The organism is Streptomyces sp. NPDC058864 (genome assembly GCF_042742985.1).
In the GTDB taxonomy this organism is placed as follows: Bacteria; Actinomycetota; Actinomycetes; order Streptomycetales; family Streptomycetaceae; genus Actinacidiphila.
The window spans coordinates 1-53,287 of record NZ_JBHYMQ010000042.1; the positions used below are offsets into that span (position 1 = coordinate 1).

The window sequence follows — 53,287 nt, forward strand, 5'->3', positions numbered from 1 at the left end:
TACGTCTGTCCGCAGCCGGGCCCAGCCTGTCCGGCCTGCTCACACATGCGCGGCTCACGCCGTTTCGCGTAGATCATTTCGCTGAGAAAACCTCAGTGACCTGCAACCGCTGGTCGACCTCGTCGACCAGCACGGAACCGACGCCGTCCTGGCCGCGGTGGACCGCCTCGTCCAAGAGCAGGACGCGCAGGTCACGGTCTCCACCGCACACAAATCCAAGGGCCGCGAATGGCCCCAGGTCGAGATCGCCGACGACTTCTACCCACCCAAGGACAGCAACGACAAGGACGAGCACGGAAACCCCCTGCCCGGACCGATCGACGACGCCGACGCCCGTATCGCCTACGTCGCCGTCATCCGAGCCCGCACCCGACTCGACCTCGGCGGGCTGACCTGGGTTAACGACCACCCCGACGGAAACCCTCCGGCGTCACACCCCCGGCCAGACGCCGAGCTGGTCGCTGATGCAAGCTGAATTCGGGCCGGACAGCCTTCGCGCTGGTCACTGTCGCGTCCAACACCAGCACCGCATACCGGTTCACCTTCTTCACCTCCCTCGCGACCCGCGGCCACCATCGGCCGGGCCTTCACCAACACCTTCGTGGGCATGGCTTCCGGCGTCCGAGTTCCGGATCGGTTGGAGTGTGATCAGAGTGCGGTAGCTCCTCATGTTCGACCAGGAGGCCGTAGTTGTCCCTGGCGCCGGAGCGGACCGAAGCGGCGGGCCCCGCTGAGCGCGCGCCCTCGCGTTCCTGCGGGCGTCCGCAGGTCGCGGGCGGATGCGCGCCGAACGCGGTTGTGAGTGCGCGGTCGGGTTCGACGACGAAGAGACGGCCCGCCCGTCCTTGGAGGGACGGGGGGCCAGTCGCGATGGTGATGAGGGTGCCGGCGGCGGGCGCCAGGGCGGCCGAACGGTCGAGGACTCGCCCCCGATCGTGACCGCCGTAGCACCTTAGGAATCAGTTGCCGACGGGGTAGCGGCTGGTGATCGCGACGCGGTTGAAGGCGTTCATCACCGTTGCCAGCCAGGCGACGACCGAGATCTGGTCTGCGGTGAGTACGACCGCGGCAGCAGCGTAGTCCTCGTCGCGGACGTGTCCGTCCGGCACGAGGGTGATCGCCTCGGTCAGGCGGAGGGCAGCACGGTCGGTCTCGGAGAAGTAGCCGGTCTCTTCCCATGCGGGCAGCACGGCGATCCGGTCCGGGTTCTCGCCCTTCTTGAGGGCGTCACCGGTGTGCATGCGCAGGCAGAACGCGCAGCCGTTGATCTGAGAGGTTCGGATCCTCAACAGCTCGACCAGGAGCGGATCGAGTCCCGCAGCAGCGGCAGCCTCCTCCACCTCCGACGACAAGGCGATGAGAGTCTTGTAGGCGGCCGGGTGCTGCTTGCCGAGGTTGACCCGCTGGGTGTCGGTCACGGTTCGTTCGATTCCTTCGTGTGGCGTGCGCCGTGTATGTCGTGGGACGCATCTTGATGGCTGGTGGTATGAGTTCCGGCAGGAGGCAGAGTTCGTGCGGAGTGCCGCCGCCCGCTGCGTTCTCCGGCTACGACTTCGGATCGTCGAGCTTGAGCTTGTCCCCGGTGTCGGAGACGAAGACGACCAGAAGCTTGGCGTGCTCGGTCTGGCTGGTGTTCTCGGTGAGGACGTGGTGGGCGCCCGGTTGCTCGACCCAGTTCTCGCCTTGGTGGTAGGTGCTCACGGGCTTGTTGTCGAGCTGGCTGCGAACGGTGCCTTCGAGGACGTAGGCGTAGACGAACGCCTGGCCGTGCCGGTGCGGAAGCGCGCTGGCGTTGGGCGGCAAGTCGACGATCGCCGAGGTGAACGTCTTGCCCTTCACGTTCGGAAGCGCCTGCTGAAGCAGCGGCTTGAAGGTTTCTGAGGGGCGTGTCGATGCCGTGACCGTCGCCGCCACCTTGGCAGGGGCCGGCTCGTCGGAGGTCGAGCAGGCCGTGGCCGTAACCAGCGCGGCGACGGCGAGCAGCCCACCGGCGATTCGCATTTCCCTCACGATGGGTCTCCTGATGCAGTCTTCCGTGACGCGGATGATCGTCTTGCCGGGCGTGCGCCGGTTGCGGGCGAGGGGACGTCGGACAGCGGCCGCACCGCTCCGACGCACAGTTCGTGACCCGGCACGCTCGGCGTCCGGCCGCGGCCGGCACGGTCCACCCAGGTCGCCGACCAGTCGAGTTTCCCCAAGGTGAACCCCCGCGGCGTGCACCTGAACGATGACGTCGTTGTCGGCGGCGTGCGGGTAGGGCATGTCCGCCAGGTACAGGCCCGCGACCCCGGCGTCATGGTCACGGACGGTGATGGCTCGCATGCGCAGATCCTCGCTGGGCGCAGTGTGGAGGCTGAGACGCGGGGGCGAAGGTGAACATCGCCAGTTAGGCAACGGACCGCTTGCTCACCGAATGCTCCAGCGCCGAGTCCACCACGTGGCTAAACGAGCGGGGAGCCCGCGGCCGCCAGCGGTGGTCACATCTCGACTGTAGGCCCACAGGCGGCTCCTTTGCATAGGCCACTTCTAGGAGAAGATCTTGGGCCATTTGGGGAAGCCGTCGTGCCGGTCTCGGCCGATCACCTTGGTGTGCAGGGCCACTTCCTCGAGGACGACGTCCGGGTCCAGCAGCATGGCGGGCTTGGTGGCGCTCCGGTTGTCAGTGCGGCCACCAGGTGGCTGACGACCGCCCGGAGAGCCGGAGCGGCGGTCTGGCCAGCCGTCTTCTCTCCGAGGTCAGTGGGAACTCGGCGGTGACGCGCATGTCGGCGACGCCCTTGACGGTGAGGGAGCGTCCGTCCCGGTGGCGACCCGGCGGACGACCTTTCCACGGCGGAAGTCGATGGCTCCGAGGGCTCGCAGTTCACGTCCGAACAGTTCCGGTGAGTCGGGGAAGAAGACCACGGCGCTGTCGTCCTCGCCCACGATGCGGGTCTGGTAGATGGCGGAGTCGGGCCAGGTCGACATGAGCTGGGCGAAAAGGGCGTCCAGGTATTGCCAGTCTGCGGAAGGCCCAGTGATGGTGGTGTCGGTGTAGACGCTCGAATTGCGTGAGAGGTGCGCCATCAGACGGCGACGTCGGTTCCCGCTTGGCCTCGAAGGGGGACGTGAAAACCTCCGCGATGCGGGGTCTCATGCCGCCGGCTTCGCGCTTGTGACGGCCGCCTGTCAAGAGGCAAGGTGGTCTCGGGGGGCCACGGATGCGGCTGGGGCTTGCCCTCATCGTGAAGCAAGGTGTGTGAGCCCGGAGCCGACGAAGTCGATCGCCGCCGAACGAGTGGGTCGTACACCGGTCTGGAAAGCGGTGGCCGACGCAAGGTCACCCATTTGGGCGGGTTTACGGAGGTGTCGTACATGTCAGAGAAAAACCCAGTACACGCGACTCCTGTATCGAGTCACGAGGTCTCGCTGCCGCCCGAAGTCAAGTTGCTGCAGGAGGTCACTCCGCCCTTTTTCCCCGAAGGTGGTTCGGGAATGACCATCCTCGTCGACTGGCCTCCCGGTCACCCCGGGCTCCCTCCGCACCGCCACTCTGGGCCGTCGTTCGGCTACGTGATGGAGGGCGCGATCCGGTTCGAACTCGAGGGTGAGCCGGAGCGTGTGATCAAGGCCGGTGGGACGTTCTGGGAGCCAGGCGGTGACGTGATCCACTACCAGGACGGCAACGCCCTGTCGGACGCACCGACCAAGTTCCTGGTAACCATGGTGTGCGCACCGGGTCAGCCGATGCTCACCTTGGTCGACGAGGGGGAGCTGAAGGAACGGGCGCACCTGCGCGCCCCGCGTCCTTCCGCAGGCTGACCCGCGGTCCTCCGCGTGGCCGTGGAGCGGTGATTGGCGGCATCTTCGGGTCACGCGACGTACGACCGGACACGCCGATGGCGGGGCCGTGGTCGCGTGCCGACGGGCGGCCACTGACCGGCCGATCTGGCGGGAGGCCGGCGCAGCCGGGACAGTACTGGTTGTGGCATGCGCTGGTACCCGGCCCCGCTACGCCCCGGAAGCCTCCTTCGCGTCTGGCGTGTGCCTATGTCTCGACGATCAGGCGAAGCGTGTCGTTTCCAGCCGCTTCGGATGTCAGCCCTGAGCGGTGGGGCGCACGATCAGTTCGTTGACGTCGACGTTGGCAGGCTGGTTGATGGCGAAGGCGATCGCGTCCGCGATGGCCGAAGCGGGGATCTGCTCGGCGGCCGCGCGGGCGGCGGCCTGGGCCTCTGCCGAGCCACCCCTGTGCGTCAGCTCGCGACGACTATCGCCCGTCCGGCCAAAATGATGATCACCACAGCGGCACGATCTGTGTTGCGTGGCGTACTGCCTCATTTTCAGCCTCCACTCCTGGCAGGGGGCGGCGAACGGGGTCAGGGGTGAGCGACGACGGCCACCGGCGCGGCGCTGTGATGCAGGACCGCGTGCGTGACCGGACCGATGTGGCTGCCGACCGCCGAGCGGCGGATGCGGCGGCCGACTACGACCAGGCAGGCATCAGTGGAGGCGTCCACCAAGTGGTCCGCCGCCCGGCCGATGACCTGGTGGGCGTGGACGTCCACCTCGGGGTACTTCAGCAGCCACGGGCGCAGGGCCTCGGTGAGCGCCGCGTCGCGTTCCGACGTGGCCGCCTTGATCAGATCCGGCAGGACGATGCCGGAGCCGTGCACGTTCGGCGGTAGGGTCCAGCCGTGCACGACCTGCAGGCGGGCAGCCCGAGCTGCGGCGGCGTCGAAGGCGAAGGCGAGCAAGTCTTCGTGGGGCCGGTCCAGGTCGAGGCCGAGGACGACGTCCCGGTACGCGGTGGTGGCCGATGCCCGCCCGTCGGCGTCCGGCAGGTGCTCGTCCTGGGTGCTCTTCCCGGCCCTGACCAGGACGACCGGGCGGTGCACGGCGGCGATGACCGCCAGCGCCACGGAGCCGACGAGGAAGCCGGTGATGCCGTGCAGGCCGCGGGAGCCGAGCGCCATCACCTCGGCCTGGCCGGCCGCGGCCGCGAGGACCGCCACCGGCTGCCCGGCGATCTCCTCGGAGGTGATCTCCAGCTGCGGGTACCGCTCGCGCAGGGCGACGGCCGCATCCCGGGGGACAGCAGCAGCCCAGGCGCGCATGGCGACCGGCCCGGCAAGCGGTGCGTTGGCGTACGGCTGCCACTCCCAGGCGTGCAGCAGCCGCAGGGGCAGGCCACGCAAACCGGCCTCCCTGGCCGCCCAGTCGGCGGCCGCCAGGCTCTCGGGGGAGCCGTCCACACCGGCGAGGACACAACGCACCATGGCGATGACCTCCTTGCGGGAGTCGGGACGAGGCCGGTGGCGGCCTCTGCTCTCAGCGTTCCTTGATGGCCCGGCTGGTGGGATGGGCCGCAGGTCCCCGCAAGGGACCGGTCGGCCCATCCCACCAGCCGGGCGGCGAAGACTCGGTGAGGTCCGGCAGAGGTGGCGCCTGATGACGTCGTGGCGGCCGTTGCGATGGGTGTCAGCGGAGCCAGGCGTGGTCGCGGACCAGGGGCAGCCGGGCCCAGACGCGGCCCAGGCCCCAGGTGGTGCCGGCGGAGGCGGTGGCGAGGGCGACCAGCACGGCCGCGTAGATCAGGTGGTAGTCGGCGAAGGGGTTGGTCGACATGCTGGGCGATCCGTCGGCCAGGTGCCGGGCCGGGGGCCACTCGGCGACCCACATCAGGGCCATCATTGCAGTGCCGGCCACGGCGGAGATCCGCAGTGCCACGCCGCTCATGACGGCGACGCCGACGCCGAGCAGGCCGAGCATGAACAGCCAGTCCGCCCAGCCGGCGCCCGCCCAGTCGTGAAAGGTGGACTGCAGGGGGCCAGCCGCGACACCGCTGAGGAAGCCCTTGGTGGGCGAGCCGCCGTCGATCCAGCTCTTGCCGGAGCCGGTGGCGTAGCCGAGGCCGAAGGCCTTGTCGAGGAAGGCCCACAGGAAGACGAACCCGGTCAGGACGCGCAGGGCCGCGAAGATGTACGCGCGGGCGGCCGTGGCGGACGTGGCAGCAGCCTCGCCGGACGGCGCGGTGCCTGTGCCGGCCTTGCGCCGTGCGGGGAGGCGGAAGCCGGTGTGCCGCTGGGGGTGTCCTTGGATGGCCATGGTGCCGATTCCTTCCGGTCCGGGGAGAGCGTGAACGTGGTGGATTCGTTTCGTGCTCACTGTCCTGCGAGATGAGGCGCCTCGCCGTGGGCCGAAGGCCCACCCGTATGGGGCCGAACGTCCCTGCTGTGGCGGTCGGTTGGCGCATCAGGGGGCGCACAGGCCATGGCGCGGGACGGCTCGCGCAAACGAGCGGTCAGCGCCAGATCCCGCACGCGTCGAGCAGGAGGAAGGGGCGCCCAGCGCGGTGTACGTGGCCTGCGCCCAAGCCGAGGGTGTTGGCGTCGCCCGGTCATTGCTGTTGCCGTGGAACGGGTACGTGCCGTCGACCCGGTAGCCGACGGCTACCCCGGTGGCGTCGCTCGCGAGGCCCACGGGGCCTGTGACAGCGACAAAGGGCCCCGGCCCCGCCCCGGGGTCCGGCGCAGGCGAAGCGGCGGGAGCGTCCGGCTACCGTCATCTGGCCGAACGGCTGCGGAAGAGCGTTCGAGTCGGTCCGGATCCCGCTATGTTGAAGCTGGTCAGAGCTGCTGCTGTGCAGTTGGAGGATCCGTGGGGATGGAAGGCAGCGAGGGCGCGGAGCGCCTGCCCCGGTTGAGGCTCGACGAGCTCTTGGACGAACTGCAGGTGCGTATCGACGCGGTGCGAGGCACCCGAGACCGGGTGCACAGCCTGCTGGAGGCGGTGCTGTCGGTCGGCCGGGAGCTGGACCTGCCGCACGTGCTGCGCCGGATCGTGGAGGCTGCGGTTGTACTCGTGGACGCCGAGTACGGCGCCCTCGGGGTGATCGGCGACGACGCGAGGCTCGCCCAGTTCTTGACCGTGGGCGTGTCGGGCGAGCAGGCCGAGGCGATCGGCCCCTTGCCGTCCGGGCACGGCATCCTCGGCGAGCTGATCCGGCACCCCGAACCGCTGCGCCTGGAGGAACTCTCCCAGCACCCGGCCTCGTACGGCTTCCCCGCCAACCATCCCCCGATGCACTCGTTCCTCGGAGTGCCGATCCGGGTCCGTGACGAGGTGTTCGGCAACCTGTACTTGACCGAGAAACGTGGCAGCAAGGAGTTCGACGACGAGGACGAGACCGTGCTGTCCACCCTCGCCGTCGCTGCGGGTGTTGCCATCGACAACGCCCGTCTCTACCAGGAGGCCAGGTCGAGGCAGCGATGGCTGGAGGCGAACTCGGAGATTACCGCGAGTTTGCTGTCGGGGGTCGAGGAGGCGCGCGTCCTGGAGCTGATCGTCGAGCACGCCCGCGGCATCACGGGCGCGGACCTCGGCGTGGTGGCCCGCCCGATCGAAGGGGCGACAGAGGTCGAGGTGGCGATCGCCACCGGTACCGACGCGGACATGCACCGAGGCCTCATTCTCCCCCGCGAGGGATCGTTCGCGGGTGCCGCCATGGAGGCCGGCGAGCCGATCATCAGCCCCGACGTGGAGCGCGATCCGCGCATCACCGCGGGCCCGCCCCGGTTCGCCGGGCTCGGTCCGGCGGTGGCAGTCCCGATGAGCACCCCCCAGGGGGTGCGCGGTGCGCTGTTGCTGGCCCGCGCCCAGGGAGAAGCCCCCTTCACCGGTACCGAGACGGCGCCGCTGATGGCGTTCGCCGGGTCCGCCGCGCTCGCCATGGAACTGGCCGAGCGGCGCCGCGGAGCGGAGTAAATGGCCCAGCTCGAGGATCGCGATCGCATTGCCCGGGATCTGCACGACCTGGCCATCCAAAGGTTGTTCGCCACCGGTATGACCCTGCAGAGCGCGGCACGCTTCGTCGACCACCCCCAGGCGAGTGAACGTCTGCTGCGCGCGGTGGACGACCTGGACGAAACCATCAAGATCATCCGCTCGACGATCTTCGGGCTGCGCGCTCACGAAACGGGCCCGGCCCGCCAGGGTCTGCGGGTGCGGGCGGCGAGGGCCTTGGAGGAGGCCGTGCCCGGCCTGGGCTTCACCCCCTCGCTGCGCATGGAAGGCCTGATCGACACCGACGTTCCCGCCTCCGTCGCCGACGAGGTCGTCGCGGTGCTGGGCGAGGCGCTGTCCAACGTGGCCCGGCACGCCCACGCCGGTTCGGCCGAGGTGGCCCTGGTGGTCGGCTCCGGAACCCTCACCCTGACCGTGACCGACGACGGGATCGGGCTGCCCGAAGGCGGGCGCCGCAGCGGCCTGGCCAACCTCGCCCGACGGGCGGAGAAGCTCGGCGGGACATTCACCGCCCGGGCCCGGGCCTCCGGCGGCACCCGCCTGGAATGGCGCGTTCCCGTGAGCCGATAGCCACCGTGCCCTCTCGAGGCGCTACGCCCTGTCCAGGACCTCGTTTGCAGGAATCCGGGGACTTGCCGGGCCCTGGGGGCCGTACCCGAGCCGGATGAGCATCTGGACGTATCCCGGGCCGCTGTCCGTGCTGCGCAGCGCCCAGCGCAGGTCGGGCCACTCGAGCGCCTGGTGCAGCAACGATGCCCGCACCCGGTGCGCGGTGGCGATCAACAGCACGTGCTCCAGCGCCTGTCCCGCGCAGCCAGTCCGAGCGCCGGTCGTGGGCGGTGGACAGCACCGCGATCAAGGGCTGAGGTTCGAAGACGGTGGTAGGGAGCTGGTTCTCCGGGCGCAGTGCGGAGAAGTCCCGCATGGGCAGCCGCCCCGAGGCGTCCCGCGGGCCCAGAGCGGCCGGGGCAAGCCCGTCCGGGGCGCCTTCGCGGATCCAGCCCCGGCTCTCGGCACGGCGCGCGGGGTCGATGACGCCGCGCTGTTCCGCCTCCGCGGTCAGACCGAGCAACCGCTGTGTCTCCTCGGTGTCGGGCAGGCACAAGGTGGCACCCTCCGTATGGGCCGCCTCCTCCAGTTCGGCGAGAACAGGTCCCGGGGGCCGGTGCGCTGAGAACGGCGAGCGGCTGCTGTGGCGGCGCCACAACGCCTGGTACAGGTCCGGCTGGTGATCCCCGCCACTGCGGGGCGGCCCGGCCAGCCGTACCGAGGCCAGCAGGTCCGGTTGTGCCGGGACCGGCAGCAGCCGGACTACGGGCTCCCAGCCGAAGTGGGCGATGGCGACCCGCAGGTTGAACACCGCGGCACCGACGGACAGGTGCAGCGCCCGGCCCAGGGGATCGGTCTCCCGTAGCCCGCGCTCACCGGCGGCGCGGACCAGGACCGTGGCGGTGTCCGGCTCCAGCCGGAAGCGCCACGGCTGGCTGTTGTGGAAGGACGGTGCGGCGACAGCGGCGGAGATGAGCTTCTCCAGCGTCGCCCCGTCGAGGGTTTCGGGCATCATGGCGTTCTCCTTGCGGCGGAACCTGGTCTCAGGTTCCGCCGCCGCCATCCCGGCGGGGAGGGGCCGGTCGTCCCGGCGGAAGGGGCCGCCTGGCACGATCTCAGTGGCGGGAGCCGGCCTCCCCGCCGGAGGGCTGGTGCTGGGTGGCCAGTACGGCGGCTTGGATGCGGCGTTCGACGCCGAGTTTGGCCAGCATCCGGGAGATGTGGTTCTTGACCGTCTTCTCCGACAGGAACAGCCGCTTGCCGATCTCCCGGTTCGTCAGGCCCTCGCCGATGAGTTCCAGGATCTCCCGCTCACGTGGGGTGAGCGCGGCCAGGGTCTCGTCCTGCGGCTCCGGTGGCTCGTCCTGTTGGCGCAGACTGCTCATCAGGCGGGCGGTGGTCGCCGGGTCGAGCATCGACTGGCCCGAGGCCACCGTGCGGACGGCGGAGATCAGGTCGGAGCCCTTGATCTGTTTCAGCACGTAGCCGGCGGCACCGGCCATGATCGCATCCAGCAGGGCGTCGTCGTCGTCGAAGGACGTGAGCATCAGGCAGGCCAGTTCCGGCATGCGCGAGCGCAGTTCACGGCAGATGCTGATGCCGTCGCCGTCCGGGAGACGCACGTCCAGGATCGCCACGTGCGGGCGCAGGGCCGGTCCCCGGGCCAGCGCGTGGTCCACCGAGCCGGCTTCCCCGACGACCTCGATGTCCGGCTCGGCGTCCAGCAGGTCGTGCACGCCCCGCCGCACCACTTCATGGTCGTCGACCAGGAACACCCTGATCGGCGCCTGCGGTGAAAACTGTGCTGCACCGGTCATCCCGGCCCCCTGCCCGTGTGCGCTGTGCTGTGGTCCCATGACCTTGCGATCGTCACCTACAAGTCCCACGCACGCCAGGGCCGAACGGACCCATCAGGGTGGAGCGGGTAAGGTCAGGGGACGTCGATGCGCCGCCCGCTGATACCGTCCACGTCGATCCGCACCCACATGCTGCGGTCGTCGTCCCCCGGCCACGGCCCGCTGTACACCTGCTTGCCGAGGTGGTGCACGGCCTTCGGATCCTCGACACGGTGGGCCCGGCCGCGCACCAGGACGCTCCAGCCCTGACTGAGGGCCTCGTCCACGTGGTCCACCTCGAAGACGACCTCCGTCCCGACGACCTCGGCAGGTCCCGAGCCCGGTGCGGTCCTGAAGACGACGGACCGGTCGACCACGCTGTAGTTCACCGGCAGGATGGCCTCGCGACCGGCAGTGGTCACCGCAACACGGCCCACTCCGTGACGGTCCAGGTGCGCCCAGCATTCCTCGGGGGAGAGTTCCAGCAGTTGTGCGTGCGGCGAAGCGCGACCGAGGCGGCCGGGCGGAAGGTCGGCCTCTCCTCCGCTGAGGGCCACGACCGTCGTGTCCAGCACGGCCGCGAGAGTCCCCAGGGTTCCCGCGCCGGGAGCCGCGGTGGACTGCTCCTCGATGAACCGCAGATAACTGGTGGCCATGCCCGCCCGGGACGCGACCTCCTCACGGGTCAGGCCCAACTCGTCGCGCCGCTTGGCCACACGCCGCCCCATGTCACCGGGGGCGGCCGGAAACGGATTTGCCGCCATGCTGCTCACGTCCTTGTTCGCGAGGCCCTGGACAGAGATCCAGGACAACTCCCCCTTTGTTGATCGTGTCCCCCCTGCCATGCCCGCACCAGGGCCGATCGGTCCCACGGGCGGGCGAGAACGGCCTGCCCGGCCCACCCGGACGGTCTTTTCGGCCCATGCTTTGCGGCCTGGCCCCGTGCGACCGTCACCACAGGGAAAGGGGGCCCGCCCATGGGTAACTCGGTGAGGTTCTGGCGCTGGAAGCGCAATCCGCTGCGACGTGGAACGGACGTTGCGGAGGCATGGACGGGATTGGCAACCGCGGTGTTGATCGCCGTCGGCGGCCCGGCGGCCGGTGCCGCCACCGCTGTCGTGGTGGAACACGACGCGCTCCGCCAGAGTCAGGGACCGCGCCAGATGACGGCTGTCGTGACCGAGAACGCCGCCGACGCGGTGGAAAACGACTACACCGGCACCACCGGCAAAGTCCATGCCACTGTGAGGTGGACCGCGCCCGATGGATCCGAGCACACCGGCAGCGCCCGCGTGGATTCGAACACCCAGGCCGGCTCCACCACAGGTGTCTGGGTGGACAGTGACGACGAGCTTCGGGAACCGCCGCTCACCCCGGTGCAGGCCCAGGTGCAGGGGCAGGTGTTCGGCGTCTTCGCCGCCATCGGTGCCTGCGGCCTGGTCCTCGCCGGCCGCTGGGCCGTCCGGGTGCGCATAGACCGCCATCGCGCGCAGGCGTGGGACCGGCAGTGGGCCGAGGTCGAGCCCACATGGGCCCACCGAAGGGCCTGACAGCACATGCGCCGTGCAAGGCCCGGCGCCTGGCGATTCAGTCCCAGACGGCGTCGACGACGCCCTCCACCGCGCGGGCGAACCGCGACGCCACCGGGACCAGCGACGGGTCGCCCGGCGTGCCGGAGAAGTAAACAACGCCCTCCTCGACGCGTGCTCGCACCGCCGAAGGCTCACCGGGGAACAGGTAGGCGACGATCTCGCGGCTCACCTCTTCGGCGATCTCCTCGTCCGGCCGCAGGAACACCTTCAGCAGGTCACCCCGGCTGACGATCCCGCACAGCATGCCCTCGCCGTCGATGACCGGCAGCCGTTTCACGTGCCGAAATGCCATGGCCCGTGCCGCCTGAGCCAACGTGGCGTCGGCATGGACGCATACGGCCGGCGCGCTCATCAGCTCGTCGGCGGTGGTGGCGCCCGCCTTGCCGAGATCCGACAGCCGCTGCATCTGTTCGGAGCGGGCGGGGGCACCGTCGCGGTACTCCTCCTTGGGCAGCAGATCAGCCTCGGACACCACCCCGACGACGCGGCCCTCGCCCTCCAGCACGGGCAGGGCACTGACTTTCCAGTGCTCCATCGTCGTGATGATCTCCTTGAAGGAGGCGTCGCGGCCGACGGCGACGACGGCCTCGGTCATCACATCGGACACGATGTGCGGGCTCCCATGCATGGGTCCTCCTCGAGGCACGTGCCCGTCTCAGTGGGCGGTTGTGCTGCCGGCAGGCCCGTAGAGGTCGAGCAGACGCGTACGGGTGTGCTGGAGGCGGTGAGCGACGATCTCCGCCACCCGGCGGGACACGGCCCGGCCGAAGACCGGATCGGCCTCGCACAGCGCCCGCACGATCGTCGCGTCGTACTCCACCGCCCGGACCGGGCTCTGCGCCTGGGCACTCAGGTGCCAGCTGTACGGGGGCAGCAGCCACGACCAGCCGAGCAGGTCGCCGTGGCGGAGGGTCTCCACCACGGCGGCTTGCCGGCCGGGAACGTGCAGTTCCAGGGAGACCGACCCGGTGTGGATGACCCAGAACCGGTCGGCTCGTTGTCCCTCTTCGAAGATGCGTGCCCCGGCCGGAAAGGACACCTGATGGCCCAGTTGCCTCAGGCGCTCGCGGGCCTGCGGCGGCAGCGCATCGAGCAGGCCGGTGGTGGTTGCGGTGGTCATCAGGACCCTCCCTGCTGCTGAAACCCGCCGTGGGCGGCGGGAGATACGGCGGGCAGCCGTCCGGCGCCCGTACCTTCAGCCTGTGCTCAGACGACGGCCCGGGGCTGGGGCCGACCGGCCTGTTGTGGGGCCCGGCCGGTACCGGCTTGCCTTGCCGACCTTGGCCCTGCCTGGATCGTCAGTCAGACGATCGGGACCAGGACGACGGGGCAGTGCGCGTGGTGCAGCACCGCGTGCGTCACCGGTCCCAGACGCATTCCGAGTGGCCGGCCCTCCTGCCGGTGGGCGCCGATCACGATGACGTCCGCCGCGCGGCTCGCCTCCACCAGTGCCGCGGCGGGGTGTCCGGCAGCGGTGTCGACCCGTACGGCGACGTCAGGGAAGCCCTCGGTCAGTTTGGACACGGCGAACCGGGCGAGTTCCTTGTGCTGCCGGGCCTGGGCGGCCAGGTCCTGCCGGTGGGACACCGGCCACTCGCCCAGGGGGACGTGCGGGTGGGTCCAGGTGTGGAGTACCCGTAGCCGTGCGCCGCGCCGTTGGGCTTCCTCGAAGGCGAACAGGGCGGCTTCGGCGTCGCTTTCGTCCTGCAGACCGAGCAGTACTTTGTCGTGCAGCAGACCCTGTTGCGCGGCCGCGTCCTCGCCGCGGACGACCATCAGCGGGCCCGCGGTGTGGGCCGCCACGCGCAGCCCCACCGAGCCCAGGAGCAGGCCGGTGAAGCCGCCGCGGCCCCGGGTGCCGACGACGGTCAGGGCGGCGTTCCGCCCCGCGCGCACCAGCGCCGAGGCCGCCGGTTCGGCCGACAGGTCCAGTGCGACGGGAAGCCCCGGGTGCCGGTCTTCCACCCGCTGGGCGGCCAGGTCCAGGATCGCCCGGCCCGCTTCGCCCGGCGGCCGCTCGCGATCTGTGTCCAGTCCGAATCCGACCTCGCCCGGATCGGGCCACGGCAGTCCGTGGACGATCCGCAGGGCGGTGTCCCGCCGGTGTGCCTCGTCGGCCGCCCGGTCCAAGGCGCGCACGGCGGGATCCGATCCGTCCACTCCCACGACGACCTCCCCGCGCGGCGCGTGGAGCCCTTCGTGTGGGCTGATCCCGGTGTCGGTCATGCGCGTCCTCCTGTCGTCGTGTCAGCCGACCACGATGCGGCGGCCCGTCACGCTTGCCGGTGTGATGCGGACCCACAGGTCGCGGTCCCCGCCGGCCCATGGCCCGGTGTAGGCCTGCTCGTTCAGCCGCCGGACGCCCGCGGGGTCGGTGACGGTGTGCGCCATGCCGCGGACGAGGACGCTCCAGCCCCGGCTGAGCGCGTCGTCCACCTCGTCGACCTCGAAGGCGCACTTGGTGTCGGTGGCCTCGGCGGGGGTGGCGGCCGCAGAGGTGCGGAAGGCGATCATGCCGTCGGAGACGCAGTAGTTGACCGGCAGCACGGTCAGTCCGTCTGGCATGGACAGGGCGAGCCTGCCCACCCCGTGCGTGGACAGCAGCTTCCAGCACTCCTCGCGGCCCAGCTCGACCAAGTCCGCGTGTCCTGCCGCCTGCCCTCGGCCGGGCGGCAGATCGGCCTCGCCGCCACTGAGCGCGGACACGCTCGTGTCCAGCGCCATGGCCAGGCCGCGCAGCGTCGCCATACCGGGAGCGGCGGTGCAGTCCCGCTCGACATACCGCAGATAGCCCGGAGCGATGCCCGTACGGGCCGCCACGTCCTCCCGGGACAGCCCCAGCTCCTCACGGCGCGTTGCGATGCGTCGGCCGAGGTCCCCCGGCGCGGTGGCCGTGGAGTGATTAGTCATGACCGGTCCCGTCCCTTTCCCCTTGCGCTCAGCCGGTGAGAGCCACCGCCGTGTGCTGCGGGCCGCCGAGTACGACCTTGAGCGCCGCGGTGTCGGCCGCCCGGCCGAACACGTCGTAGGCCTCCGCCATGTCGTGGAGTTCGAAGGCGTGGGTGACCAGGGATGCCGCGGGCAGCCGTCCGGCTGCCATCATGCGCAGCAGGACCGGGGTCGAATAGGTGTCCACCAGCCCGGTCGTGATCGTCACGTTCCTACTCCACAGGTCTTCCAGGTGGAGGGTGGTCGGCGCGCCGTGGACGCCGACGTTGGCCAGGCGGCCGCCAGGCCGGACGATGCGCGTGCACAGCTCGAAGCTCTCCGGGACGCCCACCGCCTCGATGACCACGTCGGCACCGAGTCCCTCGGTCAGGTCGTGGACCAGTCGCTCCGGCTGTTCTGCGGCGTTGGCGACGGCCTCGGCCCCAAGGCGCTTGGCCGCGTCCAGACGGGCCTCCGCCAGGTCGATCGCGATGATCCGGTCGGGGGAGTACAGGCGGGCCGTGGCGATCGCGGCCAGTCCGATGGGACCGGTGCCGACGACGGCTACGGTGTCGCCGGGCCGCACGCGGCCGTTGAGGACGCCCACCTCGTACGCCGTGGGGAAGATGTCGGCGAGCAGCACCGCGTCCTGGTTGCTCACCGAGGCGGGCAGCGGGTGCAGACAGACGTCGGCGAACGGCACGCGCACGTACTCGGCCTGCGTTCCGTCGATCAGGTGACCCAGCACCCACCCTCCACCGCCCAGGCACTGCCCGTAGGCGCCCTCGCGGCAGAAGCGGCACCGACCGCAGCCGGAGATGCAGGAGATCAGGACCCGGTCTCCGGGACGCACCGTCGTGACGCCGGTACCGGTTTCGACGACCTCGCCGACCGCCTCGTGCCCCAGCACGGTGCCCGGGCGCACGTCCGGCACGTCTCCCTTGAGGATGTGCAGATCGGTGCCGCAGATGGTGACAGCATCGACGCGGACGACCGCGTCGCCGGCCTCCTTGATCTCCGGATCCGGCACCTCCTGCCAGCGGGCCTGCCCCGGCTCCTGGAAAACCCACGCCTTCATGGCCTTCCCCTCCTTCGGGTGCACTCGTGTCCTGCTGCCAGGTTCATGCGCGGCGCCAGACCGCCGCTTGGGCCGGTCGGACCCGTCACGGGGTCCGACCGGCTCGCCAACCGCTCCTGACCGATGCCGGAGTGCCGGATCCCCGCACCGACACCGGAGGAATCAGCGGCTCGACCCGGCAACTAAGCAACACCTACCTGGCGGGACGTCACACTCGGCTCGAGGTGAGGTCGAAACGCACATCGACGACACCCTCCACGGAGCGCACCATCCGTGCCACGACCGGTACCAGGGACCGGTCGGCGAGCAGCCCGCTCACCGTCACGATCCCGTCGGCCACCTCGATGGCCACGGACTGCCACGCCTCGGGCAGGAGCCCGACCATGACGATCCCCCGCACCTCACGGGCGATGTCCTCATCGGTGCGCAGGAACACCATGAGCAGGTCCCCCCGGCTCACCACACCCCGCAGCGCACCGTCGGCGTCGACCACGGGCAGCCGCTTCACGCGATGCAACGCCATCGCCCGCGCCGCCTGCGCCACAGGCGCGTCCTCGCGGACGGTGACCGCCGGGGCCGTCATCAACTGCTCGGCGGTGACGGCAGCAGCCTTGTCCGTGCCTACGCCGACCGGAGGGGCATCGTCCTCGCGGCGTTCCTCCTTGCGCAGCAGATCCGCCTCGGAGACCACGCCGACCACCCGGGTGCCGTCCGCCACCACGGGCAGGGCGCTGACCTTCCACCGCTCCAGGGTCCGCACGATCTCCTTGAACGACGTGCTCAGGGTGACCGCGACGACCTTCCGCGTCATCACGTCGCTCACCGTCGCCGGGTTCCGGCTGACATTCATGGCCGCCTCCTTCGACGAAGGACGGATAAGCCCTCCCGCACCAGTCTCGGATGCATCGGCACCTGCTGCCATGGGGCCACCCGGCCCCGTGGACAGGCCCAACGCCCCCTGCTGCTGCCCGGGGCTGCGGCGGTCTGCTGGAAGAAGGAAGGCACGACTGAGGGAGGCTGCAATGCTGCGCGACTGGCTCCCCACCAGCCCGGACCCGATCCGCACCCGAGGCGGCTGCGAGATCACCGTGTCCCGGTTCGACCCCGCTGAGCTGCCCGTCGGCTCGGGGCGGATCATCCTGGACCTTCCGCGAGAGTGCTTCGGGGAACAGCGAAGCTGGGCAAGCCTGACGCCCGCCGAGGCACGTAGCCTGGCCGGCCTGCTGACAGCGCAAGCCCGCGCCGTCGAGGAGGAAGAAGCACGGCGAGACGAACCGGCCGGGCACGGTGACGGTCCGCTGGAGGCACGCCGCATCAGGGGCGACCACTACGCGACCGTCGTACGTGGGCACCGGATCGACACCGACCAGCCGCTCACCGCCGAAGGGACCGACGAAGGCCCCACCCCAGTGGAACTGTTCGTGGCGTCCCTCGCCTCCTGCGTCGCCCACTACGCGGGCCGCTACCTGGACCGGCACCACCTGCCCGGCGACGAGCTCCACGTCAGCGCCCGCTTCACCAAAGCGCCCGGCCCCACCGCACGCATCGGCACCGTAGGCCTGCGACTGACGGTGCCCGGCCTGCCACCCGAGCGTGCCGCCGGACTCCTGGCCGTGGCCCGGCACTGCACCGTCCACAACACCCTGGGTACACCGCCCGAGGTCACCTTCGACCTCACCACCGACACCGGGAGCACACCGTGAAGGTCTCCCGGTTCATGAACGCACCGGTCATCACCATGTCTCCCCGTGTCCCCGCGCGGCAGGCCGCGCTGCGCATGGAGGACGCGGCCGTCGGATCCGTCCTCGTTGCCGAGGCCGATCGGCTGCTCGGGATCGTCACCGACCGCGATCTGGTGGTGCGCTGCCTGGCACAGGGCGCCGACCCGGACACGCCGATCTCGGAGCTGATGTCGGCGCCGGTGACCACGGTGGACGTCACCGATGACATCGCCGACGCCTACCGGACGTTCCGGCGCAGCGGCGTGCGGCGTCTGCCGGTACTGGACGGTCACCGACTGGTGGGGGTGCTCACCATCGACGACCTCTTCCTCGACGTCTTCCAGCATCTGGCCGATCTACTGGGACCTGTGGCCTGGACCGTCCTGAAGGAGCCGCCCGACGACGGCGCCACCGAGCTCGCGGCAATCACCAGATGATGTTCTCACCGGGCCGCCACGATGGGGTCTGACCACCCGGTACATACCGTGACCTGCAGCCGGCCCGGACGAGGTGATCCTGTGGGACTAGGCACGAACCACGACACGACGCCGGCCCTGATAGGGCTCCCGCAGGGGGAGGCGGAGCAGCGGCTCGTCCGGTATGGCGCCAACGAGGTGGCGCCGCCGCCACCGACTCCTCTGTGGCGTCGCGTGGCGCAGCAGGTGCGGGATCCGCTGATCCTGGTCCTGCTCGTGGCCGCTGTCCTCACCCTGGCCACGGGCGACCTTCCCGACGCCTGCGTCATCCTGCTCGTCATCACCGTCAACACGACTGTCGGCGTTGCCCAGGAAGTCCGTGCAGAACGCGCCGTCGCGGCGCTGACGGCGCTCAGCGCACCCGCGGCCCGCGTCGTCCGCGACGGTGAGGAGCGCCGTATCCGGGCGGTGGACGTCGTGCCCGGAGACGTGGTGCTGCTGGGGGAGGGGGACATCGTGCCCGCGGATGGTGAGGTGGTCGAGGCGGCGGCACTTCTGGTGGACGAGTCGTCACTCACCGGCGAGTCCGTCCCGGTGGACAAGGACGCGGGCGGCACGGCGGCGTCGGGTACCGTCGTCGTACGTGGCCGAGGCGCGATGGTCGTCACCGCCACGGGAGCCGCGAGTGCAACCGGCCGCATCGCGTCACTGATGGGTACGGCACCCGGGCCGACCCCACTGCAGCGCAGGCTCGCCGGATTCAGCCAGCTCCTCGCCGCTGTCACTGTCGTGCTGTGTGCCGTGGTCCTCACCATCGGGCTGCTGAGAGGACAGCCGGTGGAGCTGATGGTCGTGGCGGCGATCAGCCTGGCCGTCGCGGCCGTTCCCGAATCCCTGCCCGCCGTCGTCACCCTCGGCCTGGCGCTCGGCGCCCGGCGGATGGCCGCCCGCAACGCGATCGTCCGCCGCCTGCCGGCCGTGGAGACATTGGGTTCTGTCACCGTCCTCGCGACGGACAAGACCGGCACCCTCACGGAGGGCCGGATGGTCGCGGAACGGTTCTGGACACCGGTCGGCGAGGCCCAGGCACGCGGCAGTGGCTACGATCCGGCCGGCCAGGTGGCGCGGGACGGTGGCACCGTCACCGTGGACGACGCACCCGACCTGGCCGGTCTGCTGCGCGCCGCTGTGCTGTGCAACGACGCCGGGCTGCAGCCGCCGTCCGGCATGGACGGCGACACGGCCTGGCATGCCCTGGGCGATCCCACCGAGGCCGCCCTCCTCGTCGCCGGCGCACGGTTCGGCCTGGACCGGGCGGCACTCGCACGAGAACTGCCACGCATCGACGAGGTGCCGTTCGACAGCGGCCGCAAAAGGATGACCACCGTTCACCGCGGACCGCACGGCGGCTGCCTCGTCGTGTCCAAGGGCGCACCGGAGGTCATGCTGCGAGCCGACATCCTGGACGACGGCCCTCGTGTGCTCACCGCGGCCATCAACCGAGCCGACGAGCTGGCACGCCAGGGCTACCGTGTGCTCGCCGTCGCGGCTGGCGACCGTGGCTCGCGCCCCTTGCCCGACACCCCCGCCGACTGGGAGACCGGACAGCTGTCGCTGCTCGGCCTCATCGCCATCCTCGACCCGCCCCGCCGCACGGCGGCAGACACTGTCGCCGCCTGCCGCACCGCCGGGATCGCCCCCGTCATGATCACCGGAGACCATCCGCTGACCGCGGGCGCCGTCGCAACCCGCCTCGGCATGCTCGGCGGCGCAAACGACGGCGCCGTGACCACCGGGGGCGACATCAGGCACGACACCGCGAGGAAACTCACTGACGCCCGGGTCTACGCCCGCACCACCCCCGAGCAAAAGCTCGACATCGTCCAGGCATGGCGGCGCGCCGGACATGTGGTCGCCATGACCGGGGACGGCGTCAACGACGGCCCGGCCCTGCACCAAGCCGACATCGGCGTCGCCATGGGACGCCGCGGTACCGAGGTGGCCCGGCAGGCCGCCGACCTCGTGCTGGCCGACGACGACCTCGGCACAGTGGTCTCGGCCGTGGAGGAGGGCCGCCGGGTCTACGCCAACGTGCGCCGGTTCCTCCTCTACGGCCTCTGCGGGGGCACGGCGGAGATCCTCGTCATGCTCCTCGGCCCGTTCCTGGGCATGCCGCTGCCGCTGCTCCCGGCCCAGATCCTGTGGATCAACCTGCTCACCCACGGTCTGCCCGGGGTCGCACTCGGAGCCGAGCCCGCAGACCCGGCCGCCATGCGCCGCCCACCCCGACCACCAGGCGAGAGCGTGCTCGGCGCGGGGCTGTGGTCGCGGATCTTGCCGATGGGCCTTTTCGTCACCGCCGTCACGCTGCTCACCGGCATCTGGGCCCACGACACCGGGCGCCCTTGGCAGACCATGGTCTTCCTGGTCCTCGGCGCCACCCAGCTCGGCATCGCCCTGGCATCCCGGGCCCGCCACGGCAGCTGGGCCAACCCCTTCCTACTGGTCGCCGTCGCGGCCGCGCTCGCCCTGCAGATCGCAGGGGTCTACCTGCCTCCGCTGCGTGCGGTGTTGGGAACCGACCCGCTGTCGGCCGGCGACCTCGGCATCGCCTGCGGCCTGTCCGCACTCGGGTATCTGGCGATGCGCCTTCAGGCGCGGCTGTTTCCGACGAGGTGAACGAGCGCCCCGGCTTGGGCGTTCGCCCACTTGACAGGCGGGGCCGTGCACGGTTCGGGCCGGCAGGAGACACTGCCGGCCCGGATCTTTGATGGTGCGTTGTGCTACCCGAACTCGCCTTCTCGTACGCTGTCCCGGAAGTCTGCCCATTCTTCTGCGTTGAACCGCAGCGGCTGCAGTTCGGGGCGGGCGGAGTCACGGATTGCCACGGATCCGCCACCGAGGTCGGCTACCTCGACGCAGTGGGGCTTGTAGCCATAGGGACATGCGGTGCTCTTGACCCAGTGCGCCTGCGTCAGGTCGCGCGCGTACAGGTCGCTCTTACTCGCTTGCATGGCAAGCTCCAAGCGCTAGTCAGTCGTTCTTTTCCCTCCCTTTGCCACACTTGCGCTTTCCCTACGGTTGTGCAAATGCAGTCCCGCGGGCTCTGGCAGGTGCCGCCCCGGGTACCTGCATGATCGCCGAAGGGGCATGCGCCGGCTCGCGGACAACAAGGCGCCCACGGGCGAGGGGCGCTCAGTGGGCGTGGACGGGGAACCCCGAGGTGTGCCAGGTGCGGCCGTCGGGCAGGACGGCCGACGCCTCGTATTCGTCCAGTCCCTCCAGCCAGGCGCGGGATCCGTTGCCGCGCGCGAAGGCGGCCGTGGCGTAGGCGTCGGTCGTCGTCAGGCCCGGCCCGATGACCGTGAGGGAGACCAGCTCGGTGGCGGGCCCCCCGCCGTACGGGTCGAGGATGTGGGCGCCGCGTTCCGCGGTGCCGGAGGTCGCGATGGCCAGGTCGCCGCTCGCGGTCACGACGGCGGCCGGCACTCCTGGGCGCAGCGGGTCGGCGATACCGATGCGCCAGGGTGTGCCGGGGGCCGCCTGGCCCCGGAGGCGGATGTCGCCGCCTCCGTTGACGCAGGTGTGCTGCGCGCCGGCCTCGTGGAGCAACCGGGAGGCGTTCTCGGTGGCCCATCCCTTGACGAGCCCCGAGGGGTCGAGGGTGCCGCCGGCCGTGATGCTGAACCAGCCGTCGCTGTCGTCGGTCGCCCGGGCGCACAGCGCCAGCACCTCGTGCACCTCGGGCGGGCAGTCGGCGAGGCCGATCTCGCCGCGGCCGAGCCTGCTGACGGCGCTGTCGCGACGGTACGTGGAGAACACGGCGTCCACGGTGTGCAGATGGCGGACGGCACGGTCGAGGCCGGCGCGAATGGCGGACGTGGGTCGGTCCCGTATGTCGAAGGAGAAGACGGTGCCCATGACGTGTTCGACGTGGTGCAGGCCGGCGGCGGGGTCACGCACGGGCCTGGTCCAGTGCGCTCTGCAGGGACTGCATGTACCCCTGGCTGGTGTAGCTCGCCCCGGACACGGCGTCGATGCGGGCGCTCTGGGCACCGAGCGCCTCCCTCGTGAGGCGGGGCAGCGCGTAGGCGGCGATCTGCCGATCCCTGCCGTTCTCGTCGGGCGCCTGGAGCACTCGGACGGTGGTGATCTTCCCGTCCGCGAGCGTGGCGGCCACCTGTACCGTTCCGTAGGGGGTGTCGACGGGCTCCCCGGGGAAGGTGCCCGTGGCGGCACCGTGGCCGCCTGTGGACGCCGGCTCGGACCGGTGCGGCGTGGGCGACACCGACGAGGGGGCGGGATCCCCCGCCGCCACGGAGGGCTGGTGGGGTTTGAGGAAGAGCATTCCGAGGATCAGGGCACTGGTCCCGGTGGTGGTGAGTACGGCGCGGCGCATGCGGTTCTCCTCAGAGCGCGAACGACTCGTGGTGGATGCGGCGGGCTGGCACGCCCGCCTCGCGCAGGGCCCGTACGGCGGCTTCCGTCATGGGCGGCGGTCCGCAGATGTAGACGTCGTGACCTGCCAGCCCCGGTACCAGGGCGGACAGCGCCTGCGCGGTCAGCGGAGAGTGGTACCGGGCGGGGTCGTCGACGACGTAGTGGACCGTCGCGCCGCGTCGGTGCGCTATCGCGTCGAGTTCGCCGCGCAGCGCGAGGTCCTCCGGTCGGCGTGCCCGGTAGACCAGGGTCACCGGGCCGGGCAGGGTCTCGAACAGGGCCCGCAGCGGGGTGATGCCGACCCCGCCCGCCAGGAGCAGGACCCTCGAGGCGGTACGCCGGTCCGCGGTGAACGCGCCGTAGGGGCCCTCCGCCCACACGCGGGTGCCCGGGGCCAGCCGGGCCAGGGCGCCGCTGTGGCCGCCCGCGGACTTCACGGTGATGCGCAGGTGCCGGGGGTGGGGCGGGGCAGACAGCGAGTAGGGGTTGGCGGTCCACCACAGCCCGCGGGTGAGGAAGCGCCAGCGCAGGAACTGTCCCGGCGCTCCGCCCAACTCGTCCAGGTGTTCACCGCCGAGGTGGACCGACACGATCCCGGGAGCCTCGGGGTGGACGGCGACGACCTTCAGCTTGTGCCGAAGCCCGCGCCGGATCGGGACGGCGAAGCGGTACCAGGCGACCAGGGCGGCCGCGCCGGCGTAGAGGGCGTACCAGGCGGCCTGGGCGGCCCGGTTGCCGACGAAGTCCGCTCCGTTGGACAGCTGGTGCCCGAAGGCGAGGAAGACCGCCAGATAGGTGGCGAAGTGCAGGTAGTGCCAGGTCTCGTAGCTCATCTTCCGGCGGGCCGCACGCGCGGAGACCGCACCCGTGGCGACGAACAGCAGGAATCCCGCGGTGCCCTTGAGCAGGTCCGGGTAGTCCAGGACGAGTGTGGTGGTCTGACCCACGAGGGAGGCGTGCGAGGCCGCGGCGTAGCCCCAGACGATCAGCAGCGTGTGGGCCAGGGCCAGCGAGACGGTGCAGCGCCCGCCCCAGGCGTGCCAGCGGGCGAGCCGGTCGGTTCCGACACTGTGGTCGAGGAGGGGGACGCGGGCCATCAGCACGAGCAGGACCGCGCAGGCGTATCCGGCGAGGAGACCGGTGATGCGGCCCGCCCCGGTCAGCCACCCCGCCGGACCGACGACGGAGGTGGTGTCGGACCACCACAACGCCAGCACTCCCGCGGCGCCCGCCCAGATCGCGAGCGGCGCGAGCACCGGGAGCAGGCTGCGGCGCGGCCGCCGGTGGTGCAGTCCGCGACCGGTGCGGGGGGTGGTGGAGGTGGTGGCCATGGGGCTCCCAGGAGCGTCATCGTCGTCGGGCGCCCCCAGCATCGGCATCGAACCTCTGCGTTTCCTCTGATCCCGGCCGCCCAGAGGGAACTCAGAGGAAACGCAGAGGTTCCCCGGGCCCGCCGGGGCGTGTGGGCGAGGGATGCTGTAGTCACCATGGAAGAGAGCCGCACAGCACCCCCCGGCATGCACCGGCCCGACGGGAGCCCGGTGCGCGTCCTGGTGGTCGACGACGAGCCCGATGTCACCGACGTGCTCTCCGCCGCCCTGGCCGCGGAGGGCTGCCTGGTGCGGACGGCCGCCGACGGGGCGTCGGCGCTCGCGGCCGCCCGGGACTTCCGGCCCGACGCGGTCGTCCTGGACTGGATGCTGCCCGACGTCGACGGCCTGCACGTCCTGCGCGAGCTGCGGCGCGACGCCGACCGCGTGTGCGTGCTGTTCCTGACGGCCCGTGACGCGGTCGAGGACCGCGTCGCCGGCATCACGGCGGGCGGCGACGACTACGTGACCAAGCCGTACAGCCTGGAGGAGGTCATCGCGCGGCTGCGCGGTCTGCTTCGCAGGGCCGGGATGACCGCCGGGACCGACGTGAACCGGCTGGTCGTCGGCGACCTCACGATGGACGAGGAGGCCCGGGAGGTCCGCCGTGCCGGGACCCTGGTCGAGCTGTCCCGGACCGAGTTCGAGCTGCTGCGGTTCCTGATGCGCAACCCGCGCCGGGTGCTGTCCAAGAGCCAGATCCTCGACCGGGTCTGGGCGTACGACTTCGGCGGCCAGGCCCATGTCGTCGAGCTCTACATCAGCTATCTCCGCAAGAAGATCGACGCGGGACGACCCCCGATGATCCACACGGTCCGCGGCGTCGGATACGTCCTGAGGTCCGAGGCCCCATGAGACGACTCCCTCCCCGCACCCTGCGGGGACAGCTCACCGCCGGGCTCCTCGTCCTGCTGGCCGTGGCGTGCGCCGCCGTGGGCGTCACCACGGTCCTCGCGCTCAAGGGCTTCCTGCTGGGACGACTGGACGAGCAGCTCACCGCCACCGGCGGGCGCTTCGCGGCCAGCCTGGAGCACGAGAGGACGCCCGACGCGGACAACCGCCCCGACACCCGGGGGCAGGCCGACGCGACCTTCGGCGCCCGCCTGCTGGGTGGCGACGTCACCCATGCCGCCGTGGTCGACGACGCGGCCGACCGCCCCCTGGCCCTCTCCGCCGGAGACCGGCACGCCCTGAATGGCGTCCCGGTCGACGGAAGGGGACACAGCGTCCGCATCGCCTCGCTGGGTGCCTACCGCGTCTCGGCGGTCCGCGGCGACGACGGCGACGTCCTGATCACCGGTCTCCCCCTGCACCCCGTCGAAGCGACGCTGCACCGCCTCGAAGCCGTGGAAGCCGTGGTCTTCGGCGCGGCACTCCTGGCCACGGGCGTCGCCGGGACCCTGTGGGTCCGGGTCAGCCTGCGCCCTCTGCACCGGGTCACCGAGCACGCGTCCGGTGTCACCCGGCTGCCCCTGGCCAGTGGCGAGGTCGCCATGCCGACGCCCCTGCCGGACACCGACCCGCGCACCGAGGTCGGCCAGGTCGCCGCCGCGCTCAACCACATGCTCGAGCACGTGGAGGACGCCCTGGTCCGGCGCCAAGCCGGCGAGGAACGGCTCCGGCACTTCGCCGCCGACGCCAGCCACGAACTGCGCACCCCCGTCGCGAACATCAGGGGCCACGCCGAACTCGCCCTTCGCCACCGGGGCCCCGTGCCCGCCGGCATCCGCCATGCCCTCGAACGCATCCAGTCCGAGTCGCGGCGCATGACGCACCTCGTCGACGACCTCCTGCTCCTGGCCCGTCTCGATGCGGGACGCCCGCTCGAGCACGAAGAGGTCGATCTGACCCGGCTGGTCCTGGACGCCGTCGACGACGCCCGCGCCGCGGGACCGGGCCACCGCTGGTTCCTGGACCTTCCCGAGGAGCCCGTCGTGGTGACCGGGGACGGCCACCGTCTCCAGCAGGCCTTCGGGAACCTCCTGGCCAACGCCCGCACCCACACTCCGGCCGGCACGGAAGTGACGGTCGCCCTCGCCTCGGGCGCCGACGGCGCACGTCTCACCGTCAGCGACGACGGGCCCGGGATCCCGGTGGTACTCCAGCCCGAGGTCTTCACCCGCTTCGTCCGTGCCGACCAGTCCCGTTCGCGCAGCACGGGCAGTACCGGGCTCGGACTCGCGATCGTCCACGCGATCGTCACCGCTCACCACGGCACCGTCGAGCTCACCAGCCGCCCCGGGCACACGGTGTTCCAGGTGACCCTTCCGGGGTGACTCCGCCTGGGCGCGGGTGGGCCACGGGCTGGGCTCGGACGGCTGACGACAGGGCGGGTTCGGCTTCTCCCGAGGGCCCCTTCGGTCAGGCCTTGCGGACGCTGAGCACGATCGCAATCGTGAGGGTCGCCACGATGCCCGCCAGGCCGGCCCATCCACCGAGGACGGCGAAACCCGCCACCGAAGCGAATGCGCCCGCCAATGCTCCGGCAAAGGCCAGGGGCGACAGCCCGCGATCGTCTTCGCGGCGCTCGCCGCTCTCCTTGCTCATCAGGCCAACCCTAGTGACCTCCCCTAGGTGGAGGCTCAGGCAGGTTCTGATGGTGAGTGCCCGCCATGCCGGGGCGAGTCGTGAGGAAGCGGCCGTGAGCCGGATCCGGGCGTCGTCACGTCATGCCAGGGCGAGGAAGAGCTTCTCCAGCTCCTGCTCGCTCAAGGGGGGCGTCTGGTCGTCGGCGGCGGTCAGACACTGGCGCATGCCGCTGGCCACGATCTTGAAACCGGCGCGGTCCAAGGCGCGAGACACCGCGGCGAGCTGGGTGACGACGTCCTTGCAGTCCCGGCCGGCCTCGATCATGGCGATCACCCCGGCCAGCTGCCCCTGAGCCCGGCGCAAGCGGTTGAGCACCGCGGTTGTCGCTTCCTCGTCCACCTGCATCGATGCCTCCTTTGTGACGAACGCCCCATCATACCCCGGCGGGTATGTCCGCCGGAGGCTTCTCGGCTGCGCGCACCCCCGGTGGAGACGTCAATCGCCGGAGCGTGCCCGCTCATTCCCGATGCGCGAGCCATGGGGCGCGGTGACGTCCCCCTTCTGTGGGTGAGGGTGCGCGCGCCAGTCGGGTGTCGGCTCGGTACGCCGTGCCTGAACGGAATACGGGTGGGGGTATATTCTCGGTCGAGAGAGATACCCCCCTGGGTATTCGAGAGAGGGGCAGGTCATGTACTTCGTGGAGACGCTCCCGGTTGAGGGGCTGGGAAACCGCAGCTATCTCGCGGGCGGGACGAACGCGGCTGTGGCGGTCGATCCCCCGCGAGACGTCGAGCGGGTCATCACGGCGGCGGCGCGAAAGGGCGTGCGCATCACCCACATCGTGGAGAGCCACATCCACAATGACTACGTCACCGGCGGACTGGAGCTTGCCCGGATCACCGGGGCGGCCTACCTGGTGCCCGCCGGGGCCCGCGTCTCCTTCGACCGGATAGCGGTGGCCGACGGGGACACCATGGTCATCGACGAGGGGCTGGTGCTGCGGGCGGTCGCCACGCCGGGTCACACCCCGCACCACACCTCCTATGTCCTGGAGGACCGCGGGATCGCGGTGGCCGCGTTCACCGGCGGGTCGCTGCTGATCGGTACGGTGGGCCGTCCGGACCTGGTCGAGCCCAGGCTCACCGAGCGGCTTGCCCGCGCCCAACATGCTTCGGCGCACCGGCTGGCGGAGCTGCCCGACGCCGTGCGGGTGCTTCCCACGCACGGGTTCGGTTCCTTCTGCTCGTCCTCCCAAGCCGAGGGCGAGACCAGCACCATCGGCGCGGAGAAGACCCGTAACGACGCCCTGGTCAAGGACGTGGACGCCTTCGTCGCCGATTTGCTGGCCGGGCTGGATGCGATCCCGGCCTACTACACCCACATGGGTCCGGCCAATGCCGCAGGTCCCGACCCGGTGGACCTGACCGCGCCGGAGCGGGCCGACGCCGCCGAGATCGCCGCGCGGCTGGCCGCCGGGGAGTGGGTGGTGGACCTGCGCAACCGTGTCGCCTTCGCCGAAGGACACGTCGCGGGTTCCTTCAACTTCGAGCTGGAGGGACAGCCGGCCACCTATCTGGCCTGGCTGATCCCCTGGGGCAAGCCGGTCACACTGCTCGCCGAGAGCCCCGAGCAGATTGCCACGGCCCAGCGCGAACTGGTGCAGGTCGGCATCGACCGCCCTGCGGCTGCCGCCACCGGCAGTCCCGACCGGTGGGTGAAGGACTCCACCGGCCTGCGCTCCTTCCGTCGTGCCGACTTCCCGGCCCTGGCCAAGGCCCGGGAGGAGGCGACCGGCACTGTCGCGGAGAGCGTCGTGGTTCTCGACGTGCGCCGTGACTCCGAGCGGGCCGGCACCCGCATCGACGGCTCGGTGCACATCCCGCTGCACGAACTGCACCGGCGACTGGGCGAAATCCCGGCCGGGACGGTGTGGGTCCACTGCGCGGGCGGCATGCGCGCCGCGATCGCCGCCTCCCTGCTCGACGCGTCAGGCCGCGACGTCGTCGCCGTCGACGACTCCTTCGACACCGCCCGCGAGATCGGCCTGGCCACCGACTGAACCCCCGGCCCGACCCGATCCCCTCTGCACAGAAGCCAGGACGACCATGCCGCTCCTCTCCCGCAACCCCACGCCCGGGGAACTGACCGTCGCCGAAGCGCACGAGCGCGTGCACACGGCACGTGCGACGCTGCTCGATGTCTGTGAGGCGGACAAGTACACCGCCGGCCACGCCCCGGGCGCCGTGCGGCAGCCGCCGGCCGCCCACGCTGCCGGAGCCCCCCTCCCCGAGGGTGCCGGGGACTGTCCCGTGCTGACCGTGTGCCGCGCCGAAAACCGCTCCCGCGAGGCCGCCGAACTCCTGTCCCACCGGGGCGTCCGCGCCGTCAACGTCAGCGGCGGCATGCGGGCCTGGGCCATCGCGGGTCTTCCGGTGCACACTGGCAGCGGTCGCGGCGGGCACGCCATATGACCGTGTTCGTCCTCGCCCTGATCGCCGGCGCCGTGGTAGGCCTGGCGCTCGGGGGACTCGGCGGCGGCGGCAGCATGCTCGCCGTCCCGGCCCTGATCTACCTGCTCGGCTTCACCGCCGCGCAGGCCACCACCGCGAGCCTGGTCATCGTCACCGTCACCTCGCTCACCGGGCTGATCGCCCACGCCCGGGCCGGACGGGTCCACTGGCGTAGCGGAGCCCTGTTCGCGGCGGCCGGACTGCCCGCCGCGGCGGCCAGCGGCGCCCTGTCGTCCGCCGTACCCGGCGCCGTGCTCACCGCGGCGTTCGGCCTTCTCGCCGCCATCGCCGCCTGGCGCATGCTCACCCCACGGCGCAGCACAGGCGCCACGCGAGCCGCGGGGCCCGGCCGCTCAGCGGCCACCGGTGCCGGACTCGGCGCCGTGACCGGGCTGCTGGGCGTCGGCGGTGGCTTCCTCGCCGTCCCCGCCCTGGTCTCCGTGCTGGCCCTGCCCATGGCCGAGGCCATCGGTACCAGCCTGCTGGTCATCACCGCCAACAGCGCGGCCGCCCTCGCCCCCCGCCTGGGCAGCGTCGGTGGCCTGGAGTGGGGCGTCGTCGGCCCGTTCACGGCCGCCGCGATCCTGGGCGCATGGGACGGCAAACGCCTCGCCGACAAACTCTCTGGCGCCACCTTGCGGAAGGTATTCGCCATCGCCCTGCTGGCAGTGGCCGTCCTGATGCTCCTCGACGCCCTCACCTGAACCCGCACACCGAACAGCACCACGAAAGGAACACCTTCCATGACCCCCACCACCCTGACCACCGCGCAGCTCCAGCCCCGACTGAGCCGGCTCACCGTCATCGACGTGCGGTCCCCGAGGGAGTACGCCTCCGGGCACATCCCCGGCGCCCACAACATCCCCCTCGACCAGCTCCCGCGCGCCCTGCCCGCACTGCGCGCCGCCGCCGACCGCGGAGAGCTCGCCCTGGTGTGCGCCTCGGGCGCCCGCTCGGCCACCGCCCGCGACCGGCTCGCCGCCGCCGGCATCGCCGCCGCCACCCTCATCGGCGGCACCACCGCCTGGGCCCAAGACGGCAATCCCCTCGAACAACCCGCAGGCGGCCGCGCCACCTGGACCATGGACCGCCAGGTCCGCATGGCCGCTGGCTCCCTCGTCCTCATCGGCATGCTCGCCGACCTCGCCCTCCCCGGAGCACGCTGGCTGTCCGCCGCCGTCGGCGCCGGTCTGGTCTTCTCCGCCGCCACCAACACCTGCGCCATGGGCAACGTCCTCGGCAAGCTCCCCTACAACCGCCCCCGCACCGTAGCCGCCGACCTCGACAACACCCTCGCCGCCCTACACCGCTGATCCATCGGCGACGTCCGTCGGGAATGCGGAGCGCCGCCGCCGCGCAGCCCATCGGCCCTCCGACCTCGAGCACCTCGCCGGTGCCCGCGCATCGGTCCGGCGAGGCAGGACTTCGGTGAAGTTCGTCGGCGCGACAACCAACTGCGCGACGGGGCTCACTGGACAGCCGCGTGTATCTCCTGTTCGGTCGCGGTGTGCGAGACCACGAGGAGTTCGTCGCCGGGCCGCAACACCAATTCGGGGGTGGGCACGTGAGGCCGGCCGTCGCGGACGACGGTGGCGACGACGCTGCCCTCCGGCATGATCACCTCGGCGAGCGGGCGGCCCGCGGCGCGGGAGGCCGTGCTGATGGCGGTCTCGATGACGTTGACCCCTGCCTTGCTCAGCCGCAGCAGGGCCACGGTGTCGGTGGCGCCGGTCGCCTCCTCGATCAGCGAGATCAGAGGCGTGGCGGCGGGCACGGCGGCGTCGTCCTCACCACCTCGATCGCCAACGTCATGGGCCTGGTGGACACCAGCGTCTACGCGGCCGGCAAGGCGGCGCTGCGCTCGATGGCCCGCACCTTCTCCCGGGAGCTGATTCCGCGAGGGATACGTGTCAATGCGATCAGCCCGGGTCCCATCGACTCGGGAATCCTGGAAACGATGGGCCTGTCCCAGGAGGCCGTCGACGAGTTCAGGGCGGAGCGGACCTCGAGCAATCCCATGTAGCGCTACGGCACCGTCGAGGAGTTCGCCAAGGCGGCTGCGTTCCTCGCCTTCGACGCCACGTACACCACCGGCATCGAACTGGCCGTGGACGGCGGCGAAACCCAGCTCTGAGAGGCCGCCACCAGTGGCGGCACACCACCATCTGCGGGGGCCGGCCTCGCGTCTGTCACCGCGCTGCGTGCTCGGCCCTCTCGCGGGGCGCACCTTTCTCGTCGAGGACACCGCCGGAGGCGTGGTCAGTGCAGCAGTCGAGATCGGCCTGAGGCGCGACGCCTCCCAGCTGCGGACCGGCAACGCACCTCACGCGATGGCAACCTGGCGCAAGCTCGCCATCGGTGCCCTCAGGCTGAGCGGCGTCAAGAACATCGTCGTCGGCCTCTGCTGCAACGCACGCGACGCCCGCCGCCCTCTCGCGCTCCTCGGCCTCGCGTGATCACAAAACGGGCGCCCGCCGACTATGCCGAAGCCCTGCTGATCACGGCGCATCGATAGCGGTCACGCTGAGCGCCTTGTCCCACCGAGCGGCGGCCAGGTCCTCGTGGCGGATCATGAATTTCGTGTAGGGCTCCTCGTAGACCCGTCCTTCATTGGCGAGCGGTATCCATTCGCTCGCCAGCTGGACCCTGTCCTCCTCCAGATAGGTCAACCACTGTCCCTTCCCGAGGGTCTTCGCCAGGATGCTGCCGACCGTCATCTCGTCATCGGCGTACCCGCCGATGACGAGGAAGGCGTCGGACGACCAGAGGTCGTGGGCCAGGGACCGCAGTTCGTCCAGGTGCGGCAGTTCACGCTCCATGTACCGGGCCAACTTCCGCTGGAAGGACGACAAGTCCTCCCACTCGAGATCCTCCCAGAACTCGTGCCAGTCCTCGTCGCCCTCCTGGAGCCAAAGGGGCAGATCGGCTCTGAGCTTGGCGTAGACGTCGATCCGCTTACCAACACGCGTGGATTCGGGGGGTTCCGCGACCGCGGTTTCGGTGCCGTCCGCTACATGCACGACTCGCGCGTACTGCCCCGGATGGACCCCCAATTCGCCGGCGTCCATCTCTTGGTGAACGAAGAAGAGCAGCGTCCCGTCCGCCGGCAGGTCGAAGCCGTCGACCTTCGGCAGCGCCCCACAATCGACGGAAAGGAGCAACGGCAACGGAATGTCGCCGGCGGACGGCCACTCCATGCACACCGGTAGCCGGGGCAACCCACCGATGTGCCCGACCGGAGAACCGTCGCCACGCCCGGACAATCCGATCGCCAAACGAAGGTGCTCGCGGAACCTGCTGATCTCGTCCTCCGGGACGCCCAACTCAAGCGCCGCCCGGCGAAACTCTCCTTGATGATCCATGACCGAGAACATAAACCCCTTCCAACTCTGTTTTGGCGTCGGGGTATTGGCGGGCACCGGTTGTCCGCCATGGACACGAGGCGGGCGAGGTGGATGCGCGTGGTCGCTCACCTCGCGTTATCCCCGCAGAACGTAGGCGGCGGCACGCCGTTCTTCACAGCCCTGGACAACTGGGTGAACCTGACCCTGGTGGAGACCCGGACGTTTCCCCGACGGCGTGGTCCTGACCAGGTACGAGAACAAGCGTTGAGCGCTCGACGTCGGATCGGCGCGGGCTCGGGCGCCCAAGGATCTCGCGGCGCCCTGTCCGGGGTGATCGTGGTATCCCTGCCGGATCACTGGCCGTGTATGTCAGGGATCCCCAACCGCACACCGGTCAGCTTGTGCTGAGCGGGGGTCTGCTGGTCACGTTGAGTTTCACCTCGCCGTAGGGCCGGACGTGGGACCGGAACAACGGGTCGGGCCGCGCCGGTCCGCGGGCGTCAGGAGGTCCGCCCACTCCGCTTCGCCGAGGATGTCCTGGAGCAGTCGTCGCGCCGGTTCGAGGCGATCTCCCCGCCCTTGCCGTAGGCGATCACGGAGTCGGGAGTTCCTGGCGGCGCGGGTGTGGTCGTCGCTGGAGGGGCCGCGCGCGTTGTGTGCACAGGTGCACCGAGGGTAGGAACGCCCGTCTCCGGCTGCGGAGTGTTGCTGCTGGTGAGAACCCGTGGGCAAGCCCGTTTGGGACGGCGACGCCTCCTTCCCCGGCGCGATAGCCGCAGGGGAAGGAAGACTGTCCGGTGCGGGCACGCGGCGTGAACCGCGTCCCTTCGGGTGAGACGGTCACGCTGCTCCACGAGCGGGCCACGAGAGTCTGCGGGCCGTCACCGAGGGCCAGGAGCCGCCATCCGTGCGGGTCGACGTCGGTGTCCGTGGCCACACCGGTGTTGGCCAGGACCTAGAACACCGCCCCGCGCCACTCGTGCCGGGGCAGGCCACTGATCTCCATAAAGGCGAGTGTGAGTGGGTGCGTTGGTGGCATTGGGTGGGCGTCAGCGGGGCGGGATGTCGGGTGCGTGGTCACGAGGCGTTGCGGGCAGGTCTGCTGTCAGAAGTGACCAAGCGGCTGCTGTCTTCTGGCCAGTGTGAGGCGGGCCGGCTGTCATGGAGGTGGCTGCTCTTCACCACGCTGCCGCGTCGCACCGGTAGCCAACCCGTCCGAACCCGTGCACGACCTCGCCCGGCGGGACCGGGGCGGCTCACCTTTGACCCCCGGCCCCACCGCGTGACAAGGGCGAAGCCGGACTGCCGCGCTACGCCGGCTCCGCCTGCCAGTGCAGTTCTGGCGGCCCGGTGCCTGGTGTCGGCCCGGGCGACGGTGTGGTCGGTGCGCGTGATGGCGTGGATGTCGGTGGCGAGTTTGCTCTGTGAGGGCTCCGGCAGGGTGCGGCGGGTGTAGTCGGTGCCGGTGCGCTGACCGCGCTTGTGCTGCGGCGTCTCCGCTGCGGACGGCCAGGAGGCGATCCCGCCATGATCAGAGACGTACAGGACCCTTTCTGGCATGGCCGTTTTGTTGGTGTCGGTGGGCTGTCTGTTGCTGCCGCCGGCGTGGTGGGTGGGCCGTGGGGTGCGGATGTCGTGGGTGAAACGGACGACGGCGATGGCGCGGCCGCGTGCGGGCAGCGTCAGTCCGGGCAGCAGATCGTCGCCCAGGGTGGGATTCGCCAGTCCTGGCTACATGTCCCGGTGCTGCCTGGTGAAGATCACCACGGCGCGATCAGCGGGCAGCTGCGCCAGGGCCTGCTCCACATGATCGCGGACCCGGGCGGGGCTGCTGTGGTCGTCGCGCAGATGGTGGCTACCCGAGTGTGAGCACGCGGGCGACTTGTCCACGCTCATGGAGGTGGTGCGCGACGTCGACCACCGTGTTGAGGATCCCCGTGCAGACCAGGTTTGGGTCGAAGGGCGTCGTTGTCCAAGGATCTCCGTGCATAATCCGGTTGAACGGGTGCCGGTAGGCGTGCAGGCTGGCGCGGTGATTCCTGTGCTGGCTCCTGGCCGTCTGAGCTGGGACGAGGTGGATCCCACCCGTCATCCCTTCGACAGTGCGTCGGCAGCGCAGGTGGTGCGTTCGCTCGGGCCGGCCGGGTGTGTGCCCTGCTGCCCTGAGGTCGCTCCGGCCGATCCGGCAATGAGTGCCTGGAGCAAGGGCGAGGGCAGACTCTGGGCGGACGCCATGTCGCATGCCCTCGTGGGACGCTATGGCCGCTGGGCCGTGGGCTGGCGGTGGGCGCACGACGAGGGCGATTTCGACGGCGGGCCGGTCGGGAGCTGGTGCTGCCCCCGTGATTCGATCACCACCCCGGAGGAGACGCGCGGCCGTGTGGTCGCGGCGTTGTGCGAGTGGCGCGGATGGCTGGAGAGCCTCGCCGGATGGTTCGAGGCGTACCCGTTGGACCTGGCGGCCGTCGAGGACCAGCGGATCGCGTGGGAGCGCGCCGCCCGCAACATCATCCTGCAGGTGACCGACCGCACCGGCTGCGGCAGCGGTTGGCGCGCGCATTGTGAGCAGGTGCTCATCTGGTTCCTCAGCCGCTGGGGAGTCGCACCCGGTGTCGCGCAGGAGCTGGTCGACCAGGCCATCGGTGGGCGGTTCCAGAGCTGGACCGGCCCTGACACCGTGCTCGTCGAGGACATCGCCGAACGGCTCGCGCTGTCCCTGCGCCCGAACGACGGCGCGGGCCCCGCCGGGCCCGCGCCGGACCACCTGCAGCGCTGGCTCGAGGTCCGCGAAACGGTGCCCTGGCAGGAAGCGCCGGACAGCGTCACGGACAGCCCTCTCGCCCCCACCCGCGACGGCGCGGCGGAGGACATCCGCGCCTTCGACGGCGCTGTGGACGCCACAAGGGCGGATGGCCTGCTCGCCGCCCTGGAACAATTGCGGGCCGACGCGGCGCGCGGCGCCTCACTCGACTTCGCACTACTGCAGGGTTGGCAGCAGCACGTCCTGGGCACACCGCAGCCGCCACCGTTCCGAGCCCTGCCCGCCTTCGCCAAGGGCGGGCGGGAACGCTACGGCATCGGTCCGGACACCCGCGACCGCCTCGACGCCTGCCTGACCGGGAGCGCAGCGGGCGGCCGGCGGCCTCTGCCGCTGACCGCCCGAGCCGCCCGCGCCTGTCTCGACGTCTGCTTCTTCCATCCTTTCGACGACGGCAACGCCCGGTCCGCGTTCCTCGCCCTCGTCTTCGTACTCGCCCGCGAGGGCGTCGCGCTGAACGGGGTCAGCTTGCTGCGACGCATCACTTTCCAGGCCGACGACCCCCGGGACGCGCTGATCCTCGCCCGGTACATCGATGTCCACCTCGCGGAGACCCGACGCAGCCTCGCCGCTCTCGGGTCCCAGCCTGCCCGGTAGGACGACACCTCGGCGTCCGGCGCCAGCATCAGGCCGGCCGTGGCAAGGAAGTCGGTGAGTTCGATGCAGCCGTCGTCGGTCCCGTCGTCCCACTCCGTCAAGAGCCTGGACCCCTCGCCATCCCACGTGTCGGGGTCATTGCTCGGATGCTGCTCGATGCTTCCTTCGCCGTGCCGGTACCGCAGGTACAGGTACTGACCGCCCGAGGTCCATGCGTTCCACTGGGACGGTGAGCCGTGGCAGGTCTGCACCACCCTTGTGAGGGTCACGTCCTCGTGCAGGTGGGCCTCGACGGGGCCCAGGTGCTGGTCGTGGGCGAGGATCAGCTCGTCGTCGAGGGCGAGCGGGCATCGTGGTTCGTGAAGTGTTTGGAGGGGGCGGCTGTGCTGGTTCCGCCCCGGGGCTGGCTTTGGTGGCTGGGGACGCCGTGGGGCCCCCGCGGGGTGACCTGCTGCGGCGCCGTCTCTCTCTTCCGGGGCGCGCTGAAGGTCGCCGTGGGTGGTGGCGGTCGCGCCGTTCGGCAGGTGGAGAGTATCGAGGTGAGACGTAGCCTGAGTTTGTTTCATATGACCGGCGTAGGCTTCGGCGTCGCCTTACTGGATCTGTCGAACGGGAAGCCTTGTGATCGCCTCCGTGACCCGCGCCCTCCTGGCCGAGGTATTCGCTCTGGAGCGGATCGTGCGCGTCCCTCTCGATGTGCAGGGGGACTTGCTCGTCCATCAGGACACGGCGCGTTTCCTGGCCGAGGTGGGCCTGCCGCGGGCCGAGGGTGTGCTCTTCGAACTTCGAGAGGACCTCGCGGATGGACTGATCCCGCTGTCCGAGCACCGGGACGTCAGTCAGTTGGTGGATCTCGAAGGTTTCACCTTCGACGCTTACGGCTGGTTGCATCTGGGCCGGGCGCTGTCCAGCGATGTGGTGCTCGACGGGAAGACCGGTTCGGTTCACGCGATCAATCTGGACGTCCGCCGGATCGAGAAGGTCCACACGGACGTGTCCGCAATGGCCTACGGCATGTACCTGTTGGAGCGCCGCCGGCCGGACTACGACCCTCCGGACGAGTTTCCGGAGATCGACGACCTGATCGCTGTCGCGGAGGAGATCAGGGAAGCGTTGTCGCAGGTCGACCCGGTTCCGTACAGGGACGGAGACGGAGTCTGGGAGACCGTCCGCGATGAGGTCTCCGCTGGGATGTGGTGACGCCCGTCGATGGTGCGTGGGCTGTTGGGGCAGGTCGGGCTGCGCCGCGCGGCCCTGTGCGGCTGGATCGTCGGGGCGGGTGGCTTTCGGTGGGTGGCGGGGCCTGTCGTGATCGGGTTTCGGGGGTTCCATGGTGGGGGTGTGGTGTGGAGGACTGGCGGATCGATTCGGCGTTCGCGTTGTGTCGGGATGTGGTGGGCGGCGCGGATCTGGCGTTGTTCTCGGGCGGGCCGTTCGATGTGCGGGCGGTGGTGGCCGGCATTCTGCCCGAACCTCGGCGGGGCTTGGGCCTCGATGCCGTCCCGTGGGGCAACTTCCCCCATGGGCACGAGGTCCGAAAGGCCGTTCGCCTGCTGCGCGTTGACGGTGAACCGGGTGTGGACGCGACGGGTGTGCTGTGGGGTCTGTGTGCCCATGGCAGCCGGGCCGCTGCCGCTCTTGCCGTGCCGTTCCTCATCCCCCTGGCGGTCGACGCCCACCACCCGCACCGCGCGGCCGCCCTCGCTGTGCTCTCCGGCCCTGCTCGTGCGCGGCACCACGGTGTCGCGTCCCGCGAGGAATTCCTCCTGCATCGCAACGATCCCCGGCGCGACGCCCCCGACAGCCACGACGGTTACGGCTACGAGGTGACCGGCTACCCGGCCGGCTGGTCGGTGGCCGCCGCCCGAGCCGCGATCACCAATGACACCCCCCGCACTTTTGCCGCTGCTCGCAGACTGCGACCCCACGGTCCGCGTCGACGCCGCCTATGTCCTGGCGACCGCCGCCGACCCCGACCACACCATCCGGACCGCCTTGGCCGGCGGATTCGCCACCGAGGGTGACGCCATGGTCCGTGCCGCCCTGCTCCTGGCCGCCGCCGAGCTCACCCGGGCCCACCCGCATCCGCCGACCGTCAGGTGGGTGCGCGAACGGTGGCACGACCGCACGGAGGCTCCGGAAGCCCGCCTGGCGGCGGTGGTCGGCTGGCTCTGCCTCACCGACCGACCTGCACCCAAGGAGCTCCGTCGGACTGTCGACGCCCTGGTCGACGGCGAGCGCGCGCACGCCATGGAGGAGGCCCTGCCGTGGATGAGCGCCGCCTCCGGCACCAACGAGCCAGGACTCCTGCGCTGCAGACGCTGCATGCTCCATCCGGAAGAACCCGACCCGGAAGAGGTCCTTATGGACTCCTTGTTCTGAGCGGCCGGGCTGTGGTTGTGCACTGGAGTCGTCGAGCGGGGGCGACCTGCGGTGCAGGGGTTGGCGGGCTCGGGCACGAACGTGGCGCCGAACGCGGCGGCCGCTGCGATGGCGAGGATCGAGGTGAACCCCGGGGTGCCGGCCCGGCAGGATCCGCCGGGTGGACCCGGGACGGCCGGCACCCTGGGCGATGAGTTGTCTAATCAGTGATGTCCCATGACACCTGCTGGAGACCGTCGGATGCCACGGTCACCCGGAACTTCTCCAGCCCCGGGGCACCGTCGTGGATCCACATTGCGATGTGCTTTTCCACGTCGTCCCACAGGCGGGTGGGACCGCCCTGACGTACCCGCCACTGCTCGCCGACCTGACGGAGCAGCGCCCATGCGCCGGCCTCGACGTCGACGAGCAGGTGCTCCCCTCCGCTGACCTGCAGGCGTTGCGCTTTCGGTGCTGCGATCTGCGCGATGAACCGGGCCGTCCAGTCGTCCAGTGCGTCGGCACCGACGACGGCCTCCCGCTCGGAGCTGTCGCGGGTGTTCGGCAGCATGCCGAGTGCCGGGGGCACCTGGGGGCGGGCGAGCATGAACGACACCTGCCCGCCGAGGAGCCGGCCGGATGCGGTGCCGTCCTGGTGGACGGTGAGGCGGGTCAGCTCGGAGGAGCCCATCCAGCCGCAGAGCGTGGCGAGGATCTGGCCGCCGGGCCGGGTCTGGGCGATCCACGCGGCGGGGATGGTGCGCACGCCGCACGTGGCGATGATGCGGTCATACGGCGCGTTCTCCGGATGCCCGGCCAGGCCGTCGGCGGTCACCAGGTGCGGGACGTGCCCGGTCTGGGCGAGCGAGGTTGCGGCCCTGGCCGCCACGTCCGGGTCGACCTCCACGGAGGTGACCAGGTCGTCCCCGAGCCGGTGGCAGAGCAGCGCCGTGGAGTACCCGGTGCCGGTGCCGACCTCCAGGACGCGCATGCCGTCCTCGACTTCCAGGTCCTCCAGCATCCGCAGCACCAGGCTGGGGAGCGTGCTGGAGCTGGTCGGCTCGCGGAAGATCTGGCCGCGGATGTCGCCGGGCGCGATGGTCCCGGCGATCTGGGTGACGAGGGACTCGTCGGCGTGGCAGTCCGGCAGCCAGGCGGGGTCCTGCGGCATCACCGGCTCCCACGCCGTGGGCGTCGATCCCCGAACCTGACGGAAGAAGCCGCCGCGCAGGAACTCGTGCCGTGCGGTGGCGGCCGCCGCGTCGCGCCACTTGAGGGAGCGCACGCTGCCCCGGCTGGTGAGGTGGTCCAGGAGTTGTTGCCGCAGGGCGGGCTCGTCGCTCATGAGGATTTCCGTTCCAGTAGATCGGCCATGGCTGCCACCAGCGGCAGCCCGGTCTCGGGCTCCATCCAGGCCCACTGGCCGGAGGGGTTGCACTCCAGGAACCACCATGTCTCGTCCCGGTCCACTGCGAAGTCGAATGCGCCGAAGACCAGGCCGAAGTGGTCCAGGTACCGGCGCAGAGCTTCGGTGATGCCTGGGGGAGGCTCCACCACGGAGTAGGTCAGGCGGCTGTAGTCGGTGCGCCAGTCGAGCAGGTCGCAGTCGATGCGCACGCAGAAGACGCGGTTGCCGATCACGGTTACGCGGATGTCTGCGGTCTTGTCCACGCGCTGCTGGAACAGGTGGACTGTGCTGGCCACCCGCTCGTCGATGTCGTCGACCGTGACCTCGTCCACCTTCACGGCGCAGGCCTTGCCGTCGACCTCGTACAGCGGTGTCGACAGGGGCTTGTAGATCGCCGGTCCGTGCTGCTTGATGAAGGACCGTGCGGCGTCCGGTTCGGAGGTGAGCTGGGTGGGCGGGATGTCGAACCCCGCAGTCGCCGCCGCGGCGAGACCGGAGGGCTTGAACTCGGCGTCCCCGATGCGGTGTGGGTGGTTGACGTACAGGCAGCCCGGCAGGGACGCCAGGACCCTGCCAAGGCCGTAGCGGGCCTGTGTGACGGCGAACCGGGCGGTCTGCTGGTCCAGGTCCGGGAAGGTGAACCCGGAGGGGCGGCGGTAGTACAGCGACCGGACGCGTGTCAGGTCGGCGGTGCGGGTGGGCGTCGACAGCGTTCCGGCGATGCCCTCATGGGTGACCGTGGCCGCGACGGACAAGGTGGCGGGGAAGTCCCCGGAGTCGAACCGCACGACCGGGACACCCCGGCCGTGCAGTTCGCTGATCACCAGGTCCGTCGTGGGGTCGTCGAGGTTGGTGACGACCAGCACCGGACCGCGAGTCACTGGTCCGCGTCGCTACCGGTGTCGGAGTCGCCGGACCCGGCGTTGCCGTCGGGGCTCGTGGCAGTGCTGGGCTGCGTGCCGGTGCTCGTGCCGTGCCCCGGCATCTCCACGACGCCCCCGGTGGCGTTGTAGAACCGGGTGGTCTGCGTCGCCGGGTCCAGCTCGGCGCGGGTGTAGGCGGGCGCGGGGGTGCCCGGGTACGGCGCCATCCGGCTGACGCCGAACGGCGGCGGGGTGGGCAGGCCCGAGGGCAGCGGCGTTCCGGTGGGCATTCGACCGGCGTGGCTGAACATGTAGTCCTCCATGGTCGCGGATCTGATGGGCCCGCCGCGCGCCCCGGGTGATGATCCGGGCAGGCTCACCGGTGCGCGCGGCGGGGTGGTGCACGGCCCGGTCCTTCTTGATTGGCGGGCCGTTTGCTCCCGGTCGGGGGCGTCCGGGGGCGGCCTCCCCGTGAGGGGGAGGAGTCGGGTGTCAGGCCGCTTCGAGCCTGGTGTCGGGGGTGCTGACAGCGGCTGTGCGGCTGTTGTGTTGGGCGGCGGTGACCTGTGCCCACAGCAGGGGGAGGGCGGCGCTGTTGCCGAGGAGCCAGACCAGGCCGAGGACGCCGAGCCGGTGCGGTAACGGCCGGCCAGCCGGACGTGCAGCAGGGGGCGACACCGAGGGTGCAGTGGGTTCCGGGGACATCGGACTTCCTTCGGGTATCGGAGGCAGCATGGGGACGTACCGGCGCTCGAGCGCGTCCGCCGTGGCCCGCTGCGCCATCAGCCCGGCCACCACACAGGGTCGGCACTTGGCCAGCGCCTCAGGGCTGTCGGCGGTATAGACGGACACGATGGGCGTCACTGGCAGCTCCATGGCCCCGCACAGCAGGCACGCTCCCGTTGACCATGGGCGGGCGTCGATTAGCACCTGCTCGGCGCTGGTCGGTTCGCGTTGGTACGCGCTCCCGCGGGGGTTCATGACTGCAGCAGTGGCAGGGGTGGTGTGCCGGGCAGCGCGGGCGTTCCGGCAAGGCGCAGCACTGGTCGTGGAAGGTTCGGCCGGAACTGGCTCAGCGCGTGGTGCAGGCAGTCCACGTCCACCAGATGCCCGAGTCTGGGCGGGGTGCGCCAGTGTGGCCCGGGGGCGGTGCGGGCACCGGCGCGCGGCAGGAGGACCTTGAACGGACCGCCGAAACACAGCCCGTGTGCGTGTTGCCAGGTGTGGACGGTGCCGGGCGGCACGAGCCACATCAGCGCGTCACGCTCATGGTTGGCGATGACCGGGCCGCACCCGCCGGTCTGGTAACGGTCCATCCAGCGCAGCACCCGGTCACCAGGAGCACCGTACGTGGTGAGCACGACGTCGAAGCCCGCGCCGCACAGGGCCTGGACGCAGCCGGCGTAGGCGTTGCTCACCAGCCGGTGGATCGCAGCCGCAAGGTCGCCCACGTCAGCCGCAGGGGTCTCGGCTGCGCGGAGTGGGGGGTGGGGCGGTCTTGCACGGGCTGTGGTGGCGCCGTGCCGGTGCCTGGCCTGGTCTGTTGTGGTGTGGGGTGCGGTCATCACATCGCCCCGCGTCAAGTCGGTGATCATGTCACTACCGACAGTAAAAGCGGGGAGTGGGTATAGGGGGCAGGGATCCTGCCCCCTCGTATCTATGCGGCCAGCAGGCCGATCTTCACCGCCAGCGCCGATGCCCGGCGGCGACGGCCTGGCACCGGCGACTGGGTCTCCTCCAGCACGATGCGCTTGGCGTAGCCGTTCCAGCGGATCGTCTCCGGCGCAGCTTCGTGCGCCTGTTCCAAGGTCGCGAGTGCTACATCCGGCTGCCCGTCCAACTGGTAGGCCCGCGCTTGCTCGATACGGTGCCGAGCCCGCCGTGGCCGCGACGGAATCACTTCGGCCTCCGCCCGCGCGGCCTGCCGCACGGACTCGCCGCCAGCGTGCAGTTCGACCGCGACGGTGACCGCGTGCGCGCCCATGATGGCCCGCGAGAAGCTGGTAACCGGATGGTAGTAGGCCTGAGGCAGCCGCTGTGACATGCGTTCCGCCTGGTCCCAGTGCGCCCATGCCACCGCAGTGTCGCCGCGCCGTGCGGCGGTGTATCCGGCCTCGAAGCGCAACGCCCCTGCGATGGCCAGGACATCCTCACAGGAGTCGGGGATGCGAGGTTCAAGGAAGCGCAGCGCCTCCAGGTTGACGGCGTCAGCAGCATCGAACTGCCCTGCATCGCGGTGGGCTTGACCCGACAGCCACGCTGCCACACCGATCGCATGCGGGTCCTCGGACTCCTGGGCAGCGACCATGCCGCGTTCGGCAACCCGCCACAGGAGGCTGCTGTCGGGTTGGTAGGCAAGAAAGAACTGGGCGAGGGAGTACACCTCGGACAAGACGGCGTGGGCGGCGCGCCGTTCGCCTGTGGTGTCGGCCTGGCGCACCGCAAGCTGCGCATCGTAAATCAGATCGGGCAGAAGTGAACCGACGACGTCGCGGTGATTCGGAGAACGGTGCCGGGCGGCCCATGCGTGGGCAATGCGCGCCCGCACGTGCGCAGCCGGCGGAGCCTCGCGGTCGGTGCCGAACGACAACACCCACGCGTTCAAGGCAGCTGTCACTTCGGGGAGCCGAGGATGACCCGGCCCGATGAACATGCCCACCTCGAGCGGACGACCGCCGGTGAGGTCGGACAGGTCCCGCACGCGCAACGCCTCAGCGATGGCGAGGACCAGGTCGAGTTTGGGCATGTTCATTGTCCCGCGTTCGACCTGCTTGACCCACGAGACGGATTTCCCGATGAGCCCCGCCAGTACCTCGCGGGTCATGCCCCGACGGTTGCGGAGAATCTGCATGCGCTGGCCGAAGCGGACCGGGTCCGCGTTCGGGTCCGGGGTGCCATCGGTGGACACGGCCTTGCCCCTTTCCTTGCAGTTCGACACTGTCAGGGTAGGGGGCGGGGCTGTGTTCGTGTGCGGGATGCCGATGGGTATTCGGACGGGGAACGGCTCGTCCTGCGTGGTCGACGGCATGCGGTATGCGGCGGTGGTGAGCTCGGCGATGACGGCCGGCAGCAGCGTCGCCGCAGCGTTGAGGCGCGCGGCGCGGACCAGGCGGCACAGGTCGTCAGCAGCGGCGACCAGCTGACCGGCAGGCCGCACGGGCAGGTCAGGGTCCGCTTCCAGGTCGTACAGATCCAAGGCCTCGCGGATCGGCCGGATGAGGCCCTCGAGCCGGTCCTGCTGCAATTCCGTCACGTAGGGCTGCCCGGTCAGGGCGGTGACATCGAGACGGAGCGCACGGGCGACCGCCGCGACGAGGTCAGGGCTTGCGGGCTTGTGACCGGACTCGACCTGGTGCACGAGGCTGTAGGAGTAACCGATGGTCTGGGCAAGACCTCGCTGGGTCAGACCGGCGAGCTTTCGGGCGGAGGCAATGCGCGTACCGGTGTGCTCGTGGTCACCTCTGGGCATCTTTGACCTCCGTACCCTGCAGCCATCTGGAACAGTACCCGCCGCATCCGCCATGGCATCGGCGATCGCCCCGACACCCGCTGCGGACAGAGCCGGTTGCGCGTAATGGATCATCAGGGGTTGGGTGGGGGCATGACGCGCACCATGTACCTGTTCGCCAGCGCTGCGCCGCCGGTTTTCGACATCGCCGGTGTGGTCGATGACGCGCAGCGGCGTGGCTGGGACGTGTGCCTGGGACTTACGCCGACCGCGGCGGACTGGCTGGAGGACAGTCTGGAAGGGCTGGCGGCGCTGACCGGGCATCCCGTGCGGTCGCGGTACAAGCGGCCCGGCGAGCCGGATGTCTGGCCGCCGGCCGACGTCATTGTCTTCGCGCCGGTCACGTTCAACTCGGTGAACTCCTGGGCGCTGGGGCTCACGCATTACTTCGTGGTGGGGGTGGCCGCCGAAGGCATCGGCAAGGGCATCCCGATCGTGGCGATGCCCTGTGTGAATGCGGCCTATGTGCAGCACCACCAGTTCGAGGAGAGCGTCGCGAAGCTGCGGGCGATGGGCGTGACCGTGCTGTATGGCGACGGCGGTTTCGTTCCGAACCGGCCCGGAACCGGAAAGCCTGCAGACTATCCCTGGCATCGGGCGCTGGATGCTGCCGCGGCGCTGGCCGGGGCATGACCAGTGCCGGCGGGTGTGGCGCCACGTGTTCCGGTCGCGCGGGTGATGGCAGGGGCGGGCGGTGGCGCTGACACGGCGGTGGGGGCGGCAGGTGCGGTTACTGCAGTTGGCTTGTCTATTGGCGGATTTGGGATCTTGGTCGGCGTATGGCGCGGCGGTCGGCGCCCTCACCGTGTGGATCGCCGTGTCCGGGCGGCGTGGCTGTTGTCGCTGGCTGCAGTCAGCGTTGGTCACGGCGGGGTGTGGGGTGCGCGGGTCGGGAAGCGGTAAGTATCGCAACTATGATAGTTGGGGTAGTGTGGGGTGTATGGAGCTGAGGACGTACACGACGATCGACCTTCGCAAGGCCATGGGGGAGATCCTCGACCGTACCCGTATCGCGGGTGAGGCTGCTGCGATCACCCGTAAGGGCAAGACCGTCGCCTACCTGGTGTCCGCCGAGTGGTTTGAGCAGCAGCAGGTCGTACAGCAGCCGGGCTCCGACGCCGGCCAGGACGCGGCCTGAAGCGACAGGCAGGAAGACCAGGAGCCTCCACACCATGACCGCCCAGCCTGTGCATGTCGACGGATCCGGGGGAGACAAGCCCCGGGTGCCACCGATGCCTGAACAGACTTCGCAAGCTCTGCGTCTGGCCATTCAGGAACACGCCCCGCACCTCCTGCCGGACTTCGAGGCTCACTGGCGCCGGGCGATCGGGGATGCTTTCAACCTCACCCCTGTGCCCGCGTTCATGCGCCTGTGGTGGACTGAGTACGCCATCGCCCGCGACCCCCGTCTTGCCGCACACCTGCACGACCTCGAGGCCCGCGCGGCGAAGTGCGAGGACCCTGAGGAGTCGGCCGGTCTTCTGGCTGAGTACAGCCGCCTGCGGCGTGAAGCAGCGATGGTGAAGCCCGGCCAGTGACGGACGACCTCCCCTACCCTCCCTGGCAGATGGACTGGACGGCAGAAGCGCGTCAGGACTTCGACGCCATGCCCGCCGACGGCAGACAGCTCGTCATGGCCGCCCGCGCAGAACTGATCACCGCCACGGACCCCTACTATCGTGGCATCGACGCCGACGCCTGCCTGCCGCACTGGATCACCTTCCGCCCCCTGGCCTCCACCAGGCCCGGCGGGCCTCATATTGCCGATCTCGCCGGTGGCCGCGGATGGCTTATCTACACCTTCATCCGCCGCCATGCCGTACCCCAGATCACTGTCATTGAGGCTTTCTGGACTTGATCGGTCAGGGGCTGGGAACACGGCCGCCTTGCGGCTCCGGGGGGTCATGGTGCGGTCTGTCGTGTGCCATGCCCAGGCTGTGCGGAGTTGGGCGGCCGCAATCGGCCGCGGTCCCGCCGACGTGCACTACTCCAGACCGGCTGGGGTCTACTCATGTCCGGGAGGCGCTGTCGATCCTGAAAACTGACCCCCGAGCAGTCGGGGAATCTTGACCCCCTGATTCTTGGAGGGTGGTGAAGGTGGAGGACTGGGCAGAGATACGCCGGCTTCATGGGGCGCAGGGGATGCCCATCAAGGAGATCGCTGGGCGGCAGGGGGTGGCACGGAACACGGTCCGGGCCGCGTTGAGTTGCGGTCGGCCGCCGAAGCCTCACTCTCACCGGCGGCTCCTACCGCACTCGGGCCCGCCGGGAACTGCTCGCCAAAGACCGGGCCGGACGGGAGTGAGCCGTCACAGTGTCCACCAGGAATAGAGCTGTAGGTCGGCGGCGTGGGACCGTTTGGCCTGGCTGACCAGTGCCTCCATGACCACCATCGGCGTCGGCCAGTCCTTTTGACTGGCGACATCGCTGTTTGGTCGCGGGGCACCGGCCGTTTCGTCGAGGGTGCCGGAGCGGTGCCCGGGGGCCTACTGCGGGCGTCGGAGTTCCTGTTGCGGAAGTCCTGGCGGGGGAGGACGGCTGGGCCTCGGCTGCCGCCGCCCTGGCGCTGATCGTGCTGGGCCTGGACACGGCGCCCCGCGACCATGCGCTGCGCGCGTCGTGCACCTGCAACTGGCCGACCGTACCCTTGCGCATCTGCACGGCGGCTTCCGCACTGCGCCCGAGGTCCGCCATCGCCTGGGGGCGCAGACCCGGTACCGCTCGCGGGGCGACCTCGTGTCCGTTGCCGCCCGCTACCCGTCCGGCCCCGCCCAGTAGCCGTTCCGGCCTCAGACCCCTTGGCGGGCGGGGCGGCGGCCCTGCTGGCGACGCTGCCTGCGGACGACCTGTGCCGGCGGGGCTGCTCGCCCGGCTCGCGCACTGCGCGCTGATCCGCTACGAGTGCGGGCCACGGATGAGTTGCCCGCGCTGTGGGCGCGTGCCAGGGAGGCCTTCGCCGCGGTCACCCCCGGGCACGTTGCCCCGGATACGGTCCGGGTGGCGGTGCTCGCCGGGATCGCCTGGGTCCGGGCCCACCCGCGGGACCGAGAGGCGGTGGACGTCGCCGTACGGGGCGGGCGGCTGGCGCTGGCCGCGGCGAGCGGGCGCATCTGGGGCGGGCTCTGGGACCGGCACGAGATGCGCAGCGTCCACTTCGTGCTGGCGGCGGGGGTCTTTGTGTGGGCGTGGCGGTGGCGTGTTGCGTGTGGGGGAGTGGGTGGGCCGGGTTCGGATTGCGCATCTGGGTGTAGGGGCGGGTCCTGGGATGCGCAATGGGTGGGGGAGCCGGGGTTGTCGGGGTTGCGCAAGGCGACCCTTTTTGGCGGTGCTGCGCAAAGGGGGGGTTGGGTGGGTTTTTGCGCAGGGCGGGAGTGGTGGCGGTGTGGCGGTCCTGTTTGAGTTCGGGCTGAGGCGTCGCGCTGGCAAGTGGGTGTGCCCGGGCGGCGGTTGCCGGCGTGTGGTGGGGCTGGGGTTCGGCACGGGCGGGGGATTGCCGGCGGTGCGGGTGTTGGCGGGTCATGGCTGCTGTTGGGTGCGGCAGGGGCATTTGCGGGCGCGGCCGTCGGGGTCGGTGGTCCAGCCGTGGTCGCATTGTCCGCAGTGGGCGGGGTGTGCGGGTCGTGTGGCGGGTTGTGGGGTGGTGGGGGGTGTCCAGTGTTGGAGGTGACGTTTGAGGTCGTACCAGGTGGGTTTGCGGGCCATGGCGGTGGCTGCCTGGGTCAGGTGCTGTTCTTGGAGGCCGGCGTTCAGGAGCGCCCCTGCGGTGTGGGCGATGCGGCCGGGGGCGAGAGCGGGGACGGGGTGGCCGTGGTGGTGGCGGGCGGTGGTCCAGGCGTCGGCGATCCGGGCGGCTGCTGCTGTTTGTGGGCTGGCCGGTGCTGCTCGTGCTGGTGCGGGCGCGTCCGGGTTGGGGGTGTCGGGGGTGTGACCGTGCCGGGCGGCGGCTGCTGCTTGTGGGCCGGCGGGCGCTGATTGTGCTGGTGCGGGCGCACTGGTGCCGCCGTTGCTTGGGGTGTCGCCAGTGGGGCCTGATCGCGATGGCGTCGCGGGCGGGGGGCCAGCCGGGGGCGCTTGTCCGGATGGGCTGGTGGTCTCTCTCCTCGGTGCCAGGACGGTCGGACGGTGGGGTGTGATGGGCGAGGAGGAGAGAGAGGAGTTCTTTCCGTCTTGCTTGTTCAGTCTTAGTTCTTTAACCGACGGGTCTCCGGCGGTCGGCTGACCGGCGGCCGGTTCACCGATCGCCGGGTCGCCGACCGCCGGTTCACCGACTGCCGGGAACCCGTCACTCGGTCCGGCCTGCACGTCTTCGAAGTTGCGACTGGTGGCGCCCGGGTCAGGAGACCCCGTCGTGACCGGCACGCGGATGCCTGGTCTCGTCTGGTAGGAGGCGGACTGCGCGGCCGGGGAGTCTGCGGCGGCCGGTTCTGGCAGCGCCGACTCAAGCGGGGCCGGGACGTGGTTGTGGGGGTCGAGCCAGGCCGGCTCCACGCGCACTGCCCGTGTCCCGGCCACCTGGGCCAGGAGGTGGTGGATGTCTTCTCGGCGGTGGGGCAGGCCGGCGACGGAGAACTCGGTGCGCCAGGTGCCGTCGGCGGCGTCCTGGATCTTGAGTTTGACAATGTAGCCGTATGCCACGAGGTTCCGCATGGCTTTGGTGAGAGCTTCACGGCCGGGTTTGCGGGTCTGGGCCAGGGCGGCGATGGTGAAGTCCGCGCCGTCGGGCAGGCGCAGCGCCATGGTGAGCAGTCCGATGTCCAGGACGCTCAGGCGCTGGTCGTCGACCGCGCGGTTGTCCACGGCGACGAACCGTGGAGGCCGGGTGGGTAGCTTCCTCACTGAACGTCACCTGCTCCCGGCGGCCGGACCGGCATCCGTACCTGGTGGGGGCAGCTGGGCTGCACGCCCAGGGGTGCGGTGGTGTGTGGCCATCCGGCCGGCTGTGTCGGCGTGCGGTGTCGGTGCGGCTATGTCTGCGACGTGGTGACCCGCGGTGGCTGCGCCTGTCCACTCGCGCTGCTCGAGGCGGGTGGGGGCTGCGGTATGCCGGGCCGTGGGGGCCTGTGCCGGCCGGGCGTTGCCAGTCGGCCTGGGCCTGTCCGGCAGTGAGGAGGGGCCAGGCTCCCACGAGCCGTCGGCCGACGTCCGTCTGTCTCGCGGTGGCCCGAGGCGTGCGGCGCGGGTGCGCCTGGCGCTGGGGCTGAATGCGGGCTGCAGGGCGTGGTCTGGCTGCCTTCGGTACGGGGGGCTGGGTAGGCCCGGCCCGGTGGTGTCGGCTTCGGTGGCGGTGGCAGGCGGATGCGCAGGCGTGGTCATGTGGGCTCCCGGGCTGGTGGATGCGGGGTGGTGGCATCCATGAAGCCCGGTGGCACTCACCGATTTGCTCACCGAAATGGGGGGTGAAAGATCACAATCGGGCATCACTTGTAGTCGGTGAGTGCCGTTACTCACCGGTGAGGAGCACGGATCTGCTCACCACCGCAGGTCACCGCGCCGTGCAGGGCGTCACCGTTGCCGGGCTGGCCCTTGGCCTTGTGGCCAGGGAGGTCGGATTGGGGAGCGGATGGTCATCGCTTCGGGAACGACCCCAAGGACACAGGCTCGGATGAGTTACTGAGAGGCAGTGCTTCGGCAGCTTGTGGGTCTGGAATGTCGGGAGGGTCACTCCGCGAGGCGGCGCTTCCACCAGGGATCCGACGATGTTGAGAACGGATCTGGCAGGGTCCGTGCCAGGAAGCGGTCGTCCAGGGGTGCGACCGCTGCGAGAAGCTCGCGGCGTGCCTTGCGTTTCATGGCTGAGGCGGCGTCGTGCAGGAGTGTTCGCGCGTGCGTGTCCCTCCAGCAGGTGGTTCCCCACCCGCGGTTGGGGCCGTGGACCGGCCATGCGTGCAGCGCAAGCCCCCAAGCCCGGAAGGCGTGTGAGACGTGGCCGGAAGGCAATCGGTACTGGACTTCGAAATGTGCGATCTGCCGGTTCGTCGCAGCGGACAGACCAGGGATGACCTGCCGGCTTCTGACGCTCCTGCGAAGCTGTTCGGTTCTGATCTCGCCCGGTGATCGGCGAGGCATGGGCACTTCCAGTGGGGAAGACGAGTGACCGTCCGACGGTAGGTGGCGTCAGTTTGAGGAGCAAGTCGTTGAATTGCAGTGTGCTGTTGCGAGCTCGGATGGTGGCGAGGAGGTAGGAGTCGGTGCCGGTCTCGATGGTGGTGCCGCCGAAGGTGAAGTCGTCGGCGATCGCTGCGCATAGGCGGGGTCGGTCAAGGCCTTGGTCCAGCCGGAGAAGGAGGCGATGGCGACCCTGCTGTTCTCCTTGCGTTCGGTCAGGACTTGGGCAAGGCTTTTGGCGCCGCGGCGGTCGCGTCCGGTGTAGTGCAACTCGTCGAGCAGGCCGATCCGGCCATTGCGGGCGATGGTTGGTCAGCTGCTTATGGCTGGCGGCCTCGACGAGCGCATCACCTGTATGCGGTGAGTGCTGTGGGCTCACTGGTGAGGAGCCTGGGTGTGCTCACCACCGCAAGTCAGGGGCCGTTGCGGCACCTCACCACTCCCGGGCCTGCCTCTGGTCTTGGGTCCGGCGTCATGAGATGGCGGGCTGCGGCGCACGGGTTGCCGATGGGAGCACTGGCTGCCGCAGGACCGGGTGTCGATTCAGGGTGGCGAGGTGACGGATGATGTTTGTCCTGCAGACCGCTCGTGGTCGACCGCAGACCCAGCCGCGCGGCGTCAGCGCATGTCGTGTTCCCGCGGCGGCGTGGACAACACCGGCACCCTCATCACCACCGGCTCCGCCCCGCAGACCCTGACCCGGGGTGGCGACACCCGGCGCGCCAACCAGACGCTATCGACGGCGCAGAAGGCACTGACACCTGCACCTTCGACGGCACCATCACCCACTGCACCCTCACCTGACACCGGTCCCGCCCGCCCTCGCCAAGCTGATCGAGCCGTCGGCCCCGGTACTGCCTCCCATGGTTCTTGACCAGGTCGTATCCCGCGAACTCCGGCGGAGGGACTGCTTGCCACGGCCGGTCCGCCCACCGCACTGGAGTGGTGGGCGGACTGGCCACCCGATCAGGCGGGCTGCTGGGTCACGCCGAAACGCCCTGCGCGAGGCGGGCGATGTGGTCCCACGCCCGGAACTCCGAGATCCTGCGGTCGTACTCCTCCTGCAGCGGCTCGATGCCGCCCGTGCCGAAGAGCACGCGCAGCGGCGGGTTGGGGGCGTCGACGATCGCGAGCAGCGCGTCCGCCGTCGTCGCTGCGTCGCCGGTGACGAACGGCGCGTCCTTCATCCCGGCCATGAGCGCTTCGCGGACGGGCTCGTACTCCGGCATTGGGTCGACTGCCGGAGCGGTGGCGCCGAGGCCGGTAGCGAAGGTGAGGGGCTCGACGAGGGTGACCAGGATCCCCTGGTGGGCGACCTCGGCAGCCAGGGCCTGACTCATGCTCTCCAGAGCCCACTTGGAGGAGTGGTAGAGGCCCATCGTCGGGTACGCGACGAGGCCGCCGTAGGACGAGACTTGGATGATCCTGCCGTGTCCGCGAGCCCGCATGCCCGGGAGCACGGCCCGAGTGGTCCACAGGGCGCCGAAGAAGTTCACGTCGAACTGTGCCCGCGCCTGCTCCTCGGAGACCTCTTCGACGGCACCCCGCAGCGCGTGGCCGGCGTTGTTCACCAGGACGTCGATGCCGCCGAAGCGGTGCTCGGTTTCCTCCACGGCCTTCCGGACGGCAGCGGAGTCCGCCACGTCGAACGCCAGCGGCAGCACCTGATCACCGAACTCGCTGACCAGCGGCTCCAGTGACGAGGAGTTCCGGGCGGTGGCCGCAACGCGGTCGCCGCGGGAGAGGGCGGCCCTGGCCCAGTGGAGGCCCAGGCCTCGGGAGGCTCCGGTGACGAGCCAGACAGGGGGTGTTGAGGTAGCCATCGAGTCGTTCCTTTGCGCAGTACGGGGACAACGCCGGGCAGGCGGCGCGGTCGACGGAAGGCAAATCGGAGATGCATCTCCGTTTCACTGTACTCCGAATCGGAGATGCATCTCCACATAGATGCCCGGGCGGATGACCCAGAGCCCGCGCGCCGCCAGCCAGGGCCGCACCAACCCAGGCCCGCCCCCTCCGACTTCTCCGGCTTTACCGAGGGCATGCCGCGATGGACCGTCCGCCCTAGCCGCCGTGATGTCTCGGCGTGGTGGGCGGCGGCCGGGTCGTGGATCGTCGTGCGGATGTCCCCCTGTGGAGTCAGGGCGGCGGCGTACGAGGCGCCAGTGTCGTCCTGGGCTATGACCAAAATCGTCGGCCGTGCCTCGGCGTCCTTGCCCTCGGCACCTCGGTGGGTGGGTGTCGCCCGGCCATGCCGGGTCGGCGATTCGCGCCGGTTCAGTCCTCGGCGGCCTCGAGTTTCCGCCAGATGCGGATGAGGGCGGCAATGTCCTGCTCGCCGAGCGGTGCCACGAAGTGCTGCTGTACGGCCGCTTCGAAGGTCTCGGCCACCGTATCGGCGTACCTGCGGCCCTCGTCGGTGAAGCCGATCAGGGAGATCCGGCCGTCGTCCTGGTCGGCGCTGCGGCGCAGGTGGCCTCTGTCGATCAGTTCCTGCACCAGCCGGGACGCGCGGGTGGGGCTCACGCTGACGAGTTCGCCGGCCAGCGCCCGCACGGGCTGTGGTTCCAGATCCTGCAGACGGCACAGGATCTCGAAGGCGCTGAACGAGATCTTGTGCCGCTCCATCAGCACGGCCTCGATCCGCGCGGTCAGCGCCGCGTGCGTGTAGAGGAGAGCGAACCAGGCGTCCTCCTGTGACTGGGAGATGATCGCGTGCCTGGTGGAGGGCGGTCTCATGACGACCATGGTAACAAATATGCGTGTGCACTTGTGTGCGACCGCACGCATCTCTATGGTGCAGGCATGAACCGATCCGAAGAATTGGCGGGAACTCCGTCAGCAACCGCCGATCCGCACTACGCACACCGCTGGCTGATCCTGCTGGTAGTCCTGATCTCCCAGGTGATGATCCTGATCGACGCCACCGTCATCAATGTGGCGCTCCCCTCGGCGCAGGCGGGGCTGCACTTCTCCGACGCGACCCGGCAGTGGGTGGTGACGTCCTACGTCCTCGCCTTCGGCAGCCTGCTCCCGCTCGGAGGACGGCTGGCCGACCTGGTCGGGCGCAAACGGGTCTTCGTCGTGGGCCTCGTGGGCTTCGGCGTGTTCTCCGCACTCGCCGGCGCCGCCCCTGACACGGCCGTACTACTGATCGCGCGCACTCTGCAGGGAGTGTTCGCCGCCGCACTTGCGCCCACCGCGGTCTCCCTGATCACCGTCACCTTCACCGACCACGCCGAACGCAACAAGGCGTTTGCTGTGTTCGGCGCCGTCGGCGGCGGCTCCGGTGCCCTCGGCCTGCTGCTGGGAGGGCTGCTCACCAGCTACCTGGACTGGCGGTGGACGATGTTCGTCAACATCGCCTTCGCCGCTGTCGCCCTTGTCGGCGCGCTCACCTTGATGACGAACTCCGCCGACCCGGACCGGCCGCGCCTCGATCTTCCCGGTGTGCTGCTGGCGTCGGGCGGTCTGTTCCTGCTCGTGTTCGGCAGCGCCCAGGCCGAGAAGGACGGCTGGGGCGCCGCACTCAC

Annotated in this window: 54 protein-coding genes and 8 pseudogenes (1 of these 62 cut by a window edge); 26 read left to right on the plus strand and 36 right to left on the minus strand. The window is 70.5% G+C overall.

Translation table 11 applies throughout. From position 1 onward, the window contains the following. Positions 1-97 precede the first annotated feature (97 nt). Positions 98-475: pseudogene (locus ACFW3D_RS26945) on the plus strand (3'-5' exonuclease); the annotation flags it as partial. 484 nt (positions 476-959) lie between these two features. On the opposite strand, the gene ACFW3D_RS26950 reads toward ACFW3D_RS26945, so the two are convergent. The 4 genes and pseudogenes from ACFW3D_RS26950 to ACFW3D_RS26965 all read right to left on the minus strand — a co-directional run bounded on the left by ACFW3D_RS26950 (position 960) and on the right by ACFW3D_RS26965 (position 3,066). After that, on the minus strand, positions 960-1,418 hold the full coding sequence (locus ACFW3D_RS26950) for a carboxymuconolactone decarboxylase family protein (protein ID WP_500507987.1): 459 nt from the start codon (positions 1,416-1,418) through the stop codon (positions 960-962). Positions 1,419-1,545: 127 nt separating this feature from the next. Continuing rightward, positions 1,546-2,001: a cupin domain-containing protein gene (locus ACFW3D_RS26955; protein ID WP_500508115.1), complete on the minus strand. Its 456-nt coding sequence runs from the start codon at positions 1,999-2,001 to the stop codon at positions 1,546-1,548. 116 nt (positions 2,002-2,117) lie between these two features. Then, a pseudogene (locus ACFW3D_RS26960) lies at positions 2,118-2,322 on the minus strand (NADP-dependent oxidoreductase); the annotation flags it as partial. Between the two features lie 414 nt (positions 2,323-2,736). Then, on the minus strand, positions 2,737-3,066 hold the full coding sequence (locus ACFW3D_RS26965) for a hypothetical protein (RefSeq protein WP_500507989.1): 330 nt from the start codon (positions 3,064-3,066) through the stop codon (positions 2,737-2,739). 288 nt (positions 3,067-3,354) lie between these two features. On the opposite strand from ACFW3D_RS26965, the gene ACFW3D_RS26970 reads away from it, so the two are divergent. After that, a complete protein-coding gene (locus tag ACFW3D_RS26970) occupies positions 3,355-3,801 on the plus strand; it encodes a cupin domain-containing protein (RefSeq protein ID WP_500507991.1) in 447 nt (148 codons plus the stop codon). Between the two features lie 276 nt (positions 3,802-4,077). On the opposite strand, the gene ACFW3D_RS26975 is transcribed toward ACFW3D_RS26970, so the two are convergent. The 3 genes from ACFW3D_RS26975 to ACFW3D_RS26985 all read right to left on the minus strand — a co-directional run bounded on the left by ACFW3D_RS26975 (position 4,078) and on the right by ACFW3D_RS26985 (position 6,087). Continuing rightward, a complete protein-coding gene (locus ACFW3D_RS26975; RefSeq protein WP_500507993.1) occupies positions 4,078-4,320 on the minus strand; it encodes a hypothetical protein in 243 nt (80 codons plus the stop codon). Positions 4,321-4,358: 38 nt separating this feature from the next. Further along, entirely contained in the window at positions 4,359-5,258 is a 900-nt protein-coding gene (locus ACFW3D_RS26980) for a universal stress protein (RefSeq protein WP_500507995.1), read from the minus strand. A gap of 202 nt (positions 5,259-5,460) precedes the next feature. Beyond that, positions 5,461-6,087: a hypothetical protein gene (locus tag ACFW3D_RS26985; RefSeq protein WP_500507997.1), complete on the minus strand. Its 627-nt coding sequence runs from the start codon at positions 6,085-6,087 to the stop codon at positions 5,461-5,463. Between the two features lie 558 nt (positions 6,088-6,645). Here ACFW3D_RS26985 and ACFW3D_RS26990 point away from each other — a divergent pair. After that, positions 6,646-8,355 (plus strand): annotated as a pseudogene (locus tag ACFW3D_RS26990) (sensor histidine kinase). On the opposite strand, the gene ACFW3D_RS26995 reads toward ACFW3D_RS26990, so the two are convergent. The 3 genes from ACFW3D_RS26995 to ACFW3D_RS27005 form a co-directional block, all read right to left on the minus strand. Next, positions 8,291-9,349 carry an Acg family FMN-binding oxidoreductase gene (locus ACFW3D_RS26995; RefSeq protein WP_500507999.1) on the minus strand — a complete coding sequence of 353 codons (1,059 nt, stop codon included), beginning with the start codon at positions 9,347-9,349 and terminating at the stop codon, positions 8,291-8,293. The pseudogene ACFW3D_RS26990 and the gene ACFW3D_RS26995 sit on opposite strands and share 65 nt — an antisense overlap. Before the next feature lie 100 nt (positions 9,350-9,449). Further along, positions 9,450-10,151 (minus strand): response regulator, encoded by a 702-nt coding sequence (locus ACFW3D_RS27000; RefSeq protein WP_500508001.1) that lies wholly within the window; start codon positions 10,149-10,151, stop codon positions 9,450-9,452. Positions 10,152-10,264: 113 nt separating this feature from the next. Then, positions 10,265-10,933 carry a helix-turn-helix domain-containing protein gene (locus ACFW3D_RS27005; protein ID WP_500508117.1) on the minus strand — a complete coding sequence of 223 codons (669 nt, stop codon included), beginning with the start codon at positions 10,931-10,933 and terminating at the stop codon, positions 10,265-10,267. Positions 10,934-11,146: 213 nt separating this feature from the next. Here ACFW3D_RS27005 and ACFW3D_RS27010 point away from each other — a divergent pair, with 213 nt between their 5' ends. Then, on the plus strand, positions 11,147-11,719 hold the full coding sequence (locus tag ACFW3D_RS27010; protein ID WP_500508003.1) for an Rv1733c family protein: 573 nt from the start codon (positions 11,147-11,149) through the stop codon (positions 11,717-11,719). A gap of 37 nt (positions 11,720-11,756) precedes the next feature. On the opposite strand, the gene ACFW3D_RS27015 is transcribed toward ACFW3D_RS27010, so the two are convergent. From ACFW3D_RS27015 to ACFW3D_RS27040, 6 genes are all read right to left on the minus strand, one after another. After that, positions 11,757-12,389: a CBS domain-containing protein gene (locus ACFW3D_RS27015; protein ID WP_500508005.1), complete on the minus strand. Its 633-nt coding sequence runs from the start codon at positions 12,387-12,389 to the stop codon at positions 11,757-11,759. Between the two features lie 27 nt (positions 12,390-12,416). Continuing rightward, positions 12,417-12,881 (minus strand): Crp/Fnr family transcriptional regulator, encoded by a 465-nt coding sequence (locus ACFW3D_RS27020; RefSeq protein ID WP_500508007.1) that lies wholly within the window; start codon positions 12,879-12,881, stop codon positions 12,417-12,419. A 182-nt stretch (positions 12,882-13,063) separates the two neighbouring features. Continuing rightward, the gene (locus tag ACFW3D_RS27025; RefSeq protein ID WP_500508009.1) at positions 13,064-13,987 is read right to left on the minus strand and encodes a universal stress protein; all 924 of its coding nucleotides are present in this window, start codon (positions 13,985-13,987) and stop codon (positions 13,064-13,066) included. Positions 13,988-14,008: 21 nt separating this feature from the next. After that, entirely contained in the window at positions 14,009-14,671 is a 663-nt protein-coding gene (locus tag ACFW3D_RS27030; protein ID WP_500508011.1) for a helix-turn-helix domain-containing protein, read from the minus strand. A 28-nt stretch (positions 14,672-14,699) separates the two neighbouring features. After that, positions 14,700-15,767 (minus strand): zinc-dependent alcohol dehydrogenase family protein, encoded by a 1,068-nt coding sequence (locus ACFW3D_RS27035; RefSeq protein ID WP_500508013.1) that lies wholly within the window; start codon positions 15,765-15,767, stop codon positions 14,700-14,702. A 208-nt stretch (positions 15,768-15,975) separates the two neighbouring features. Next, the gene (locus ACFW3D_RS27040) at positions 15,976-16,617 is read right to left on the minus strand and encodes a CBS domain-containing protein (protein WP_500508015.1); all 642 of its coding nucleotides are present in this window, start codon (positions 16,615-16,617) and stop codon (positions 15,976-15,978) included. Positions 16,618-16,789: 172 nt separating this feature from the next. On the opposite strand from ACFW3D_RS27040, the gene ACFW3D_RS27045 reads away from it, so the two are divergent. From ACFW3D_RS27045 to ACFW3D_RS27055, 3 genes are all read left to right on the plus strand, one after another. Next, positions 16,790-17,470 carry an OsmC family protein gene (locus ACFW3D_RS27045; protein ID WP_500508017.1) on the plus strand — a complete coding sequence of 227 codons (681 nt, stop codon included), beginning with the start codon at positions 16,790-16,792 and terminating at the stop codon, positions 17,468-17,470. 14 nt (positions 17,471-17,484) lie between these two features. After that, positions 17,485-17,925, plus strand: coding sequence for a CBS domain-containing protein (locus tag ACFW3D_RS27050; RefSeq protein ID WP_500508019.1), 441 nt, complete (start codon positions 17,485-17,487; stop codon positions 17,923-17,925). An 81-nt stretch (positions 17,926-18,006) separates the two neighbouring features. After that, positions 18,007-20,583 carry a cation-translocating P-type ATPase gene (locus tag ACFW3D_RS27055; protein WP_500508021.1) on the plus strand — a complete coding sequence of 859 codons (2,577 nt, stop codon included), beginning with the start codon at positions 18,007-18,009 and terminating at the stop codon, positions 20,581-20,583. Between the two features lie 104 nt (positions 20,584-20,687). Here the strand turns inward: ACFW3D_RS27055 and ACFW3D_RS27060 are convergent, their stop codons facing one another. From ACFW3D_RS27060 to ACFW3D_RS27075, 4 genes are all read right to left on the minus strand, one after another. Beyond that, entirely contained in the window at positions 20,688-20,918 is a 231-nt protein-coding gene (locus ACFW3D_RS27060) for a DUF397 domain-containing protein (protein ID WP_500508023.1), read from the minus strand. 181 nt (positions 20,919-21,099) lie between these two features. Continuing rightward, positions 21,100-21,825 (minus strand): FAD:protein FMN transferase, encoded by a 726-nt coding sequence (locus ACFW3D_RS27065; RefSeq protein WP_500508118.1) that lies wholly within the window; start codon positions 21,823-21,825, stop codon positions 21,100-21,102. A gap of 34 nt (positions 21,826-21,859) precedes the next feature. After that, the gene (locus ACFW3D_RS27070; RefSeq protein ID WP_500508025.1) at positions 21,860-22,303 is read right to left on the minus strand and encodes an FMN-binding protein; all 444 of its coding nucleotides are present in this window, start codon (positions 22,301-22,303) and stop codon (positions 21,860-21,862) included. Positions 22,304-22,313: 10 nt separating this feature from the next. Beyond that, positions 22,314-23,675, minus strand: coding sequence for a ferredoxin reductase family protein (locus tag ACFW3D_RS27075; RefSeq protein WP_500508027.1), 1,362 nt, complete (start codon positions 23,673-23,675; stop codon positions 22,314-22,316). A gap of 156 nt (positions 23,676-23,831) precedes the next feature. On the opposite strand from ACFW3D_RS27075, the gene ACFW3D_RS27080 reads away from it, so the two are divergent. Both ACFW3D_RS27080 and ACFW3D_RS27085 read left to right on the plus strand, forming a co-directional pair. Beyond that, positions 23,832-24,569, plus strand: coding sequence for a response regulator transcription factor (locus tag ACFW3D_RS27080; protein WP_500508029.1), 738 nt, complete (start codon positions 23,832-23,834; stop codon positions 24,567-24,569). Continuing rightward, positions 24,566-25,990, plus strand: coding sequence for a sensor histidine kinase (locus tag ACFW3D_RS27085; RefSeq protein WP_500508031.1), 1,425 nt, complete (start codon positions 24,566-24,568; stop codon positions 25,988-25,990). The genes ACFW3D_RS27080 and ACFW3D_RS27085 overlap by 4 nt, the downstream gene beginning before the upstream one ends. An 85-nt stretch (positions 25,991-26,075) precedes the next feature. Here ACFW3D_RS27085 and ACFW3D_RS27090 read toward each other — a convergent pair whose 3' ends face one another. After that, a complete protein-coding gene (locus ACFW3D_RS27090; protein WP_500508033.1) occupies positions 26,076-26,261 on the minus strand; it encodes a hypothetical protein in 186 nt (61 codons plus the stop codon). A 120-nt stretch (positions 26,262-26,381) separates the two neighbouring features. Further along, positions 26,382-26,648 carry a metal-sensitive transcriptional regulator gene (locus tag ACFW3D_RS27095; protein WP_500508035.1) on the minus strand — a complete coding sequence of 89 codons (267 nt, stop codon included), beginning with the start codon at positions 26,646-26,648 and terminating at the stop codon, positions 26,382-26,384. A gap of 283 nt (positions 26,649-26,931) precedes the next feature. Here ACFW3D_RS27095 and ACFW3D_RS27100 point away from each other — a divergent pair, with 283 nt between their 5' ends. The 4 genes from ACFW3D_RS27100 to ACFW3D_RS27115 are packed head-to-tail and all read left to right on the plus strand — an operon-like array spanning position 26,932 to position 30,066. Then, positions 26,932-28,302: a rhodanese-like domain-containing protein gene (locus tag ACFW3D_RS27100; RefSeq protein ID WP_500508037.1), complete on the plus strand. Its 1,371-nt coding sequence runs from the start codon at positions 26,932-26,934 to the stop codon at positions 28,300-28,302. A 46-nt stretch (positions 28,303-28,348) separates the two neighbouring features. After that, positions 28,349-28,714 (plus strand): rhodanese-like domain-containing protein, encoded by a 366-nt coding sequence (locus ACFW3D_RS27105; RefSeq protein ID WP_500508039.1) that lies wholly within the window; start codon positions 28,349-28,351, stop codon positions 28,712-28,714. Further along, positions 28,711-29,457 (plus strand): sulfite exporter TauE/SafE family protein, encoded by a 747-nt coding sequence (locus tag ACFW3D_RS27110; protein ID WP_500508041.1) that lies wholly within the window; start codon positions 28,711-28,713, stop codon positions 29,455-29,457. The genes ACFW3D_RS27105 and ACFW3D_RS27110 overlap by 4 nt, the downstream gene beginning before the upstream one ends. 39 nt (positions 29,458-29,496) lie before the next feature. Then, positions 29,497-30,066 carry a rhodanese-like domain-containing protein gene (locus ACFW3D_RS27115; protein ID WP_500508043.1) on the plus strand — a complete coding sequence of 190 codons (570 nt, stop codon included), beginning with the start codon at positions 29,497-29,499 and terminating at the stop codon, positions 30,064-30,066. 155 nt (positions 30,067-30,221) lie between these two features. Here ACFW3D_RS27115 and ACFW3D_RS27120 read toward each other — a convergent pair whose 3' ends face one another. Continuing rightward, positions 30,222-30,527 (minus strand): TrkA C-terminal domain-containing protein, encoded by a 306-nt coding sequence (locus tag ACFW3D_RS27120; protein ID WP_500508120.1) that lies wholly within the window; start codon positions 30,525-30,527, stop codon positions 30,222-30,224. Positions 30,528-30,530: 3 nt separating this feature from the next. On the opposite strand from ACFW3D_RS27120, the pseudogene ACFW3D_RS27125 reads away from it, so the two are divergent. After that, a pseudogene (locus tag ACFW3D_RS27125) lies at positions 30,531-30,887 on the plus strand (SDR family oxidoreductase); the annotation flags it as partial. Between the two features lie 121 nt (positions 30,888-31,008). Continuing rightward, entirely contained in the window at positions 31,009-31,209 is a 201-nt protein-coding gene (locus tag ACFW3D_RS27130) for a hypothetical protein (protein WP_392618589.1), read from the plus strand. A 42-nt stretch (positions 31,210-31,251) separates the two neighbouring features. On the opposite strand, the gene ACFW3D_RS27135 is transcribed toward ACFW3D_RS27130, so the two are convergent. Beyond that, the gene (locus tag ACFW3D_RS27135) at positions 31,252-32,115 is read right to left on the minus strand and encodes a DUF1963 domain-containing protein (RefSeq protein WP_500508045.1); all 864 of its coding nucleotides are present in this window, start codon (positions 32,113-32,115) and stop codon (positions 31,252-31,254) included. 123 nt (positions 32,116-32,238) lie between these two features. Here ACFW3D_RS27135 and ACFW3D_RS27140 point away from each other — a divergent pair. Next, positions 32,239-32,365, plus strand: a pseudogene (locus ACFW3D_RS27140) (dihydrofolate reductase family protein); the annotation flags it as partial. 809 nt (positions 32,366-33,174) lie between these two features. Here ACFW3D_RS27140 and ACFW3D_RS27145 read toward each other — a convergent pair. Continuing rightward, positions 33,175-33,822, minus strand: coding sequence for an RNaseH domain-containing protein (locus ACFW3D_RS27145; protein ID WP_500508122.1), 648 nt, complete (start codon positions 33,820-33,822; stop codon positions 33,175-33,177). A gap of 463 nt (positions 33,823-34,285) precedes the next feature. On the opposite strand from ACFW3D_RS27145, the gene ACFW3D_RS27150 reads away from it, so the two are divergent. From ACFW3D_RS27150 to ACFW3D_RS27165, 4 genes are all read left to right on the plus strand, one after another. Continuing rightward, complete coding sequence (locus ACFW3D_RS27150) at positions 34,286-35,512, plus strand: Fic family protein (protein WP_500508047.1); 1,227 nt, start codon at positions 34,286-34,288, stop codon at positions 35,510-35,512. 633 nt (positions 35,513-36,145) lie between these two features. Beyond that, complete coding sequence (locus ACFW3D_RS27155) at positions 36,146-36,712, plus strand: SUKH-4 family immunity protein (RefSeq protein ID WP_500508049.1); 567 nt, start codon at positions 36,146-36,148, stop codon at positions 36,710-36,712. Between the two features lie 146 nt (positions 36,713-36,858). Next, positions 36,859-37,536 carry a hypothetical protein gene (locus ACFW3D_RS27160; protein WP_500508051.1) on the plus strand — a complete coding sequence of 226 codons (678 nt, stop codon included), beginning with the start codon at positions 36,859-36,861 and terminating at the stop codon, positions 37,534-37,536. A 4-nt stretch (positions 37,537-37,540) separates the two neighbouring features. Then, positions 37,541-37,894, plus strand: a complete 354-nt coding sequence (locus ACFW3D_RS27165) for a hypothetical protein (protein WP_500508053.1) — start codon at positions 37,541-37,543, stop codon at positions 37,892-37,894. 199 nt (positions 37,895-38,093) lie between these two features. On the opposite strand, the gene tgmC is transcribed toward ACFW3D_RS27165, so the two are convergent. The 7 genes and pseudogenes from tgmC to ACFW3D_RS27200 form a co-directional block, all read right to left on the minus strand. Further along, positions 38,094-39,218, minus strand: a complete 1,125-nt coding sequence (gene tgmC, locus ACFW3D_RS27170; protein ID WP_500508055.1) for an ATP-grasp peptide maturase system methyltransferase — start codon at positions 39,216-39,218, stop codon at positions 38,094-38,096. Next, positions 39,215-40,162 (minus strand): ATP-grasp ribosomal peptide maturase, encoded by a 948-nt coding sequence (tgmB, locus tag ACFW3D_RS27175; RefSeq protein ID WP_500508057.1) that lies wholly within the window; start codon positions 40,160-40,162, stop codon positions 39,215-39,217. Before tgmB ends, tgmC begins: the two co-directional genes overlap by 4 nt. Continuing rightward, positions 40,159-40,467, minus strand: a complete 309-nt coding sequence (tgmA, locus tag ACFW3D_RS27180) for a putative ATP-grasp-modified RiPP (protein WP_500508059.1) — start codon at positions 40,465-40,467, stop codon at positions 40,159-40,161. The genes tgmB and tgmA overlap by 4 nt, the downstream gene beginning before the upstream one ends. A 169-nt stretch (positions 40,468-40,636) precedes the next feature. After that, complete coding sequence (locus ACFW3D_RS27185) at positions 40,637-41,008, minus strand: hypothetical protein (RefSeq protein WP_500508061.1); 372 nt, start codon at positions 41,006-41,008, stop codon at positions 40,637-40,639. A 113-nt stretch (positions 41,009-41,121) separates the two neighbouring features. After that, positions 41,122-41,562, minus strand: a complete 441-nt coding sequence (locus ACFW3D_RS27190) for a hypothetical protein (protein WP_500508063.1) — start codon at positions 41,560-41,562, stop codon at positions 41,122-41,124. A gap of 239 nt (positions 41,563-41,801) precedes the next feature. Continuing rightward, positions 41,802-43,052: a helix-turn-helix domain-containing protein gene (locus ACFW3D_RS27195; protein WP_500508124.1), complete on the minus strand. Its 1,251-nt coding sequence runs from the start codon at positions 43,050-43,052 to the stop codon at positions 41,802-41,804. Between the two features lie 108 nt (positions 43,053-43,160). Beyond that, positions 43,161-43,613 (minus strand): annotated as a pseudogene (locus ACFW3D_RS27200) (helix-turn-helix domain-containing protein); the annotation flags it as partial. 132 nt (positions 43,614-43,745) lie between these two features. Here ACFW3D_RS27200 and ACFW3D_RS27205 point away from each other — a divergent pair. From ACFW3D_RS27205 to ACFW3D_RS27225, 5 genes and pseudogenes are all read left to right on the plus strand, one after another. Further along, positions 43,746-44,285 carry a flavoprotein gene (locus tag ACFW3D_RS27205; protein ID WP_500508065.1) on the plus strand — a complete coding sequence of 180 codons (540 nt, stop codon included), beginning with the start codon at positions 43,746-43,748 and terminating at the stop codon, positions 44,283-44,285. 307 nt (positions 44,286-44,592) lie between these two features. Continuing rightward, positions 44,593-44,790: a type II toxin-antitoxin system Phd/YefM family antitoxin gene (locus tag ACFW3D_RS27210; protein ID WP_500508067.1), complete on the plus strand. Its 198-nt coding sequence runs from the start codon at positions 44,593-44,595 to the stop codon at positions 44,788-44,790. A gap of 34 nt (positions 44,791-44,824) precedes the next feature. Then, entirely contained in the window at positions 44,825-45,190 is a 366-nt protein-coding gene (locus tag ACFW3D_RS27215) for a hypothetical protein (RefSeq protein WP_500508069.1), read from the plus strand. Positions 45,191-45,219: 29 nt separating this feature from the next. Further along, positions 45,220-45,510: a hypothetical protein gene (locus ACFW3D_RS27220; protein ID WP_500508071.1), complete on the plus strand. Its 291-nt coding sequence runs from the start codon at positions 45,220-45,222 to the stop codon at positions 45,508-45,510. A gap of 230 nt (positions 45,511-45,740) precedes the next feature. Then, positions 45,741-45,878, plus strand: a pseudogene (locus ACFW3D_RS27225) (helix-turn-helix domain-containing protein); the annotation flags it as partial. Positions 45,879-47,168: 1,290 nt separating this feature from the next. On the opposite strand, the gene ACFW3D_RS27230 reads toward ACFW3D_RS27225, so the two are convergent. From ACFW3D_RS27230 to ACFW3D_RS27245, 4 genes and pseudogenes are all read right to left on the minus strand, one after another. Beyond that, the gene (locus ACFW3D_RS27230) at positions 47,169-48,449 is read right to left on the minus strand and encodes a hypothetical protein (protein WP_500508073.1); all 1,281 of its coding nucleotides are present in this window, start codon (positions 48,447-48,449) and stop codon (positions 47,169-47,171) included. Positions 48,450-49,806: 1,357 nt separating this feature from the next. Next, positions 49,807-50,100: pseudogene (locus tag ACFW3D_RS27235) on the minus strand (ATP-binding protein); the annotation flags it as partial. A 640-nt stretch (positions 50,101-50,740) separates the two neighbouring features. After that, positions 50,741-51,580: an SDR family NAD(P)-dependent oxidoreductase gene (locus tag ACFW3D_RS27240; protein ID WP_500508075.1), complete on the minus strand. Its 840-nt coding sequence runs from the start codon at positions 51,578-51,580 to the stop codon at positions 50,741-50,743. A gap of 451 nt (positions 51,581-52,031) precedes the next feature. Continuing rightward, positions 52,032-52,493, minus strand: coding sequence for a MarR family winged helix-turn-helix transcriptional regulator (locus tag ACFW3D_RS27245; protein WP_500508077.1), 462 nt, complete (start codon positions 52,491-52,493; stop codon positions 52,032-52,034). Between the two features lie 66 nt (positions 52,494-52,559). Here ACFW3D_RS27245 and ACFW3D_RS27250 point away from each other — a divergent pair, with 66 nt between their 5' ends. Further along, positions 52,560-53,287, plus strand: the 5' end (the start) of a protein-coding gene (locus tag ACFW3D_RS27250) for an MFS transporter (RefSeq protein WP_500508079.1). It continues 784 nt past the right edge of the window; 728 of the gene's 1,512 nt are visible here — the first part of the coding sequence; its start codon is at positions 52,560-52,562; its stop codon lies beyond the right edge, outside the window.

What these genes read in the sequence shown, in the direction of transcription:
- ACFW3D_RS27095 (WP_500508035.1), bottom strand. Translation starts at nt 26,648, where the DNA reads ATGCAGGTGGACGAGGAAGCGACAACCGCGGTGCTCAACCGCTTGCGC.
- ACFW3D_RS26995 (WP_500507999.1), bottom strand. Translation starts at nt 9,349, where the DNA reads ATGATGCCCGAAACCCTCGACGGGGCGACGCTGGAGAAGCTCATCTCC.
- ACFW3D_RS26965 (WP_500507989.1), bottom strand. Translation starts at nt 3,066, where the DNA reads ATGGCGCACCTCTCACGCAATTCGAGCGTCTACACCGACACCACCATC.
- ACFW3D_RS27205 (WP_500508065.1), top strand. Translation starts at nt 43,746, where the DNA reads ATGACGCGCACCATGTACCTGTTCGCCAGCGCTGCGCCGCCGGTTTTC.
- ACFW3D_RS27030 (WP_500508011.1), bottom strand. Translation starts at nt 14,671, where the DNA reads ATGACTAATCACTCCACGGCCACCGCGCCGGGGGACCTCGGCCGACGC.
- ACFW3D_RS27210 (WP_500508067.1), top strand. Translation starts at nt 44,593, where the DNA reads ATGGAGCTGAGGACGTACACGACGATCGACCTTCGCAAGGCCATGGGG.
- ACFW3D_RS27090 (WP_500508033.1), bottom strand. Translation starts at nt 26,261, where the DNA reads ATGAGCAAGGAGAGCGGCGAGCGCCGCGAAGACGATCGCGGGCTGTCG.
- ACFW3D_RS27110 (WP_500508041.1), top strand. Translation starts at nt 28,711, where the DNA reads ATGACCGTGTTCGTCCTCGCCCTGATCGCCGGCGCCGTGGTAGGCCTG.
- ACFW3D_RS27075 (WP_500508027.1), bottom strand. Translation starts at nt 23,675, where the DNA reads ATGGCCACCACCTCCACCACCCCCCGCACCGGTCGCGGACTGCACCAC.
- ACFW3D_RS27015 (WP_500508005.1), bottom strand. Translation starts at nt 12,389, where the DNA reads ATGCATGGGAGCCCGCACATCGTGTCCGATGTGATGACCGAGGCCGTC.
- ACFW3D_RS27165 (WP_500508053.1), top strand. Translation starts at nt 37,541, where the DNA reads ATGGTCCGTGCCGCCCTGCTCCTGGCCGCCGCCGAGCTCACCCGGGCC.
- ACFW3D_RS27000 (WP_500508001.1), bottom strand. Translation starts at nt 10,151, where the DNA reads ATGACCGGTGCAGCACAGTTTTCACCGCAGGCGCCGATCAGGGTGTTC.
- ACFW3D_RS27025 (WP_500508009.1), bottom strand. Translation starts at nt 13,987, where the DNA reads ATGACCGACACCGGGATCAGCCCACACGAAGGGCTCCACGCGCCGCGC.
- ACFW3D_RS27060 (WP_500508023.1), bottom strand. Translation starts at nt 20,918, where the DNA reads ATGCAAGCGAGTAAGAGCGACCTGTACGCGCGCGACCTGACGCAGGCG.
- ACFW3D_RS27070 (WP_500508025.1), bottom strand. Translation starts at nt 22,303, where the DNA reads ATGCGCCGCGCCGTACTCACCACCACCGGGACCAGTGCCCTGATCCTC.
- ACFW3D_RS27050 (WP_500508019.1), top strand. Translation starts at nt 17,485, where the DNA reads ATGAACGCACCGGTCATCACCATGTCTCCCCGTGTCCCCGCGCGGCAG.
- ACFW3D_RS27135 (WP_500508045.1), bottom strand. Translation starts at nt 32,115, where the DNA reads ATGGATCATCAAGGAGAGTTTCGCCGGGCGGCGCTTGAGTTGGGCGTC.
- ACFW3D_RS26975 (WP_500507993.1), bottom strand. Translation starts at nt 4,320, where the DNA reads ATGAGGCAGTACGCCACGCAACACAGATCGTGCCGCTGTGGTGATCAT.
- ACFW3D_RS27220 (WP_500508071.1), top strand. Translation starts at nt 45,220, where the DNA reads ATGGACTGGACGGCAGAAGCGCGTCAGGACTTCGACGCCATGCCCGCC.
- ACFW3D_RS27245 (WP_500508077.1), bottom strand. Translation starts at nt 52,493, where the DNA reads ATGAGACCGCCCTCCACCAGGCACGCGATCATCTCCCAGTCACAGGAG.
- ACFW3D_RS27215 (WP_500508069.1), top strand. Translation starts at nt 44,825, where the DNA reads ATGACCGCCCAGCCTGTGCATGTCGACGGATCCGGGGGAGACAAGCCC.
- tgmA (WP_500508059.1), bottom strand. Translation starts at nt 40,467, where the DNA reads ATGGAGGACTACATGTTCAGCCACGCCGGTCGAATGCCCACCGGAACG.
- ACFW3D_RS26985 (WP_500507997.1), bottom strand. Translation starts at nt 6,087, where the DNA reads ATGGCCATCCAAGGACACCCCCAGCGGCACACCGGCTTCCGCCTCCCC.
- ACFW3D_RS27105 (WP_500508039.1), top strand. Translation starts at nt 28,349, where the DNA reads ATGCCGCTCCTCTCCCGCAACCCCACGCCCGGGGAACTGACCGTCGCC.
- ACFW3D_RS27020 (WP_500508007.1), bottom strand. Translation starts at nt 12,881, where the DNA reads ATGACCACCGCAACCACCACCGGCCTGCTCGATGCGCTGCCGCCGCAG.
- ACFW3D_RS26980 (WP_500507995.1), bottom strand. Translation starts at nt 5,258, where the DNA reads ATGGTGCGTTGTGTCCTCGCCGGTGTGGACGGCTCCCCCGAGAGCCTG.
- ACFW3D_RS27085 (WP_500508031.1), top strand. Translation starts at nt 24,566, where the DNA reads ATGAGACGACTCCCTCCCCGCACCCTGCGGGGACAGCTCACCGCCGGG.
- ACFW3D_RS27010 (WP_500508003.1), top strand. Translation starts at nt 11,147, where the DNA reads ATGGGTAACTCGGTGAGGTTCTGGCGCTGGAAGCGCAATCCGCTGCGA.
- ACFW3D_RS27080 (WP_500508029.1), top strand. Translation starts at nt 23,832, where the DNA reads ATGGAAGAGAGCCGCACAGCACCCCCCGGCATGCACCGGCCCGACGGG.
- ACFW3D_RS27035 (WP_500508013.1), bottom strand. Translation starts at nt 15,767, where the DNA reads ATGAAGGCGTGGGTTTTCCAGGAGCCGGGGCAGGCCCGCTGGCAGGAG.
- ACFW3D_RS27100 (WP_500508037.1), top strand. Translation starts at nt 26,932, where the DNA reads ATGTACTTCGTGGAGACGCTCCCGGTTGAGGGGCTGGGAAACCGCAGC.
- ACFW3D_RS27065 (WP_500508118.1), bottom strand. Translation starts at nt 21,825, where the DNA reads ATGGGCACCGTCTTCTCCTTCGACATACGGGACCGACCCACGTCCGCC.
- ACFW3D_RS27150 (WP_500508047.1), top strand. Translation starts at nt 34,286, where the DNA reads ATGAGTGCCTGGAGCAAGGGCGAGGGCAGACTCTGGGCGGACGCCATG.
- ACFW3D_RS27115 (WP_500508043.1), top strand. Translation starts at nt 29,497, where the DNA reads ATGACCCCCACCACCCTGACCACCGCGCAGCTCCAGCCCCGACTGAGC.
- tgmC (WP_500508055.1), bottom strand. Translation starts at nt 39,218, where the DNA reads ATGAGCGACGAGCCCGCCCTGCGGCAACAACTCCTGGACCACCTCACC.
- ACFW3D_RS27040 (WP_500508015.1), bottom strand. Translation starts at nt 16,617, where the DNA reads ATGAATGTCAGCCGGAACCCGGCGACGGTGAGCGACGTGATGACGCGG.
- ACFW3D_RS27005 (WP_500508117.1), bottom strand. Translation starts at nt 10,933, where the DNA reads ATGGCGGCAAATCCGTTTCCGGCCGCCCCCGGTGACATGGGGCGGCGT.
- ACFW3D_RS27045 (WP_500508017.1), top strand. Translation starts at nt 16,790, where the DNA reads ATGCTGCGCGACTGGCTCCCCACCAGCCCGGACCCGATCCGCACCCGA.
- ACFW3D_RS27240 (WP_500508075.1), bottom strand. Translation starts at nt 51,580, where the DNA reads ATGGCTACCTCAACACCCCCTGTCTGGCTCGTCACCGGAGCCTCCCGA.
- ACFW3D_RS26955 (WP_500508115.1), bottom strand. Translation starts at nt 2,001, where the DNA reads ATGCGAATCGCCGGTGGGCTGCTCGCCGTCGCCGCGCTGGTTACGGCC.
- ACFW3D_RS26970 (WP_500507991.1), top strand. Translation starts at nt 3,355, where the DNA reads ATGTCAGAGAAAAACCCAGTACACGCGACTCCTGTATCGAGTCACGAG.